The organism is Rubrivivax albus, from assembly GCF_004016515.1.
Lineage (GTDB): Bacteria > Pseudomonadota > Gammaproteobacteria > Burkholderiales > Burkholderiaceae_C > Rubrivivax > Rubrivivax albus.
In genome coordinates this window covers 335,264-391,840 of sequence record NZ_SACT01000002.1, presented here as the reverse complement: position 1 = coordinate 391,840, position 56,577 = coordinate 335,264, and the positions used below count along the sequence as shown (strand labels likewise).

Here is a 56,577-nt window from a genome sequence, read left to right as displayed (position 1 = left end):
GCGATGCGCGACTGGCAGCCACGCCGCCGCCGACCGGGCGAAACGGCATGACGCCGGCGCGGGTCGAGGCGCTGCGGCAGGCGGTGCAGCACAACTGCGACATCGCCGATGCGCGCCACGCAGCCGACCTGCCGCTGTGCCAGTTCCTGCTGCAGATGCGTGAGCTCTACCGCTGGCGACAGGGGCTGGACTTCGCCACCGTGCCGCCGCGTGCGGCGCTGGGCGCCTGGCTGGCCGAGCGCGAGCGGGCCTGGGACGCGCTGGAGGCCGAGGCCTTCGTGCCGTTGCCGGTCGGCCCTGCGCCTGGCGCTGAGCTCGATCCGTTCGACCTCGACGCCATTAACGACCACCTCGTGCCCCACGGCTGGGTCTATGGTGCCGGCCACGTCGACGCCGGGCGCCCCGGCTTCTTCCTGGCCGAACTGCTGCGCCACGAAGCGGGCCCACCGGTGGTGCAGCACTGCGGGCATGAGCTGGCACGGGGCCTGTTCGCCCCGCCGGCCGCGTTGCAGGGCGGTCATACCATCGTGCTGCGCCGCGACGCGCTGGCACGCTGGCTGTGGATGCTGTGGGAGGGCTTTGCGTTGCAGCGCCCGGCGGGCGCCTTTGCCGTGCTGATGCAGCGCCACGGCGCCCGAGACACGGCCGGCTTCATCGTGGCGTTGCCCGCACTGACCGACGTGGCGGCGCGTGTGACGCTGTGGCACGAGCGCGGTGAAACGGCTGCTGCCATGCTGCTGGAACCGGGCTGGGCGGCGCTGCGCCAGTCGATGACCGACCGCCGCGCCAACCTGCAGCTGCGCGCACTGCGCGACCTCATTGCCGACGCCCGCGTGACGTTGCCGGCCCTGCTGGACGCGGATGATGCCGATGGCCTGCACTTCTGGTTCGCCACCTTCGAGGGCCTGCGCACCCACGCCTGCCCGGACTGGCGCGAGGCCTACACGGCCTGGTGTGCGGGCGATGGCGGTGACGCGCTGCGTGCGGCCTGCGCCGGCGCGGCACCGCAGTTGGTGGCGCAGGCGCAGGCGCTGCTGGCGTCCGGCACCGACCTGGCGGCCGTGATGGCGCGGTTGCAGGCGGTCTTCGCGCCCCGCTGAGTGCGCCCGGCCTGCGGCCAAGCCAGCGGGCCGCTCAGACCCGTTGGCGGGCGCGCACCCTGTTGACCACGTGCTGTGCCACGGGGCCGAGCGCGGCCACCGCCAGCCACGGGGCCAGGGCAGAACCCAGCGTGGCCAGGGTCATCACCGAGAACGCGCACCAGGCCAGCGGCAGCACCCACAGGGCCCAGGCCAGCGGCGCCGGCAGTGCGCGATGCAGCCACGGCAGCAGGGCCAGCCTGGCCAGTGCCGTGGGGTCGGGTGCCAGGCCGGCGAGTTCGACCTGCGGCCAGGGGCGGCCCAGCACCACGCCCAGCAGCGGCCAGCCCGCCACGGCGGCCAGCAGCAGACCCAGTGTCGCTGCCGCCTGCGACGTCGGCCCGATGTGAGCGCGCCGGTTGACCGCTGCGCCCGCCACCGCCAACGCCAGGGCCTGCACGCCGAAGGCCACGCCGAACGCGGGGCCTGCCAGGTGCACCTGGGCGTATTGGCGCCAGTGGAAGGTCCAGCCGGCCGTGGCCCAGGCGACGGCGAGCAGCCACAGTGCCGTGCGTCCAGAGGCTTGGCGTGCGACGACGAGGGCCAGGACCAGCGCGGCGGCCACCACCATGGCCAACAGCAGCGGCCCGGCCTCGGCGTTCATCTGGCCGAACAGGCGCTCGTAGGTCGCACGCGAGAACATCAGCAGGTCCGCGGGGCGGTATTGCCACCATTCGCTCATGGAGTGGCCCCGGTGCCAGCCGTGCCGTCAGAGCGCCGCAATGGTCGACGCGATGCGACGGCGCATGGCCGCGTCCGGCAGCGGGCCCAAGGCCGCGCCCAGGTTTTGGCGCACGTGGGCCACCTGGGTCGTGGCCGGGATCACGCAGGTCACGGCCGGGTGCGCCAGGATCCACTTCAGCACCAGCTGCGCCCAGCCATCGCAGCCGAGTTCGGCCGCCCAGCCGGGCACCGGGTGGCGGTTCAGCGTGTCGATCAGCGCACCCTGGCGGAACGGCCGGTTGACCAGCACCGCGATGCCGCGGTCCTGCGCCAGCGGCAGCAGGCGGGTCTCGGCCTCGCGGTCCAGCGGGTTGTAGGTGAGCTGCACGACGTCGACCGGCTGCGTGCGCAGCAGGCGTTCGAGCGTGTCGTGCCGTCGCCCTTCGCTGGTGGACAGGCCCACATGGCGGATCCGGCCCTCGGACTTCATGGCGGCCAGCGTCTGCAGGTGCGGTTCCCAGGCCAGCAGGTTGTGCACCTGCACCAGGTCCAACCGCGGCAGCTGCCACAGGCGGCGTGTGGCCTCGATCTGCGCCGGGCCGCGGCCACCGTCACCGGTCCAGACCTTGTCGGCCGCGAACACACGGCCGGCCATGCCGAGGCGCGCGAGGCCCTCGCCGATCACCGACTGGGACGAGCCGTACATCGGCGAGCTGTCGATCACCCGCCCGCCGGCGTCGAAGAAGGCCCGCATCACGTCGGCGCAGGCGGCGCGCGCGGCCGGGTCGGTGCCGACGTTGAAGGTGATCCAGCTGCCCAGGCCGACGGCGGGCAGGCGTTCGCCGCTGGACGGGATGGGGCGGGTGAGGACGTCGGCGGCCCGGGTTGGACCCGCCATGGCGCACAGCGCGGCCGTGCCGGCGAGCCAGCGGCGGCGGTCGAGATGAGCCGGGTTCATGCCCAGCAGGCTAGCGCAAGCGCTGGCTGCGGCCGGCTCTGGGCGCGATGACCCCCAATGCCGTGCGGGCTCGCATCTGGCCTGTCGGGGTGACAGGCCGCCGCCGATTCAAGGCACCCCAAACAGAAACGCCCAACCGGTGTGGGTTGGGCGTTGGATCTTGGTGGCCTGGGGCGGAATCGAACCACCGACACGCGGATTTTCAATCCGCTGCTCTACCAACTGAGCTACCAGGCCGAGCCCGCCATTATAGCCCACCGCGCTTGTTGCGCGTCAGGTCCACGCCCAACTGCTTGAGCTTGCGGTAGAGGTGGGTGCGCTCCAGCCCGGTCTTTTCGGCCACGCGGGTCATGCTGCCGCCTTCCTTGGCCAGGTGGAACTCGAAGTAGCTCTTCTCGAAGGCGTCGCGGGCTTCGCGCAGCGGGCGGTCGAGGTCGAAGCTCTGCTGGGGCTGCGGACCGGCCGGTGGCGCCACCGGCAGCGGCAGGCCGCCGGGCAGGCTGGACACCGACATGGTGCCAGGCACGCCAGGCAGCCCACCCCCACCCGGCACGTGTTCGGCTGCTGGCGCCCCGTTGCGCTGCCCCGGCCGGGCGAGGCCCTGCTCCACGGCGCGCAGCAGCTTCTGCAGCGTGATGGGCTTTTCCAGGAAGGCCAGGGCGCCGAACTTGGTGGCCTCCACCGCGGTGTCGATGGTGCCGTGCCCGCTCATCATGATCACCGGCATCGTCAGCAGTCCGCTGGCGCCCCATTCCTTGAGCAGCGTGATGCCGTCGACGTCGGGCATCCAGATGTCCAGCAGCACCAGGTCGGGCTTCATGCGCTCGCGCACGGCGCGCGCCTGGGCGGCGTTTTCCGCGAGTTCGACGGTGTGACCCTCGTCGGTCAGGATCTCCGAGAGCAGGGCGCGGATGCCCAGCTCGTCGTCGACTACAAGAATGATGGCCATCCGTCGGTGGTGGTCTCAGTGCGCCTGGCGGGCGGCATCGCGCGATGCATCGCCCGCCACGGGGCCCGGTTCCGCGGCAGGCGGCCCGGGCAGGAAATCGGAAAATGATAGCGAAACCCGCGCGCCGACCACAGGGGCGTCCGGATCGTCGCCCGCGTGCACGTTGGCCACGCGCAGCCGGGCCCGGTGTTCGTCGGCGATCTTCTTGACCACGGCCAGGCCCAGGCCGGTGCCCTTGGCCTTGGTGGTGACGTAGGGTTCGAAGGCGCGTCTGAGCACGTGTTCGGCGAAGCCGGGGCCGTTGTCCAGCACGGTCAGGCGCACGGCGCGCAGGGCGCCGTCCTCGCCGCGGGCGGCGGCGGTGTGCACGCTCACGTGGCCGTCGGGCCGGTCGACCACGGCGTCCAGACCGTTCTGCACCAGGTTGTGGATGACCTGGCGCAGCTGCGTCGTGTCGCCCTGGATGTCGGGCAGGCCCCCGGCCAGGTCCACCGTCAGGCGGCCGTGTTCGCTGGCGTCGCCGTACAGGGCCAGCACCTCGGTGACCAGGGCATTGAGCGACAGTGGCTGCGGGCGGGCCGCCGGTAGGCGGGCGTAGTCGCGGAACTCGTTGACCAGCTGCTGCATGGCCTGCACCTGGCTGACGATGGTGGCCACCGAGCGCGTCAGCAGGGCCTCGTCGGCGCCTTGCAGCTTGGCCGCGAGCTTGTGCTGCAGGCGCTCGGCCGACAGCTGGATCGGCGTCAGCGGGTTCTTGATCTCGTGGGCCAGGCGCCGGGCGACCTCGGCCCAGGCCTGGGCGCGCTGCGCGGAGACGACCTCGGTGATGTCGTCGAAAACCAGCAGCCGGGCATCGCCGGGCAGCGTGGCGCCGCGCAGCACCAGGGTCTGCAGCGCGGCCTGCGCATCCGGGCCGCCGCGGCGTTCCAGGGCGTCCTGCCAGTGCTCGCGCTCGCCGGCCTCGGGGCTGGTGACCAGCAGCTCGAAGCGCTGCTCCACCAGCTTGGCGAAGTCCTGCAGCTCCGGCCGCTCGGCCAGCTTCTGGCCGCGCCAGGCCGACAGCGGCAGGCGCAGGATGCGCGTGGCGCCGGGGTTGACGGCGTCGATGCGGCCTTCGCGGTCGAAGAGGATGACGCCGGCGGTCAGGTTGTCCAGGATGGTCTGCAGCCGGGTGCGCGCGCGCTCCAGCTGACCCACGCCGCGCTGCACCTGGGCGCGCGCGTCGGCCAGCTGCTGTGTCATGTCGGCGAAGCTGCGCGTGAGGCCGCCGAGCTCGTCGTTGCTGGCGAACACGGGCTTGGCCGTCAGGTCGCCGGCGGCCACCTGACGCACGCCATCGGCCAGCAGTAGCAGCGGCTTGACGAGCTGGATGCCCAGCAGCAGCGCCAGCAGCACGGCACCGAAGACGGCCAGCACCAGGGCCAGCGTGAGCGTGCCGATGTACATGCGCCGCAGGCCATCGCGGGCCAGCGCGCGCTGCTGGTACTCGCTGTAGGCCGCCTGCACGGCCAGCGCATTGGTGGCCAGCGCACGCGGCAGCGGCACGGTCACCAGCAGGTACTGCTGCTCGCCGCCACGCAGGCTGATCTCGCTGCTGGGCAACGGCACCAGGGCGCGCACGCGCGGCCCGGCGAGGGCGGAGGGCGCGAGCGATTCCTCGTCCAGGCCGTCGATCTGCGCACCGACACCGGCGCTGCGCACCTGCCGCAGCAGCGTGGCGCTCGGACGTTCCGGGGCGATGGCGTCAGGGCTGCCACCGGCGGTGGCCACCACCTGCCCGCCGGCGTTGACCACCGACACCTCGCGTGCGGCCAACTGCTCGCGCAGCCGCTCCAGCGCCAGCGGCAGGGTGCTGCCGCGGGCATCGGCCAGGCGCTCGGCGGCCAGCTGGGTCTTGTTGGCCACGTCGGCGCTCAACGCTTCCAGCGTGCTGCGCCCCAGGCCCAGGCCGGCGTCCAGCGCACCGGCCACGCGCACGTCGAACCAGGCCTCGATGCTGCGCGAGACGAACTGGTAGGACACGGTGTAGATCAGCACGCCGGGCAGCAGCCCGACGAGCGCGAAGATGCCCGCCAGCTTGATCAGCAGCCGGGTGCCGAACTTGCCGCGCTGCAGCCGCACTGCCAGTCGCAGCGCGGCGGAGACGAGCACCAGCAGCAGCAGCGCGGCCACCGCGGCATTCACCCAGAAGAGCCAGACGAAGTGCTTCTCGTAGAAGGTGCCGCCGCGCGTGGCCAGCGACAGCACGAAGGCCAGCACCAGCGCCACGCCGGTGACGGCCACCAGCGACACGAACCAGGTCCAGCGCAGCGACTTGCTGGTCACGACGCCGGCACCTTCAGCTCACGCTCGACGCGCAGCACCCAGTCCGACGCGCCGGGCAGGCCGATCTGCATCGGCCGCGGCAGGCGCTCGGTGTCCAGCGCGTAGGCGAACTCGACGTAATCACCGTCGGGCGCCAACTGCGACAGCTCGCACACCGGCCAGCCGGCGCTGGCCGACAGCGAGGCCAGCGCCTCGGGCAGGGTGTCATGGTTCTGCGACAAGGCACCCAGGCTGACGCGCCAGGTGGCCGTCAGCGGCTGGAAGGCCAGGCGCCAGGTCCGGCGAACGCGGGCGATGCGGGCGTCGCGCCAGTACCAACGGCTGCGGCGCACGGTGGCCGAGGCCACGAAGTACATCGGCACGCCGCGCTGCAGCGCGTCTTCCACCGCCCGCGGCAGCTGCAGGCGCACGGCGAAGTCCAGCAGCAGGGCGCCGTCGCCACGGCTGAGCTGCAGATTCGACAGTGACGCCGCCTGCGCCCAGGCCGTGCGCGGCACCACCCCACCGAGCCACCAGGGCCCGAGCAGCAGGCCGTGCAGCATGTGGCGGCGGCGCATGGCGGGGTCAGGTCTTGTGCAACAGGGCGTAGAAGAAGCCGTCTTCCGGCGCTGCACCATTGTCGGCCAGGGACAGGAGGTGTCCCGGCGCCGTGGGGTCTCGTGTCACTTCCTCCGCGCCGTGGCGTTGCAAAAACGCGTCGATCTGCTGGCTGCCCTCGGCCTTGAACACCGAGCAGGTGGCGTAGAGCAGCCGCCCGCCGGGGGCCAGCAGCGGCCACAGCGCGTCCAGCAGCCGGGCCTGGATGCGCACGAGGTTGTGCACGTCGTCGGGCCGGCGCAGCCAGCGCACGTCGGGGTGCCGGCGCACGATGCCCGAGGCGGTGCACGGGGCGTCGAGCAGGATGGCGTCGAACGGCCGGCCGTCCCACCAGCGCGCGGTCTCGGCCGCATCGTCGGCCACCAGGCGCACGTTCGGGCCGGCCAAGTGCAGACGCGCCAGGGTGTCCTGCACACGCGTCAGGCGGTGCGGGTCGCTGTCCAGCGCCTGCAGCTCGAGGTCGGGGCGCATCTCCAGCAGGTGCGCCGTCTTGCCGCCCGGGGCGGCACACGCGTCGAGCACGCGGGCACCCTGGGGCAGCGCCGTGCCGCTCAGCAGCAGTGGCGCTGCGCGCTGCGCGGCCGCATCCTGCACCGAGACGTCGCCGGCGGCGAACCCGGGCAGGGCCTGCACGGGGCTGGGCCGCGCCAGCATCACGGTGTGGCCGCCATAGCCGGGCTCGCCCGGGTCGGCCAGCGAACGGGCGGCAATGCCGGCGGCGGCCAGGCGGTCGAGGTAGGTCGCCGCGTCGAGCCGCCGGGCATTGACGCGCAGCGTCATCGGCGGGTGCCGGTTGGCCTGCTGCAGCAGCGGCTGCCACTGGGCCGGCCAGTCCTGGCGGATGCGCTCGATCCACCACGCCGGGTGCCCGTAGGCGGCCTCGGGCTGGTGCATGGCCTGGGCGACGAGGGCAGCACGCTCGCGCACGAAACGGCGCAGCACGGCGTTGATGAAGCCGGCGGCCGCCGGGGTGCGGTGGCGCGCGCTGGCCACGGCCTGGTCGACCAGCGTGTGGTCGGGGTAGGGCGGCTCGTCGCCGGTGGGCCACAGCAGGGCCAGGGCGCTGACCAGCAGCGCATCGACGTTCGGTGGCGGCGTCTTGGGCACGCAGATGGCGCGCACCGCCTGCGCCCCGCCCAGCCAGCGCAGCACGTGGAAGCTCAGCGCCTGCACGCCGGGGCGCGCGTCGGCCGGCACGCGGGCCAGCTGGTCGTTGAGCGACCGGCCGGCCTGCACCGCCTGCACGGCGTCGGCGGTCAGGTCCAGCAGGCGCTGCAGCGGGGGCGAAGTGGCATGCACGCAGGCAGTCTAGCCCCTGCGCGCCCGCGGTCCGGCGTCTGCCGGCAGAATGGAGCAAAGCCTGATGGAGCCGGACATGAGCAGCAAGCCCAACCTGAAGAAGGTGCCCGAGCCGCCGCCGCGGATCTTCCGCAGCGAGGAGGAACTGGCCGCGCTGCCGGTGTCCGAGCGTGTGCGCTACCGGCTGGTGTCCGCCGGCCGGCGCTTCCACGCCAACGACAACATCGCCGATTTCGTGCACGACGGCGAGCTCGACGAGCTCAAGGCCGAGGTGCAGCAGAAGATGCAGGCGTTGCTGGAATCGCTGGTCATCGACACCGAGAGCGACCACAACACGAACGAGACCGCCAAGCGGGTGGCCAAGATGTACGTCGAAGAGGTCTTCCGCGGCCGCTTCCACCCGGTGCCGTCGGTCACCGAGTTCCCGAACGCCGAGCGCCTGAACGAACTGATGATCGTCGGCCCGATCACCGTGCGCAGCGCCTGCAGCCACCATTTGTGTCCGATCTTCGGCAAGGTCTGGATCGGGCTGCTGCCTAACGAGCACAGCAACCTGATCGGCCTGAGCAAGTACGCCCGCATCTGCGACTGGATCATGAGCCGGCCGCAGATCCAGGAGGAGGCGGTGACGATGCTGGCCAACGAACTGCAGGAGCGCGTGCAGCCCGACGGCCTGGCCATCGTGATGGAGGCCGACCACTTCTGCATGCACTGGCGCGGCGTGAAGGACACCGACAGCGCCATGGTCAACAGCGTGATGCGTGGCGCCTTCCTGAAGGATGCCAACCTGAGGCGCGAGTTCCTTGCGCTGCTGCCCCGCAAGACCGCGGGCTGAACGGAGGTTCGAACATGCTCGTGCGCCTGATGTACGCCAGCCGGGCCGTCGACGGCACCGGCACCGACGAATTGCTGGCCATCCTGCGCCAGTCCAAGACCCGCAACCCGGAGATCGGCATCACCGGCGTGCTGTGCTTCTCCGAGGGCATCTTCCTGCAGGTGCTCGAAGGCGGGCGCAGCGCGGTCAACCGCCTGTACAACCGCATCGCGGCCGACCCGCGGCACACGCAGGTGGAACTGCTGAGCTACCAGGAGATCGGGGAACGCCGCTTCGCCGGCTGGTCGATGGGCCAGGTCAACATGGCGCGGCTGAACCGGGCGCTGCTGCTGAAGTACTCCGAGACGGCCACGCTGGACCCCTACGCCGTCTCCGGCGCGGTGTCGATGGCGCTGTTCGAGGAACTGGTGGCCACGGCCTCCATCGTCGGCCAGCCCTGAGCAGGGGCTTCGGCGTCTGGCGCTGCGGCCTGACCGGCCGCTGACGTCCGACGGCCCGTTGGGGTTCGTGTAAACCCCAGTACCTGCCGGTTGATCTGCAGTTATATTAGTACCTGCTTATATCCGCATAGACAAACGCTTCGCTGAGGGGGCACCTTGTCCGATCCGATTATCCCTTCCGGCCGCCTGCGCAAGGCGCCCGAGAACTTCCTGGACCGTGACGGCGTCGGTGCCGTCTGGCGCGAGGCCAAGGCCGGCCGCCGCGATTTCATCCGCAAGGCCTTTGCGACGGCGGCGGCCGGCGCGGCCGGCGGCGCGGCCCTGGCGCAGTCCAACCCGGTGCCCACCGAGGGCGGCGACCCCAACATCCTGAACCTGCCGGCGCACACCACCGGGCTGGGGCAGCCGGTGGTCACGGATGGCTACGGGAAGCCGTCGCAGTACGAGGCGAACGTGCAGCGCCGACAGAGCCCGGGCCTGACGCAGACGGCGCAGGCCAGCGTGAGCTTCGCGCCGCTGCAGAGCCTGTTCGGCATCGTCACGCCCAGCGGCCTGCATTTCGAGCGCCACCACCAGGGCTGGTGGGACGTGGACCCCAGCAAGCACCGGCTGATGGTCAACGGCTCGGACGAGAAGATGGTGAAGTCGCCCAAGGTCTTCACGATGGACGAGATCATGCGGCTGCCCAGCGTCAGCCGCTTCCACTTCATCGAGTGCGGCGCCAACAGCGGCATGGAGTGGGGCAACGTAGCCGTGCCCACCGTGCAGTACACGCACGGCATGATCAGCTGCAGCGAGTTCACCGGCGTGCCGCTGAAGATCATCCTCGACCTCTGCGGCGTCGACACCAAGCGCGGCCGCTACATCCTGGCCGAGGGCGCCGACGGCTCCAGCATGACGCGCACCATCCCGATGGAGATGGTGGAGGACGGCTCGGTGCTCGTGGCCTACGGCCAGAACGGCGAGATGCTGCGCCCGGAGAACGGCTACCCGCTGCGCCTGGTGGTGCCGGGCGTGCAGGGCGTGAGCTGGGTCAAGTACCTGCGGCGCATCGAGGTGGGCGACAAGCCCTACGCCGCCAAGGACGAGGCGGTGCACTACATCGACCTGATGCCCGGCGGCCTGCACCGCCAGTACACAAGCATCCAGGAGTGCAAGAGCGTGGTCACCACGCCGTCGGGCGGCCAGGTGCTGCTGGACAAGGGCTTCTTCAACATCAGCGGCCTGGCGTGGAGCGGTCGCGGCAAGATCAAGCGGGTGGACGTCTCGGTCGACGGCGGGCGCAACTGGCGCACCGCGCGCCTGGAGACGCCGGTGCTCGACCGCAGCCTCACGCGCTTCAACATCGACTGGGTCTGGGACGGCAAACCGGCGCTGATCCAGAGCCGCGCGACGGATGAGAGCGGCTACGTGCAGCCCACCTACGGCGAGCTGCGCAAGGTGCGCGGCACGCGCTCGATCTATCACAACCATTCGATCCAGACCTGGCTGGTGCAGGAGAGCGGGGAGGTCAAGAATGTCCAGCTCAGTTAAGACGCTGTTCACCGTCGTGGCGCTGGTGGCGGCCGGCGCGGCCGCCGCGCAGACCTACCCCGGCATCGGCCGCCCGGCCACGGCCAAGGAGATCGCGGCCTGGGACATCGATGTCCGCCCTGATTTCAAGGGCCTGCCCAAGGGCTCCGGCTCCGCCGAGAAGGGCATGGAGATCTGGGAGGGCAAGTGCGCGTCCTGCCACGGCATCTTCGGCGAGAGCAACGAGGTCTTCTCGCCGCTGGTCGGCGGCACCACGGCGGAGGACGTCAAGACCGGCCGGGTGGCGCGCCTGAACGACGTCACCTTCCCCGGCCGCACCACGCTGATGAAGGTGCCCACCGTCTCGACGCTGTGGGACTACATCAACCGCGCCATGCCGTGGAACGCGCCGAAGTCGTTGACCACGGAAGAGGTCTACGCCGTCACGGCCTACCTGCTCAGCATGGCCGGCGTGGTGCCCGACAACTTCGTGATGTCCGACGCCAACATCGCGGAGGTGCAGGCGCGCATGCCCAACCGCAACGGCATGACCACCGACCACCACCTGTGGCCGGGCAAGAGCATGGGCGGCAAGCCCAACGACGTCAAGAGCGTGGCCTGCATGAAGAACTGCGCCGGCGAGCCCAACGTGGCCTCGTTCCTGCCGGACTTCGCGCGCAATGCCCACGGCAACCTGGCCGAGCAGAATCGCATGGTGGGTGCGCAGCTCGGCGCCGACACCACGCGCCCGCCGGGAGCGGCGCCGGTGGCCCCGGCCGCGCCGGTGCCCGCCGCGCCCAAGGCCGGCGGCGCGCCGACGGCGCTGCTGGCGCAGCGCACCTGCACCGCCTGCCACGGCATGGACACCAAGCTGGTGGGCCCGGGCTTCGCCGAGATCGCGCGCAAGTACGCCGACCGTGCGGACCGCGAGGCCTACCTGGCCGGCAAGATCGTCGCCGGTGGCTCGGGTGTGTGGGGCGCGATCCCGATGCCCCCACAAACCCTGCCGCCCGAAGAGGTCAAGACCATCGCCGCGTGGTTGGCCGCCGGCGCCCCGAAGTAAGCTGCGACCCCCGTCGCGAATCCCCGCCGGCGTACCCTGTGAGGGTATGTCCGGTTTCCGCCACCGTCAGGATGGCGGATCATTGAGTCAGGCATTGCTTATATAAGGAGCAAACGATGCAAACACGTCGAGAGGTGCTGGGTCACAGCGCCAAGGTTGCCGGCCTGATGGCCGCCGCCGGCCTGTTGCCGGCCGCTGCCCAGGCGGCGTGGAACGAGGCCGCGTTCAAGGGCAAGACCATGGCCGAGGTTGTGGCCGCCATGGGCGGCTCTGCGCCGGCCGAGAGCAAGGACGTCACCATCACCGGCCCGGACATCGCCGAGAACGGCGCCGTGGTGCCGGTGGGCGCGTCGAGCACGTTGCCGGGCGTCAAGCGCCTGATGCTGCTGGTGGAGAAGAACCCCAGCGCGCTGGCAGCCAGCTTCGACATCACCGACAAGGTTGACGCCAGCGTGTCCACCCGCGTCAAGATGGGTCAGTCGTCCAACGTGTACGCGGTGGCGATGCTGGCCGACGGCAAGGTGGCCTACGCGGTCAAGGAAATCAAGGTCACGCTGGGGGGCTGTGGCGGTTGATGTCCTCGGGCTCCGCGAGCCCAAGTCACGACATCCCGTACATCCCGTTCCGCACTGAATTCAGGAGATTGACATGGCAGACCCGATGCGCATCCGCGCCAAGGCCGAAGGCAACGTGGCCACCGTCCGTGTGCTGATGAGCCACGAGATGGAAACCGGCCAGCGCAAGGACTCGAGCGGCAAGGTGATCCCGGCCTGGTTCATCCAGGAAGTCACCGTCGCCCACAACGGCGCCACCGTGATGCGCGCCGAGTGGGGTCCCTCGGTGTCCAAGAACCCGTTCATGCAGATGGCCGTCAAGGGCGCCAAGGCCGGCGACAAGATCACCATCAGCTGGGTGGACAACAAGGGCGAAAAGCGTACCGACGAAGCCACCGTGTCCTGAGCACGGGGGTTCGCCGGCAGGTTGGAAAGACCAAGGAGACAAGCAACGATGAGACACGGACTCGCCTGGGGTGCGGTGGCGGTGCTGGCGCTGGCCGGCAACGCATTCGCGCAGGGGAAATCGGCCGCTGACGGCATCGCGGAGTACCGCAAGATGCTGGAGGACGGCAATCCGGCCGAGCTGTACGAGGCCAAGGGCGAGGACCTGTGGAAGAAGGCGCGCGGCCCAAAGAACGCGTCGCTCGAGAAGTGCGACCTGGGCCTCGGCCCTGGCATGGTCAAGGGTGTCTTCGTGAAGCTGCCGCGCTACTTTGCCGACACCGGCCGCGTGCAGGACCTCGAGGACCGGCTGGTCACCTGCATGGAGACGCTGCAGGGCCTCAACGGCGCCGAGATCCGAAAGACGGCTTTCGGCAAGGGCGAGATGGCCAACGTCACGGCGCTGGCCACCTGGGTGGCGTCGCTGTCGCGCGGCATGCGTTTCGACCTGCCGCAGGGGCACCCCGAAGAGCGCCGCATGTACGCCATGGGTGAGCGCGCGTTCTTCTACCAGGGTGGCCCGTACGACTTCTCGTGCGCCACCTGCCACGGCCAGGACGGTACCCGGATCCGCCTGCAGGACCTGCCCAACCTGACCAAGAACCCGGGTGACGGCATCGGCTTCGCGGCCTGGCCGGCCTACCGCGTCAGCAACGGCCAGATGTGGAGCATGCAGCTGCGCCTGAACGACTGCTATCGCCAGCAGCGCTTCCCGTACCCCGGCTTCGCGTCGGAGGTGACGTTTGCGCTGGCCACCTACATGGGGGTCAACGCCAAGGGGGCCGAGTCCATCGCGCCCGCGATCAAGCGCTGAGCGGGGGAAGCATCACATGAGCAAGAAGACGTGGAAGATCGCCGGTGGCACGGTCGCCGCGGTGCTGCTGCTGGCCGGCTGTGCCAGCGGCGGCGGCACCGGCGGCAGCCTGGACGCGCAGGTTCAGGCGATGATGAAGTCGTCGTTCCGTGACCAGGGCATCGCCAAGATGGACCGCTTAGACCAGGACCTGGGCCAGAAGGCCTGCTCGGTGCCCGGCGGCGCGCCGGCCGACGTGGCCAAGATGATCGAGGCGCAGAACCTGGCCACCGTGAAATGGCCCGCCGGCGGGCAGTATTTCGGCGACTTCAAGGCCGGCGAGAAGCTGGCGCAGAACGGCCGTGGCCTGGCGTGGAACAACAAGTCCACCGATCCCAAGGACAACGGCGGCAACTGCTACAACTGCCACCAGATCGACAACAAGGAGATCTCGTACGGCACCATCGGCCCGAGCCTGTGGAACTACGGGAAGATCCGCGGCGTCAAGGACGTGACCGACCCCCAGGTGGCGGCCATCGTCCAGTACACCTGGGGCAAGCTCTACAACAGCAAGGCCTACACGGCATGTTCCAACATGCCGCGGTTCGGCCACAAGGGCATCCTCAACGAAGGCCAGATCCGCGACCTGATGTCGCTGCTGCTGGACCCGCGCTCACCGGTCAACCAGTGACCCTGCAAGGGCCCGCCTCGGCGGGCTTTTTCAGCTTCCAAACATAAGCCGCTACTTATCATGAGTCTGAGCAAGCGAGAGTTCCTGCAAGTCTTGGCCGCCGGCAGCGTGGCCGGCATGGGCCTGGGGCGCTGGGCCGACGCCGATGCCGCCACCGCCGGCGAGGCGATGTACGACGTCAAGCCGCTGGGCAAAGGCCCCGGGCACGTCTCGCTGCTGCACATGACCGACTGCCACGCGCAGCTGCTGCCCATCCGCTTCCGCGAACCGAGCGTGAACCTGGGCATCGGCGACATGAAGGGCCAGATCCCGCACCTGGTGGGCGAGCACCTGCTGAAACTGGCCAAGGTGCCGGCCGGCACGCCGATGGCGCATGCCTACACCTACCTGGACTTCGAGGCTGCCTCGCGCCGCTACGGAAAGGTGGGCGGCTTCGCGCACCTGGCCACGCTGGTCAAGCGCATGAAGGCCAGCCGCCCCGGCGCGCTGCTGCTGGACGGCGGCGACACCTGGCAGGGCAGCGCCACCGCGCTGTGGACCAACGGCCAGGACATGGTCGACGCCTGCAAGGCGCTGACGGTGGATGTGATGACCGGCCACTGGGAATTCACGCTGGGCATGGACCGCGTGAAGGAGATCGTCGAGAAGGACTTCGCCGGCAAGGTCGATTTCGTCGCCCAGAACGTCAAGACCGCCGACTTTGGCGACCCGGTGTTCAAGCCCTACGTGATCCGCGAGATCGGCGGCGTGCCGGTGGCCATCGTCGGCCAGGCCTTCCCCTACACCCCCATCGCCAACCCGCGCTACATGGTGGCGGACTGGACCTTCGGCATCCAGGACGAGAACATGCAGAAGGTGGTGGACGAAGCGCGCAGCAAGGGCGCGCAGCTGGTCGTCGTGGTCAGCCACAACGGCATGGACGTGGACCTGAAGATGGCCAGCCGCGTGCGCGGCATCGACGCCATCTTCGGCGGCCACACGCACGACGGCGTGCCGGTGGCCGTGCCGGTGAAGAACGCCGGCGGCACCACGCTGGTGACCAACGCCGGCAGCAACGGCAAGTTCCTGGGCGTGATGGACTTCGAGGTCAAGGGCGGCAAGATCGCCCGCTGGCAGTACAAGCTGCTGCCGGTGTTCAGCGACATGCTGCCGGCCGATGCGGCGATGCAGGGCCTGATCACGAAGATCCGCGCGCCCTACGAGGCCAAGCTGGGCGAAAAGCTCGCCGTCACCGACGGCCTGCTCTACCGCCGCGGCAACTTCAACGGCAGCTGGGACCAGCTCATCTGCGACGCGCTGATGGAGGCGCAGGACGCGCAGATCGCCTTCTCGCCGGGATTCCGCTGGGGCACCAGCCTGCTGCCGGGCGACGTGATCACGCGCGAGCTGCTGATGGACCAGGTGGCCACCACCTACAGCTACGCCACCGTGACCGACATGCCCGGCTCGATGATCAAGACAGTGCTCGAGGACGTCTGCGACAACCTGTTCAACGCCGACCCCTACTACCAGCAGGGCGGCGACATGGTGCGCATCGGCGGCCTGACGTACGCGTGCGAGCCCGGCGCCGAGATGGGCAAGCGCATCCAGGACATGCGCCTGGGCGGCAAGCCCATCGAGGCCGACAAGACCTACAAGGTCGCCGGCTGGGCGCCGGTGTCGGAAGAAGCTGCCAAGGCCGGCAACAAGCAGGTCTGGGAGGTGATCGAACCCTGGCTCAAGGCCAAGGGCACGGTCAGCACACGCAAGCCCAACTTGCCGCGCCTGATTGGCGTGGATGGCAACCCCGGGCTGGCATAGTCGCGTTCATCCAAACCATCAGGAGACAGGACATGGTCAAGAAGCTCATCGCCGCCGCGCTGCTGGCCGGTGCCACCCTGGCCGCCCAGGGCCAGGACCTGGTCGTCTACCACATCGACAACGCGCAGGCGCAGGCCGTCAAGGGCCTGCGCAACATCCGCAACCACATGGACGTGGACCCCACGGCCAAGGTCACCGTGGTCACGCATGCCAACGGCGTGGACTTCCTGATGGAAGGCGCCAAGGACGAGAAGGCGGGCGAGTTCGCGCCGCTGGTGTCGGCCCTGGTGGCGCGCGGCGTGAAGTTCGAGATCTGCGAGATCACGCTCAAGAACCGCAACCTCAAGAAGGAGCAGTTCGTGCAGGACGCCGGCTTCACGCCGTCGGGCGTGGTGCGTCTGGCCAAGCTCCAGAAGGAAGGCGCGGCCTACATCAAGCCCTGACCACGGCCTGGTGCCGGTGCGCATCTGACGCGCATCAAGGTGCGACGACGCCGCGCGGGCTACGCTGTACCCTCTTAGGTATGGCAACATGAATCTCGTCCCGCTCATGGAATGGTTGGGTGAGCCCTGGACGCTGGGGCTCGGCGGCCTGCTGATCGGTGTGGCCTTCGGCTTCTTCGCCCAGCGCTCGCGCTTCTGCCTGCGCTCGGCGGTGATCGAGTTCGCACGTGGCCACCACGGCGGCAAGCTCACGGTGTGGCTGTTCGCCTTTGCCACCGCGGTCACGGCCACGCAGTTGCTGTCTCTGCTGGGTTGGTTCGACGCGGCCGATGCACGTCAGATCGCGGCGCGCGGCAGCCTGTCGGGCGCGGCCATCGGCGGCGCGCTGTTCGGCATGGGCATGATCCTGGCTCGCGGTTGCTCCAGCCGGTTGCTGGTGCTGGCGGCGCAGGGCAACCTGCGCTCGGTGATGTCGGGGCTGATCTTCGCCGTGGCGGCTCAGTCGGCGTGGACCGGCATGCTGTCCCCGTTGCGCGAGACCATCTCCGGCTGGTGGACGGTGGACGGCGGCCCGGCGCGCGACCTCATCGAGCGCACCGGCATCGGCCACGGCGGGGCCTTCGTCTTCGGCCTGGTCTGGCTGGGTGCGGCCATCGTCTGGGCGCGGCGGCAGAAGGTGCCGGCCTGGGGCTTTGGTGGCGCCATCGGCGTGGGCCTGGCCATTGCCGCGGCCTGGTGGTTCACCTACAGCGTGGCCAGCCAGGGCTTCGACCCGCACCCGATCCAGGCGCTGAGCTTCACCGGCCCGTCGGCCGAGGTGCTCACGCGCGTGCTCTTCGTCAGCGACAAGCCGGCCAACTTCGACATGGGCCTGATGCCCGGCGTGGTGCTGGGTTCGTTCCTGGCCGCGGCGCTGTTCGGCGAGCTCAAGCTCGAGGGCTTCGAGGGCGGGCCGAGCATGCGCCGCTACATCGTCGGCGCCATCGCGATGGGCTTCGGCGGCATGACGGCCGGGGGCTGCGCTGTCGGCGCCGGACTCAGCGGCGCGGCGGTGTTCACGATGACCTCCTGGGTCACGCTGTGCGCGATGTGGGCCGCTGCGGCCATCACCGACCGCCTGGTCGACCAGCGGCCGGCAGGGTTGCTGGACCAGCCGATCGCCGGGCAGACCGCCGCCACGCCGCACCGCCCCGCGGCGGCCTGACGCGACCGCCGGGCCGAGTCGCCGGGCGGGCATACTGGCCCGCCAGAAGAACCCTCCAGGAGACCCGTGCGATGAGCGTGCAGCCCGGCCAGCTGATGTGGACCCCCACGCCGGCACAGCAGCAGGCCAGCCTGCTGCACCACTTCCAGCACTGGCTGCAGCAGCGGCACGGCGATCGATTCGACGACTACGAGGCGCTGTGGCGCTGGTCGGTGGCCGACCTGGACCGCTTCTGGCGCGACGTCTGGGATTACTTCGACATCCAGGCCGACGGCGACCCGTCGGTGGTGCTGGCGCGCCGCGAGATGCCCGGCGCGCAATGGTTCCCGAACGTGCGCCTGTCCTACGCGGAGCACGTCTTCCGCCGCGCCAGCGATGCTCGGCCGGCGCTGATCGTGCGGCGCGAGGACGCGCCGCCGCGCGAGGTCTCCTGGGCCGAGCTGCGGGAACAGGTCGGCGCCCTGGCGGCCTGGATGCGCGCGCAGGGGATCGAGGCGGGTGACCGCGTCGTCTCCTACCAGCCCAGCCGTGCCGAGACCGTGGTGGCGCTGCTGGCCTGCGCCAGCATCGGGACCATCTGGTCCAGCTGCGCGCCCGACATGGGCGCCACCGTGGTGCTCGACCGCTTCCGACAGATCGAGCCCAAGCTGCTGTTCGCTGGCGGCAGCACCACCTACGCCGGCAAGCGCCACGACCGTCGCGAGATCGTCGCCGAGCTGATCCGCGAGCTGCCCAGCCTGCAGGCCGTGGTGCACGTGCCGGCGCCGGACGAGGAGGCCGCACCGCCCTGGCCCGGCGCCGTGCGCTGGGCGGACGCCATCGGCACGCCGGCGCCGCTGCAGTTCACGCGCCTGCCCTTCGACCATCCGCTGTGGATCGTCTATTCCTCCGGCACCACCGGCCTGCCCAAGGCAATGGTGCATGGCCAGGGCGCCATCGTGCTCACGCACCTGAAGGCACTGGCCTTCCAGCACGACCTGCGCGAAGGCGACGTGATGCTCTACCTGGGCAGCCCGGGCTGGATCGTCTGGAACCTGCTGGTCGGCGGCCTGCTGATGGGCGCCACCGTGGTGCTGTTCGACGGGCACCCCGGCTACCCGACGCCGGACGCGGCCTGGCGCTTTGCTGCAGAACACAAGGTCACGCTGTTCGGCTGCGGTGCGGCCTTCCTGCTGCAGGCGATGAAGGATGGGCTGGAGCCTGGCCGCGACCTGGATCTGTCGGCCATGCGCGCGCTGGTGTCCACCGGTTCGCCGCTACCCGAGGACGCCTACGGCTGGGCCTACCGGCATGTGAAGCCCGACCTGTGGCTGGCGTCGATCAGCGGCGGCACCGACATCGCCGCCGGATTCGTCTCCAGCGCCGCGACGCTGCCGGTGCACGCGGGCGAGATCCAGTGCCGTGAGCTGGGCGTGGACGCCCACGCCTTCGACGAACAGGGCCGCGACGTGGTCGGCGAGGTGGGCGAACTCGTGATCACGCAGCCCATGCCGTCGATGCCGCTGTACTTCTGGAACGATCCGGACGGGAAACGCTATCGGGAGAGCTACTTCGAGATGTACCCGGGCCTCTGGCGCCACGGCGACTGGATCCGTTTCACCGAGCGCGGCAGTTCGGTGATCTACGGGCGCAGCGACACCACCATCAACCGCCACGGCATCCGCATGGGCACGGCCGAGATCTACCGCGTGGTGGAGGACCTGCCGGAGATTCGCGACAGCCTGGTCGTGGACCTGGAGTACCTGGGCAAGCCGTCGTTCATGCCGCTATTCGTGGTGCTGCAGCCCGGCGCCGAACTCGACGATGCACTGAAAGCGCGCATCCGCGATCGCATCCGAAAGGACGCCTCGCCACGCCACGTGCCCGACGACATCGTGCAGGTCCCGGAGATCCCGCGCACGCTCACCGGCAAGAAGATGGAACTGCCGGTGCGCAAGCTGCTGCTGGGGGCGGCGCCCGAGGCGGTGGCCAGCCCGGATGCGATGGCCAACCCGGGCAGCTTCGCCACCTACGTGGCCTACGCGCAGCGGCGGGCGACGGCGGCCTGAGCGCAGGCCGATCGGCTCACGGCCAGTCGGCGTAGCTGGTGGGCCCCGGCGGGCGCCCGGCCGCGGACAACGCCCGCGACTGCGCCCGCCACCGGCCCGGCGCACTGCCCGTCCAGCGGCGGAAGAAGTGGCTGAAGTGGCTGCCGCTGCCGAAGCCCAGGTCCTGTGCCACGTGCTCCACCGACAGGTCCGTGCCCGCCAGCAGGCTGCAGGCCTCGCGCACCACGCGCTGGTGCACCAGGGCCAGCGGCGGCCGGCCCAGGGTGCGCACGCACAGGTCGTGCAGGCGGTCGGGCGAGATGGTCAGCTCCTGCGCGTAGCGCGCCACCGGCCAGTGGTGGCGGAACTGCGCCTCCACCAGGTGGCGAAAGCGCAGCAGTCGGCCCTGCCCCGGTGCCAGCGCCGCCTCCACGCCGGTGTGGCTGGCCAGCCGCCACAGCGCCACCAGCACCAGCGTCAGGTGCGCCACCAGGTAGGGCCGCGACACGCTGGCGCCGCTGCGGGCCTCGGCCTCCATGGCCCGCAGCGAGCGCACCAGCTCGTCGCGCGCCGCCGGTTCCACGCCGCCCAGCACCACCAGTCGGGTGCTCACCGCGCGCAGCGGTGCGGCATCCGGGCGGTCTCCGGCGGCGGCGGCCAGCAGGGCGTCGGTCACGCCCACGGTCAGGCCGCTCGTGCCCGCATCCACGCGCAGCGCCCGCGCCTGTCCGGCCGGCAGCCAGACCACGTCGCCGCCCCGCAGCGGCAGTTCGCCGTCGGCGTGCCAGAGCTGCCCACGCCCGTTGGCCAGATGCACGCAGCGCGAGAGCGCCCCGCCGCCGGCCGGCGCGGGGCCCTCCAGCGACCAGCGCTGCGGGTGCAGCGTGGGCTCGATGTGCAGCGCCTGCACCTCGCGCGCGCCGGAGAACGCCGCCGATCCCCAGGGGCTCATCGCGCCGCTCCCCCGGGCCAACCCTGTTCAGGAAACTCCGGAGGCCGGATTCCAGAAACGGTCAATCTCATGCCATAAAGATACATGAACAGGGTTGGCCTCCTGGGCCACAGTCGCGGCTCACGCTGACGTCACCCATGTACACCGCCCACCTGCTCATCGGCGAACGCGACGCCCCCGCCACCGGCGGCGCCACGTTCGACCGCCGCGACCCGGTGCGCGGCGAGGTGGTCACCGTGGCCGCCGCGGCCAGCGCAGCCGATGCCCAGGCCGCCGCCAGCGCGGCCGCGGCGGCCTTTCCGGCCTGGTCGACCACGCCGCCGGGCGCGCGCCGCGCGGTGCTCAACCGCGCCGCCGACGAACTGCTGGCGCGCACGCCCGACTTCGTGCGCACCATGGCGCGCGAGACCGGCTCGTCGCGGCAGTGGGCCACCTTCAACGTGCGCCTGGGCGCCGAGATGCTGCGCGAGGCCGCGGCCATGACCACGCAGATCGGCGGCCAGGTGATCCCGTCGGAGCACCCGGACAAGCTGGCGATGGCCGTGCGCCAGCCCGCGGGGGTGTGCGTGGGCATCGCGCCGTGGAACGCGCCGGTGATCCTGGGCGTGCGTGCGGTGGCCATGCCGCTGGCCTGCGGCAACACCGTCGTGCTGAAGTCGGCCGAGATGTGCCCGATGACGCACCGGCTGATCGCCGAGGCGCTGCGCGCTGGCGGCCTGCCGCCGGGCGCCCTGAACGTGGTCAGCAACGCGCCGGCCGATGCGCGCGCCGTGGTGGATGCGCTGATCGCCCACCCGGCGGTGCGCCGTGTCAGCTTCACCGGCTCCACGCGCGTGGGCCGGCTGATCGCCGAAAGTTGTGCCCGCCACCTCAAGCGTGCGCTGCTGGAACTCGGCGGCAAGGCGCCGATGGTGGTGCTGGACGACGCCGACCTCGATGCCGCCGTGCAGGCCGCCGCCTTCGGCGCCTACGCCAACCAGGGCCAGATCTGCATGAGCACCGAGCGCCTGGTGGTGGACGCCAGCGTGGCCGACGCCTTTGTCGAGAAGCTGGCCGCCAAGGTGCGCACGCTGCGTGCCGGCGTGCCCGGCAGCGAAGGCTGCGTGCTCGGCGCGATGATCGACCGCGACGCCGTGGACCGCGTGCGCAGCATGATCGACGACGCCATGGCCAAGGGCGCGGTGCTGGTGGCCGGGGGCGAGGCCGAGGGCACGGTGATGCAGCCGGCGCTGCTGGACCACGTGACGCCGGCCATGCGCCTCTACCGCGACGAGAGCTTCGGCCCGGTGGTCGGCGTGGTGCGCGTGCATTCGGTGGAAGAAGCCGTCACCGTGGCCAACGACAACGACTACGGCCTGGCCGCCGCCGTCTTCGGCCGCGACGTGGTGCGTGCGCTGGCCGTGGCGCGCCAGATCGACTCCGGCATCTGCCACGTCAACGCGTCCACCGTGCACGATGAGCCGCAGATGCCCTTCGGCGGCGTCAAGGCCAGCGGCTACGGCCGCTTCGGCGGCACCGCCGCCATCGACGAATTCACCGAATTGCGCTGGATCACCGTGCAGGGCGAGCCGGCGCACTACCCCTTCTAGACCCTGCAACCCACCGACGGAGACAAGACGATGCAACGCAGAACCACCCTGGCCCTGGCCGCCGCCGCGGCACTTGCCGTGTCGCTGCCGGCAGCGGCCCAGCAGACGATCAAGATCGGCGCCGTGGCGCCCAAGACCGGCCCGCTGGCCGGTGGCGCCGCCGTCACCCAGTGGCCCAGCATCAAGATGTGGGTCACGCAAGTCAACGAGCGCGGCGGGCTGAAGATGAAGGACGGCTCGATGCGCAAGATCGAGCTCGTCGAGTACGACGACCGCACCAACCCCGGCGAGACCATCAAGGCCGTCGAGCGCCTGGCCACGCAGGACAAGGCCGACTTCATCATCGCCCCCTATGGCACCGGCCTGAACCTGGCGGCTGCGCCGGTGTTCGCCAAGTACGGCTACCCGCAGATCGCCGTCAGCGCCATCACCGACAAGGGGCCGGAGCTGACCAAGCGCTACCCCACGCTGTTCCTCACGCTGGGCAGCACCACGGCCTTCGCCAACTCGGTGGCCGACATCCTCAAGAAGCTGGTCGACGAGGGCAAGATCGGCAAGAAGGTGGCCATGGTCAACGTGGCCGACGCCTTCGGCATCGAGCTGGCCGAGGCCGCGCGCCCGATCTTCAAGCAGCACGGCCTGGAGCTGGTGTTCGACAAGAGCTACCCGCTGGGCACGCAGGACCTGGCCCCGGTGATGAAGGGCGCCAAGGCGGCCAACCCCGACGCCTTCGTCGCCTGGTCGTACCCGCCCGACACCTTCGCCCTGGCCGAGCTGGCCAAGATCGAGGGCCTGAACGTCAAGGCCTACTACTCGGCCGTGGCCACCTGCTTCCCCGCCTTCGGCGCCAAGTACGGCAAGTCGGCCGAGCACGTGCTGGGTGCCGGCGGCATCAACCCCGACGCGCCGGAGATGAAGGGCTACTTCGAGACGCACAAGAAGATCACCGGCGTCGATGCCGACTACTGGGCCGGCCCCGTCACCTACGCCAGCCTGCAGGTGCTGGAGCAGGCCATCGAGGGCACGGGCGGCGTCGACAAGGCGGCGGTGACCGACTACATCAAGAAGAACAGCTTCAAGACCGTGCTCGGCGACTGGACCTTCAAGAACCAGATCATCGAGAACTACTGGACCGTGGGCCAGTGGCAGGGCGGCAAGTTCGTCGGCGTGGCCTCCACCGGCAAGCCGGGCGAGCGCCCGGTGCAGCTGAAGACCGGCTGGTGACCTCCTGAAGCCCACGCGCGCCGGCCGGCCCGGCGCGCGATCTCCGACCCACCATGGACATCCTGATCACCGGCATCCTGCTGGGGGCCACCTATTCGCTGCTGGCGATGGGCCTGACCCTGCAGTACGGCGTGGCGCGCATCATGAACCTGGCCAACGGCGAGATGCTGGTGGCCGGGGCCTTCGGCGCCTTCTGGGTGTTCACGGCCCAGAGCGTCAATCCGATGCTGGCGCTGCTGTTCGTGGTGCCGGCGGCCTTCCTGCTCAACGCGGCCATCTACCGGTGGCTGCTGCTGCCGCTGGTGCGGCGCGCGAAGAACCGCGGCCAGCTGGAGGTGGACAGCATCCTGGCCACCTTCGGCATGAGCTTCGCGATGGTGGGCCTGATGCGCTGGGCCTTCGGCGGCGAGTTCTTCAACTACAGCTTCCTGGCCACGCCCTTCGAACTGTTCGGCAGCCCCTTCGGCCTGAACCGCATCGTCGCGGCACTGGCCGCAGCGGCCATCTGCGCGCTGGTGTGGTGGGGCCTGCACGCCACCCGCACCGGCATGGCGCTGCGCGCCGTGGCGGTGGACCCGCGCTCGGCCGGGTTGGTCGCCATAGACGTGAAAACCATGAACACGCTGGCCTTCGCGCTGGGCGGGGCCATCACCGCCGCGGGCGGCACCATCCTGTCGACCTTCCTGACGCTGGACGCGTCCATCGGTGTGCTGTTCACGATGAAGGCGCTGATCATCGTCATCATGGGCGGCGTGGGCGACGTGCGCGGCGCCGTCGTCGCCGCGGTCATCCTGGGCCTGGCGGAGACCTTCGTCGCCAGCGTGATCGACCCTGGGCTGACGCTGGCCGCGGCCTATCTGCTTTTCGTGCTGGTGCTGCTGTTCCGCCCGCAAGGCTTGTTCGGAAGGCGGGCGTCGTGACCCGGCGCGAGAAGATCCTGATGGCCGGGTTCGCGGCCGCCTTCGTGGTGCTGGCCTTCCTGCCGGCGCTGGGCAACGCCTACCTGCTGACGCTGGGCATCTCGATCGCGATGTACGGCGTGCTGGCCACGTCCTGGGCCATGTTCTCCGGGCCCACGCACTACATCTCGCTGGCCACCGCGGCCTTCTACGGCCTGGGCGCCTACACCGTGGGCTCGGGCATCGAGCACCTGCCGTATGCGGTGCTGGTGGGGATCTCGGCCGTCGGCGGTGGCGTGCTCGCGCTGCTGGTGGGCCTGGCCACGCTGCGGCTGTCGGGCGTGTACTTCGTGATCTTCACGCTCGGTCTGGCGGAGTTCATCCGCCAGGTCGTGACCTGGGTGCAGAACAACTTCACCGGCAGCCGTGGCATGTACGTGCTGACCGACCTGAAGGACCAGCACATCTACTGGCAGCTGCTGGCCCTGGGCGCCATCGTCGCGCTGCTGGGCTGGTGGATCAACCGCTCGCGCCTGGGCTTTGCGCTGCGCATCATCGGCAACGACGAACTGGTCGCCTCGCACGTGGGCATCCATTCGCCGCGGGCCAAGGTGCTGCTTTTCGTCATCAGCGGCGTGGTGGCCGCCATCGTCGGCGCCATCATGGCGCCGCGCTTCACCTACATCGAGCCGTCGATGGCCTTCGCGCCCGACCTGTCGTTCCAGGTCGTGATCATGGCGCTGCTGGGCGGCGTGCACCGGCTGTGGGGGCCCATCGTCGGCGTCGTGCCCTTCACGCTGCTGTGGGAGGCCATCAGCGCCAGCTTCCCCACCCAGACGGTGCTGCTGCTGGGCGTGGCCTTCCTGCTCATCGTCTACTTCATCCCGCAGGGCGTCGTCGGCCTGCTCGAGAAGCTGAAGAGGAAGGGGCACGACCATGCGTGAGCGCATCGTGCTCGAGGTGTCGAACGTCGCCAAGCACTTCGGCGGCCTGCGCGCCGTGGACGACGTGAGCTTTAACGTGCGCGAGCACGAGGTGATGGGCATCATCGGCCCCAACGGCTCGGGCAAGACGACGATGATGAACCTGATCAGCGGCGCCTTGGTGCCGACGGCGGGCGACATCACGTTGGACGACATGCTGATCTCCGGCCGCCCGGCACGCGAGATCTCGCGCGCTGGCGTCGGCCGCACCTTCCAGCTGGTGCGTGTGCTGCCGGGGCTGAGCGTGATCGAGAACGTGATGGCCGGTGCCGTGTTCGGCCACAAGCGGCTATGGGGCCGCGAGGCGCGCCGCCACGCCGAGCGCCAGCTGGAGCGCGTGGGCATCGGCCACGCCGCGAAGCTGCCCGTCTCGGCGCTGACCTACATCGACGAGAAGCGCGTGGAACTGGCGCGTGCGCTGGCCGGCGACCCGCGCGTGCTGCTGCTCGACGAGTGGCTGGCCGGCCTGAACCCCACCGAACTGCAGACCGGCATCGAGCTGATCAAGAGCCTGCGCGACGACGGCCGCACGGTGATCCTGGTGGAGCACGTGATGGACGCCATCCGCAGCCTGTGCGACCGCTGCGTGGTGATGAGCAGCGGTGTGAAGATCGCCGAGGGCACGCCGGCCGAGGTGCTGTCCGACAAGGAAGTGATCCGCGCTTACCTGGGAGACGGCGATGCTTGAGGTGAAGGACCTCGCCGTCACCTACGGCCAGCACCGCGCGCTCAAGGGCGTGAGCCTGACGGTGGCCCCGGGCGAGATCGTCGTCATCCTGGGCGCCAACGGCGCCGGCAAGACCTCGCTGCTGAAGGCCATCGCCGGCCTGGAGCGCGGGGCCGGCAGCGTGCGTCTGGACGGCACCTCGATCGCAGGCCTGCCGCCGCACCGCATCGTCGAGGCCGGCCTGGCCCTGGTGCCCGAAGGCCGTGGCATCTTCGGCGACCTGACGGTGCAGGAGAACCTGGCGCTCGGTGCCTTCGCCCACCGTGCGCGCGACGGCCAGCAGACCAATTTGGACCGCGTGCTGGGCCTGTTCACGCGACTGTCGGAACGCAGCGGCCAGGTGGCGCGCACGATGAGCGGCGGCGAGCAGCAGATGGTGGCCATCGGCCGCGCGCTGATGAGCGCGCCCACCATCCTGATGCTCGACGAGCCATCGCTGGGCCTCAGCCCACTGCTGTGCACCGAACTCTTCCGCAACCTGCGCACCATCCGCGACAGCGGCGTGGGTGTGCTGCTGGTGGAGCAGAACGCCCGCCAGAGCCTGGCCATCGCCGACCGCGCCTACCTGCTGGAGAACGGCGAGATCGTCGGCCAGGGGCCGGCGGCGCAGCTGGCGCGCGACCCGGCGGTGCAGGCCGCCTACCTGGGCGGCGCGGCAGGGCATGCGGCTGCGCCTGCACCTGCGGCCACGCCATCGGCGGTGCCGGCCGCGGCCATTGCCGCGCACGCGCTGGCTGCCGTCACGGCACCGTCCACCGGTGGCTACGGCAGCCCGGTGGTCAGCACCTCGGCCGACCAGCTGGTGCCCACGCGCATTGCCGACCTGGTGCGCATCGCGTCGCAGCGCCAGGCCGAGGACGTGACGACGCAGCGCCAGGCACCGCGCGACGACGCATTGGCGGCGCGCGCGCGGGCCGAGCTGAAGACCAGCGGCACGCTCGACGAGGCCGTGGCACGCATCACGCAGGCGGCACAGCGCAGCGCGCCCGCGCCTGTCCCCGCATCGGCATCAGCGCCGCGATCTGCGTCGACCCCGGCCATCGAGGTCTGGCACCGGCCCGGCATCGAGGTCTGGGAACGCCAGCCCGACGGCACCCTGAAGAGGAAGACCTGACATGGCACGCAACTTCGACGGCCTGTACATCGGCGGCCGCTGGGTCCACCCCGGCCGCAGCTTCGACGACCTGAACCCGGCCAACGGCAACGTCTGGGCCCGCGTGCCCGACGGCAGCCTGCAGGACACGCGCGCGGCCATCGACGCCGCGCAGGCTGCCTTCCCGGCCTGGTCGGCGCTGATGTTCCAGCAGCGCAGCCACTACATGATCAAGATCGCCGAGGTGGTGGAGCGGCGCAAGAAGGACCTGGTCGAGGCACTCAAGCACGAGGGCGGCGGCTGGATGGGCAAGGGCATGTTCGAGGCCGGCTACGTGCCCGAGGTGTTCTATGCCGCGGCGGCGAGCAACTACGCCGCCATCGGCGAGGTGCTGCCGTCGGAGAACGGCAAGCTGTCGATGGCCATGCGCCGGCCGATGGGCGTGATCACCTGCATCAGCCCCTGGAACTTCCCGTCGCTGCTGACGGCGCGCGGCATCGCCTTCGCCATCGCCGCGGGCAACACCTGCGTGCTCAAGCCGTCGGAGGAGACGCCCTACACCGGCGGCCTGTTCTTCGCCGAGGTGTTCGAGGAAGCCGGCGTGCCGCCGGGCGTGCTCAACGTGCTGACCTGCTCGCGCGAGAACATCGTCGCCATCGGCGACGAGCTGATCGACAACCCGCGCATCAAGGGCATCAGCTTCACCGGCAGCACGCCGGTGGGCCGCATGATCGCCGCGCGTGCCGGCGCGCACCTGAAGAAGGCCTGTGTGGAGCTCGGCGGCAAGGACAGCCTGATCGTCTGCGACGACGCCGACATGGACCGCGCCACCCAGGCCGCCAACTTCGGCAGCTTCATGCACCAGGGCCAGATCTGCATGTCGGTGGAGAAGGTGCTGGTGCAGGACACCATCTTCGAGCCCTTCGTCCAGCGCTTCGTCGAGCGTGCCGCCAGGCTGAAGGTGGGTGACCCCAGCGCCGACGACGGCGCCATCATCGGCCCGCTGATCAACGACAAGCAGGCGGCCAAGGTCAAGGAGCAGATCGACGACGCGGTGTCCAAGGGGGCCAAGGTGCTGCTCGGCGGCGGCGTGCGCGGGCGCTTCATCGAGCCCACCATCCTGCTGGGGGTGACGCCGCAGATGAAGGTCTACCAGGAGGAGACCTTCGGCCCGGTGGTGCCGGTGATCCCCTTCCGCAGCGACGACGAGGCGGTGGCGATCGCCAACGACACCGAGTACGGCCTGTCGAGCGGCGTGATGACGAAGGACGAGGCGCGCGGGCTGCGCATCGCGCAGCGGCTCGACACCGGCATGTGCCACATCAACTGCAGCAGCGTCAACGACGAGCCGCACGTGCCCTTCGGTGGCGCGAAGGCGTCCGGCCTGGGGCGGCACGGCGGGCGCTGGTCGCACGAGACCTTCACCGAGACGCGCTGGATCACCTTGGATCGTGGTGGGCGGCCCTACCCCCCGATGTTCTGAGATGAAGCCCCCACGCTCACTTCGTTCGCTGCCCCGAGGACCCGTCAGGGGCCACTTCGTGGCCTTTGGGGCGCGGGTCCCCCTTGGGGCGGCCCGGCGGGAGACCCGATGAAGAAACTTCTCGAAGGCAAGACCATCGTCGTCACGGGCTGTGCCAGCGGCATCGGCCTGGAGACGGCGCGCGTGTGCAAGCAGTGGGGTGCCACCGTGCTCGGCGTGGACCGCACGATGACGCAAGAGCACGTGGACGCGCTCTACAAGGTGGACCTGACGGACCCGGCACAGATCCGCGAACTGCTGCGCGTGCTGCCCGCCGGCATCCACGGCCTGGCCAACATCGCCGGCGTGCCGCCCACCGCCCCGGCCGAGGTGGTGCTGAAGGTCAACCTGGTGGGCCTCAAGGCGCTGACGCTCGGGCTGATCCCGAAACTGGCCGACGGCGCCAGCATCGTGAACCTGGCGTCGCTGGCCGGCTTCGACTGGGCCAATCACGTGAGTTCGATCCACGCCGCCGAGCAGCTCGACTTCGACGACGTGGCCGACTTCGTGGCCACACACGACGCCGGCGACGCCAACGGCCGCAGCTACTTCTTCAGCAAGGAGGCCCTGGTGGCCTGGACGCTGCAGAACCGCTGGACCTGGCGCGAGCGCGGCATCCGCATGAATGCCGTCAGCCCCGGCCCGGTGGACACGCCCATCCTCGGCGACTTCGTGCAGACGCTGGGCGCGCGCGCCGAGGAGGACATGCGCGTGATGGACCGCCCGGGCACGCCGGCCGACATCGCGCCGGTGGTGGCCTTCCTGCTCAGCGACGCCAGCGGCTGGATCCGCGGCACCAACCTCGCGGTGGACGGCGGCATGTCGTCGCACCTGCTCAGCAACCTCCACGGACTGTGAAGCCATGACCGCGTTCCTCTGGTTCCTTCTGATCGTCGTCGTCCTGGCCATCGTGATCGTCGTGCTCGCCCGCTTCTACGAGCGCGCCACGCGCGAGGTCAGCCTGGTCAAGACCGGTGTCGGCGGCCGCCGCATCGTGATGGACGGTGGCGTCATCGCCGTCCCCTACTTCCACCAGATCTCGCGCGTGAACATGCAGAGCCTGCGCCTGGAGGTCCAGCGCAGCGGCGAGAGCTCGCTGATCACCAAGGACCGGCTGCGCGTGGACGTGGGCGCCGAGTTCTACGTCAGCGTGATCGCCACCGAGGACGGCATCGCGCGCGCCGCGCAGACGCTGGGCAGCCGCACCTTCGATGCGGCCAAGCTGCGCGAGCTGATCGAGGGCAAGCTGGTGGATGCGCTGCGCGCCGTCGCCGCGCGCTTCACGATGGACGAGCTGCACGAGAACCGCGGCCGCTTCGTTGCCGAGGTGCGCGAGTCGCTGCTCGAGTCGCTGGCGCGCAACGGCCTGGAACTCGACACCGTGTCGCTGACGGCGCTGGACCAGACGACCTTCAAGGCGCTGGACGAGAACAACGCCTTCAACGCCGTGGGCATGCGCAAGCTGGCGGAGGTCATCGCCAAGAGCAAGAAGGAGCGCGCCGAGATCGACGCCGACGCGGAGGTGTCGGTGCGCAAGGCGGCGATGGAGGCCACGCGGCGCAAGCTGCAGATCGAGCTCGACGAGCAGGCGGCGCAGATCGCGCAGGTGCAGCAGATCGAGACGCTGAAGGCGGCGCAGCTGGCCGAGGTTGTGCAGCGCAAGGCCGAGAGCGAGCTGGCGTCCACCCGCGCGCGCATCGAGATGGAGCAGCGCATCCGCACGGCGGATCTGGAGCGTGAAAGGCTGATCCGCGAGGCCGAGATCGCCCAGGCCAAGGCGCTGGCAGAAGCCGAGATCGCCCGCGAGCGCGACCTGGCGCTGGCCGAGCAGCAGCGCCAGATCGCGATCGCGCAGCAGAGCCAGGCCGAGAGCCAGGCGCGAGCTGCAGCCGATGCCGCGCGTGCCGAGTCGATGCGCGCCGCCGAGGCCGTGCCCACGGCCAAGGCGCTCGCCGAGGCGGAGCGCCGCAAGGCCGTGGCCGTGCTGGCGGCGCAGCAGGAGGCGGAGGTGGCCGGCACGCGCGCCCGGCTGGCGGCGGCCACCGAGGTCGCCACGGCGCAGGACCGCGCCTCCGCGAAGCTCAAGGCGGCACAGGCCGAGGCCGAGGCCGTGGCGCTGCGTGCCCAGGCCACCAAGCAGGAATTGCTGGCGCAGGCCGAGGGCCGGCGCGCACTGGCCGAAGCCGAGAACGCGCTCGACGAGCGGGCCAGCGCGATGCGCGTGGAACTGGCCAAGGTCGAGGCCCTGCCCAAGGTGCTGGCCGAGATGGTCAAGCCGGCGGAGAAGATCGATTCGATCCGCATCCACCAGGTCACCGGCCTGGGTGGTGCCGTGGGCGGCGAAGGCGCCAGTGCCGACACCCGTCCACCGGTGAATCAGGCGCTGGATTCGGTGATGGCGATGGCGGTGCAACTGCCGGCGCTGAAGAAGCTGGGTGAGGATCTCGGCATGAGCCTCGACGCCGGGCTCGCCGGCGTGACGAAGCCGCTGGACAAGCGCTGACGACGCCCAACGCAAAAGGCCCCGGTCTGAAAGGACCGGGGCCTTGTCACGTGCGCTCAGTGCGCGGGCCGGTGGCTCACTGAGACAACAGCAGCGTATAGCTGCCGCTGCCGCCGCTGTAGTAGCGCACACGCACGTACACCGTGGCGGCGCTGCTGCCGTTGTTGATCACCGCCGTGCTGTCCACCTGGCCGGTGCCGTTGGTGCTGCTGGTGATCAGGCTGCCGCTGCTGTTGTAGATGTAGAGGTCGTAGTCGCGGTTGGCTGGCGGCGTCAGCGTGGAGGTCAGGGTCGCACCGGCGGCCAGCGACACGCTGTAGTAGTCGGTGTCGCGGGTCGACGAGATCGAGCCGTTCACGAGTGCCGGGTTGACGCTGATGGCCTGTGCGCGGCTGCGGCTGTTGTTGTTCTCCACTTCGGCCACGGCCGTGGGGTCACCGCCGCCGCCACCGCCGCCGCCACCACCACCGCCACCGCCACCCCCGACGGCGGCCGTCACCGCGGCGTTGGCGTCCACCAGGCCCGTGCCGCACTGCGAACAGGTGGCCGGGAAGGCGCGTGTGCTGGTCTTCAGCAGGGTCTCCACCTCGTCGGGCGTCAGCGCCGGGTTGGCCGACAGCATCAGCGCCACCGCGCCAGCCACGTGTGGCGTGGCCATCGACGTGCCCTGGTAGTAGGCCAGCGCGTCGGCGCCGGGGCCGGCGCTGCCGCTGTTGAGCGTGGAGAGGATGCCGTCGGCGGCGCTGCTGCGCATGTCGCCGCCGGGCGCAGCCACGTCCACCACGCTGCCGTAGTTCGAGTAATAGGCCTTCGCGCCAGTGCGGCCGACTGCAGCCACGGTGATCACGCCACTGCAGTTGGCGGGCGTGGCGTTGGACGCGTTCACGTTGCTGTTGCCCGCGGCCACCACCACCACGGCACCGTTGGCGCGTGCGCTGTTGATGGCGTTCTGCGTCGTCGTGCCGCAGCTGCCGCCACCGCCCAGCGACAGGTTCAGCACCCGCGCCGGGTTGGCGTTGGCGGGCACGCCCGACACACTGCCCCCGGCCGACCAGACGATGGCGTCGGCGATGTCCGAGGTGTAGCCGCCGCACTTGCCCAGCACGCGCACCGGCACCACCTTGGCGCCGAAGGCCACCCCAGCCACGCCACTGCCGTTGTTCGTGACCGCGGCGATGGTGCCGGCCACGTGCGTGCCGTGCCAGGAACTGCTGCTGGCCGGCTGGCCGACGCCGCATTCGCCGGCGGCCACGGCGTCGCCGGGGTCGCTGGCGTCGCTGTCGCGGCCGTTGCCGTCGTTGGCGACGAAGGTGTCGCCGATGAAGTCGTAGCCGGGCAGCAGGTTGGCCGCCAGGTCGGCATGCGGGCGCACGCCGGTATCGATGACGGCGACGCGCATGCCGCTGCCGGTGGTCTGGTCCCAGGCCGCCGGCAGGTTCAGGCCGGCGGTGGCCTCGAAGTAGTGCCACTGGTCGCCGTAGCGGCTGTCGTTGGGCACGAACAGCGGCTGCAGCAGGCGGTCGGGCTCGGCGTAGGCCACCTCGGGCGACGCCGCCAGCACACGCGCCAGCGCCTCGGCGGCGGCGGGTTCGAGCTTGCGGTCCAGGCGCAGCACCAGCGCCCCCAGCGCCGCGCGGCGCAGCAGGCTGAACTGGCTGCCGCGCTGGTTGGCGGCGGCTTGCAGCGCGGCCAGCGCCGGAGCCTCGGCCTGGCCGGTGCGCAGCTTGACGATCAGGCGGTCGGTGGGTGGTGATGCCCGCGTGACATCGGGCTCACCACCGGCCGATGCGGCCAGCGAACACAGGGCGGTCGCCAGCGCGACGGCACCCAGACGGACGACGGCCGTGCGCGAACGCGGGCCGTACGACTTCAACACCTTCATGAAGACACCTCCGCAACGACCCGGGCGCGGCGGGTGCGCCCGGTGAGCGGCGGATCATGCGGGGCGGGACGGCGCCGTGCCTGTCGCGCGGCGTGACGCCTGCAAGCAGGTGTTTCACGCCCGGGAGGGGCTGGGCCGGAGCTTCGCAGCCCGTCCCGCGGCGCTCAGAAGGTCTCGGTGTCGACCTCGACCTGCGCGCCCGCCGGGTAGCGGTTGCCCACCACGGTCCGTTGGTTGATGAGCTCGCCGGCGCGCACGAGCACGTCGGCCGGCAGCTTGAGCGTCAACGCGCCCATGTTCTCGCGCAGGTGGTCCAGGCGCGTGGTGCCCGGGATCGGGATGATGTGCTCCGCCTTGGCCAGCAGCCAGGCCAGCGCCAGCTGCGCCGGCGTGCAGCCCGCCTCGGTGGCCAGGGCCTCGTAGGCCGGCAGCAGTGCCAGGTTCTGCGCATAGGTCTCGGGCGCAAAGCGGGGCATGTTGCGCCGGATGTCCTTGTCCTCCAGCACGCCCACATCGCGCAGTGCGCCGGTCAGGAAGGCCCGCGCCACCGGGCTGAAGGCCACGAAGCTGGTGCCCAGTTCGCGGCAGGCGTCGAGCACCGCGATCTCCGGGTTGCGCGTCCACAGCGAATACTCGGTCTGCACGGCGGCGATCGGGTGCACGGCGTGCGCGCGCCTGAGCGTGGCGGCCGAGACCTCGCTCAGCCCGATGTGGCGCACCTTGCCCTCGCGCACCAGGTCGGCCAGGGCGCCGACGCTGTCCTCGACGGGGACCTGCTTGTCCCAGCGGTGCAGGTAGAAGAGGTCGATGCAGTCGGTGCGCAGGCGCTTGAGGCTCTGCTCGCAGGACCACTTCAGCGTCTGTGGCCGCCCGTCGATCACGCGCTTGCCGTCCACGCCGTGCAGGCCGCACTTGCTGGCCAGCACGAAGCGATCGCGGTAGGGTGCCAGCACCTCACCGACCAGGGTCTCGTTGGCGCCGAAGCCGTAGAGCGCGGCGGTGTCGAAGAAGTCCACGCCCAGGTCCAGCGCGCCCAGCAGCAGCGCCTCGGCCTGCGCGCGGGGTGGCGCGCTTCCATACCCGTGGCTCAGGCTCATGCAGCCCAGGCCGATGGCGTTGACCTCGAGGTCGGCGATGCGGCGCTTGATCATGGATTCAAACGTACCACGAAGAGCGTGATCGCTGGCACGGCCACCAGCACCGCGACGCGCAGCAGGTCGCTGGCCACGAAGGGCAGCACGCCGCGGTAGGCGTCACGGATCTTGATGTCCGGCGCCATCGACTGGATCACGAACAGATTCATGCCCACCGGTGGTGTGATCAAGCCCACCTCCACGACGATCAGCACCAGCACGCCGAACCAGATCGCGGTCTCTTCAGGTGTCAGACCGAAGTCCAGGCCCGAGATCATCGGGAAGAAGATCGGGATGGTCAGCAGGATCATCGACAGCGAGTCCATCACGCAGCCGGCGATCAGGTAGAAGATCAGGATCGCCCACAGCACCTGGTAAGGGCTGAAGCCCTGGTCACCAACCCACATGGCCAGTTCCTGCGGCAATTGCGACAGGGCCAGGAAGCTGTTGTAGGCCGCAGCGCCGAGCACGATGAGGAACACCATCGCCGTGCCGCTGGCGGTGGACTCGAAGGCTTCGCGCAGCTTGCTGCCCTTCAGGCCGCCACGCTGCCAGGCCAGCACCCCGGTGGCCACGGCACCGACCGCCGCGCCTTCGGTGGGCGTGAAGATGCCGGTGTAGATGCCGCCGATCACGACGCCGAAGATCAGCAGCACCGGCCACACGGCCGCCAACGCCCGCCAGCGCTCGGCCCAGGGCATGGGCTCGATCTGCCCGGCGGACTGCGGCGAGAAGCGCACGTACAGGTTGATCACCAGCATGTAGCCCAGCGCCGCCAGGATGCCGGGCACGAAGGCGGCGGCAAACATCTTGGCGATGTTCTGCTCGGCCAGGATGGCGTAGATCACGAGCACGATGGACGGCGGGATCAGGATGCCCAGCGTGCCGCCGGCGGCCAGCAGGCCGCTGGACAGCGCGCCGCTGTAGCCGGCGCGCTTGAGTTCCGGCAGCGCCACCTGACCCATGGTGGCCGCGGTGGCCAACGACGAGCCGCAGATGGACCCGAAACCGGCGCAGGCGCCGATGGCCGCCATGCCGACGCCGCCGCGGCGGTGGCCGATGAAGGCCTCGGCCGCCTTGAACAGCGCCTGCGACATGCCGCCCAGCGTGGCGAACTGCCCCATCAGCAGGAACAGCGGCACGATGGACAGCGAATGGGTGGAGAACTGGCCGTAGGCCAGGTTCTTCATCTGGTTGAGCAGCGGCGCGGCACTGCCGTAGACCTGCCAGGACCCGAACAGGCCCACGGCCAGCATCGCCAGGCCGATGGGGATACGCAGGAAGATCAGCAGCAGCAGCGCCGGGAAGGACCAGGCGGCGAGGGTCAAAGGATCCATCAGTGCACCACTTCCGCGGATTCGAAACCAGACGGGGGCGTGATCAGCCCCAGCGTTTCCAGCAGCCTCCAGCCATAGACCACACAGCCCAGGGTGGCGGGCACCATCGACGCGGCGTAGCCCCACCAGACCGGGAACTGCAGGATGAAGGTGACCTCGCCGTTGTCGCGGTAGTCCAGCATGGCCACGCCCATGCGCCAGACCAGCAGCACCCACAGCGCGAACATGAGCGCGTCGGCCAGGATGTCGAGCATGCGTCGCATCGGCGCCGGGTAGACGCGCCACATCAGGTCCACCACCGCATGCCCGCGCTTGAGATGGGCCCAGGGCAGGAAGCTGAACACGGCCAGTGCGGTGCCGGCCTCGACGAGCTCGAAGTCACCGGGCACAGGCCCCAGGCCGAGCCCGCTGAGGGCACGGCCGGCGATGCTGATCACGCTCATCGCGGCCAGCAGCACCAGCACGAAGGCGCCGAACCAGGCCATGGCGCGGCTGATGGCGTAGACGGGGTGGGTCATCGGGGTCTCACTGCAGCGCGGGGCGGTTCCAGACCGCCCCGCCGCGCAAGCCGGTGCAGGCCGGCGCAGGCACGAACCGAGGGCCGGCAGGCGCCGGCCCCTGGGTTCACTTGCTGTACTTCGCGATCAACGCCTCGGCTTCGGCCGCCAGCTTCGGGCCGTCGATGCCCTTGTCGCCAACTTCCTTGTACCAGACGGCGCGCACGCCGGCGGCGGTGCGCTGCCAGCGCTGGGTCTCGGCCGCGTCCAGGGTGATGACGTTGTTGCCACCCTTCTGCGCCAGGCCCAGGCCGGCCTTGTCGCCGTCGGCCATCGCCTGGCCGAACATGGCCGCCGCGATCTGGCCGCTGTTGGCGTCGATGACCTTCTTCAGGTCGGCGGGCAGCTTGTCGTAGCTGGCCTTGTTCATCGCCACCGCGAAGGTCTGCGTGTACAGACCCTTGCTGCCGGTGAAGCCGGTGTGGTTCTTGACGATCTGCTGCACCTTGACGGCCGGCACCACTTCCCAGGGGATGGTGGTGGCGCTGATCACGCCCTTGGACAGGGCCTCGCCCACCGCCGGCACCGGCATGCCGATCGGCGTGGCACCCAGCTGCTCGAGCATGATGTTGATGACGCGCGAGCCGCCGCGCACCTTCATGCCCTTCAGGTCTTCCAGCTTGGTGACCGGGTCCTTGCTGTGGATCAGGCCCGGGCCGTGCACGTGCACCGCGATCAGCTTGACGTCCTTGAACTCGTCCATCGCGTTCTTCTCGACGTACTCCTGGAAGGCCTTGGAGCCGGCCACCGGGTCGCCGACGAGGAACGGCAGCTCGAAGACCTCGGCCTTCGGGAAGCGGCCGGGCGTGTAGCCTAGTACCGTCCAGATGATGTCGACCACACCGTCCTTGGCCTGGTCGAAAAGCTCCGGCGGCTTGCCGCCCAGGGCCATGGCGTTGAACTGCTGCACCTTGATGCGGCCGCCGCTTTCCTTTTCCACCTTCTCGGCCCAGGGCTTGATGGCCTTGGACGGGATGGTGGCCTGCGGCGGCAGCATCTGGTGGAAGCGCAGCGTCACGTTCTGCGCAAACGCGGCCGGCGCCAGGGTCAGCATGGCGGCGCCGGCAACGGCGCCCAGGAAGCTCTTGCGGGTGATCGTCATCGTTTGTCTCCGGTCAGGGTGGTGGAGGGGGTGGGAAATCAGGCGGCCAGCTGCTGCTCGAGCCGATGCAGCACCTGGTAGCACGGCAGCACCTGGGCGACGCTGGCGTTGGGTTCGCGACCCTCGCGGATCGCAGCGAAGAATTCGCGGTCCTGCAGCTCGATGCCGTTCATCGAGACGTCGACCTGCGACACGTCTATCTTCTCTTCCTTGCCGTTGACGAGGTCGTCGTAGCGGGCGATGTAGGTGCCGGTGTCGCCGATGTAGCGGAAGAAGGTGCCCAGCGGGCCGTCGTTGTTGAACGACAGCGACAGCGTGCAGATCGCGCCGTTGGCCGCCTTGAGCTGGATCGACATGTCCATCGCGATGCCGAGCGTCGGGTGGATCGGGCCCTGCACGGCGTTGGCCTGCACGACGGGGCTGCCAGCCTGGTAGGCGAACAGGTCCACCGTATGCGCGGCGTGGTGCCACAGCAGGTGGTCGGTCCAACTGCGCGGCTGCCCCAGCGCGTTCATGTTCGTGCGCCGGAAGAAGTAGGTCTGCACGTCCATTTGCTGGATGTTGAACTCGCCGGCGGCGATGCGCTTGCGCACCCACTGGTGGCTGGGGTTGAAGCGGCGCGTGTGGCCGCACATGGCCACCAGGCCGGTCTCCTGCTGGCGTTTCACCACCGCCTCGCCATCCTCGAGCACGTCGCACAGCGGGATCTCCACCTGCACGTGCTTGCCCGCCTCCAGGCAGGCCAGGCTCTGCGAGGCATGCATCTGGGTGGGTGTGCACAGGATGACGGCATCGACGGACTTGATCGCCAGGCTGTCGGCGAGGTCGGTGCTGACGTGGGCGATGCCGTACTTGTCGGCCACGTCCTGCGTCTTCGCCAGGTCACGGCTGACCAGCGAGATCACCTTGACGTCGGGGATGTTCTTGATGCCGTCGAGGTGCTTGATGCCGAAGGCGCCGGCGCCGGCGAGAGCGACGTTGATGGTCACGTGTTGTTCTCCAGAATGAGATGGCCGACAGCCGTGTTGCTGGCCGGCACGTGATAGAAGCGGTGCTTGACCGTGGGGGCCTTGTCGCCCGTCGCGCCGCGCGAGACATCGGACATCGCGCCGCGCGCAATGAGCCACATCACCAGCTCGATGCCCTCGCTGCCCGCTTCGCGCACGTAGTCGATGTGCGGCACGTCCGCGAGCTTCTCGGGTTCGGCGATCAGGCGGTCGAGGAAGCGGTTGTCCCACTCGGCGTTGATCAGGCCGGCGCGCGGGCCCTGCAGCTGGTGGCTCATGCCGCCGGTGCCCCAGATGTGCACGTTCAGCGGCCGGTCGAAGCTCTCCACCGCGTTGCGGATCGCCCGGCCGAGGTTGAAGCAGCGGCGGCCCGAGGGCACCGGGTACTGCACCACGTTGACAGCGAAGGGGATCACCGGGCAGGGCCAGGCGCCGGTGTCCTTGTCCAACTGACCACACATCAGGCTCAGCGGCACGGTCAGGCCGTGGTCCACGTCCATCTTGTTGACGATGGTGAGGTCGAAGTCCTGCTGGATCACGCTCTGCGCGATGTGGCTGGCCAGTTCCGGGTGGCCGATGACCTTGGGCACCGGGCGCGGGCCCCAGCCTTCGTCGGCTGGCGTGTATTCCGCCGCGGTGCCGATCGCGAAGGTCGGGATCATCTCCAGGCTGAACGCGGTGGCGTGGTCGTTGTAGACGAGGAAGATGACGTCGGGCGTGTTCTCCTTCATCCACTGCTTGGAGAACTCGTAGCCGGAGAAGACCTTCTGCCAGTAAGGCTCCTGGGTCTTGCCGAGGTCCAGCGCGGCGCCGATGGCGGGCACGTGGCTGGTGTAGACGCTTGCGGTGATCTTGGCCATGGGTGCTGTTCCTTCGATGGCCATCAGAAGCCGGGTTTGGCCGCGCTGCCCTGCGGCTGGTGCTGCGGTTGCGCCGTGCCGTCCTCGCCGAGCACGCGGTTGCCTTCGACCGAACGGCCACCGCCGATCATCATGTCGCGGTACTCCTCCTCGGTCATGCCGGTCATCGAGCCGGCCATCTGCTGGAAGCTCTTGCCGTGCGTGGCGCCGAGCTTGGCCAGGAAGTAGATGTTGCCGCCCTCGGCGATGCAGCGGTTCAGGTCGCGCGCCAGCACGGCCTGCTTCTGCGCTTCCGTCATCGGCCATTCGTCCAGGTAGGCGCGCTGGTCGGCCAGGAAGCGCTCGCGGTTGGCGGCCTTCATCAGGCTCATGCAGAACTGGTTGAGCCAGTAGCCCTTGCGGGACTGGTCGGCGTCGAAGATCGTCGTGCCGGGCACGTCGAGGTACGGCTTGTCGAGGCTCATCGGGATTCTTCCGGCCAATACAGGCGCATCGGGTTGTCGACCAGCAGTTGGCGCTGCAGTTCCGGGGTGACCGCGATGTGCGGGATGAAGTCGACGAGCAGGCCGTCGTCGGGCATGTGGTCCTTCAGGTTCGGGTGCGGCCAGTCGGTGCCCCACAGAACGCGGTCGGGGAAGGTTTCGACGACACGGCGGGCGAACGGCACCACGTCGCGGTAGGCGGCCTGCTCGCCGTTCAGCGCGCGCGGGCCGCTGACCGACAGCCGCTCCGGGCAGCTGACCTTGCTCCAGACGTTGGGATGCTCGCGCATGAACTTCAGGAACAGCGCGAACTCCGGTCCGTCGACGGGCTTGGTGACGTCCGGCCGGCCCATGTGGTCGACGACCACGGTGGTCGGCAGCGCGGTGAAGAAGTCCCACAGCTCGGGCAGATCCACCGCCTCGAAATAGATGACCACGTGCCAGCCCAGCGCCTTGATGCGCCCGGCGATCTCCATCAGCTCGTCCTTGGGCGTGAAGTCCACCAGCCGCCTGACGAAGTTGAAGCGCACGCCGCGCACACCGGCGGCGTGGAGTTCCTCCAGCTCATGGTCGGTGACGCTGCGCCGGACGGTGGCCACACCACGCGCCTTGCCGCCGCTGCTGCGGCAGGCGTCGGCCATCGCGCGGTTGTCGGCGCCATGGCAGGTGGCCTGCACGATGACGTTGCGCGCAAAGCCCAGGTGGTCGCGCAGCGCGAACAGCTGCGCCTTGCTGGCGTCGCAGGGCGTGTACTTGCGTTCCGGCGCATAGGGGAACTGGTCGCCGGGGCCGAACACGTGGCAGTGCGCGTCCACGCTGCCGGGCGGCAGCTGGAAGCGGGGCTTGCTGGGGCCGGCGTACCAGTCCAGCCAGCCCGGGGTCTTCTCGAAGCTCATGTCTTGTCGTCTCGGTTCAGGATGCGGTCGGCTTCCAGGCGCCAATCCGCACTGCGCGCGAAGCCCGGTGTGCCGCGGGTGCCGAACAGGCCGGCGTCGGCCAGGTCGGCCACCCAGGCCTGGCGCTCGGCGGTGCCGCTGGCGCTCCAGGGCTCCAAGCCGGCCTCGCGCACGGTGACGGCGACCTCGCGCACCTCTTCACTGCGGCGGCGGCCGTGCTCGATGACGCGCTGAAAGAAGTAGCTCGCCTGCTTTTCCCAGTCGATGCCGGGGAAGGTCTCCTGCAGGCTGGCGACCACGGCGTCTTCCACGCCGTAGTGGCGTGCGGCGGTGAAGCTCTCGATGACCATGGCCTCCAGGCCCTTGATCATCACGCTGCGGCACATCTTGGTGGCGCTGGCCACGCCCAGGCGCGCGTCGTGCACCTTGGGGGCGAAACCCAGGGCCTGCAACCGCGGCGCCAGCACTTCGGCATCCGGGCCACCCAGCAGCAGCGGCACCTTGATTCGGTAGGGCGGCACCGAGGTCATCACCGCGCCTTCGACATAGCGCCCGCCGGCGGCGTTGACCACGCCCGCGGCGCGGATCTTGGCGCCGGGCGAGGCGCTGTTGAAGTCGAGGAAGAAGGCGCCGTCGGTCATGCCCGGCGCGCAGGCCTCGGCCACGGCCACGGCCTGGCTGGCGGTGACGGCGGAGATCACCAGATCCGCGCCCTCTGCGGCCTCGGTGTGCGATGCCGCGAGCGCGACGCCGAACTGCAGCGCGTGTTCACGCAGTGCTTCGCCGAGTTCGCCGCGCAGCTTCAGGTCGTAGGCCACGACGGCGACGTCCTGAGCACGCAGGTCCTCCGCGAGGATCCGGCCAACCTCGCCGTAGCCGATGAGCGCGATGCGCCGCATGCCGCTCAGTCGATGTACTTCAGACCCGCAGCCGCCAGCGGCTCGCGCATCTTGTACATGTCCAGGCCCAGCGTGCCCGCGGCCAGCTTGGCGCGCTTCTCGCCTTCGTTGGCCTCGCGCTTCGTGGCCGCCTCGAGCGTGGCCTCGGCCATCTTGCGCGGTACGCAGACAACGCCGTCGTCGTCGGCCACGATCACGTCGCCCGGCGTCACCCAGGCGCCGGCGCAGACCACGGGGATGTTCACCGAGCCCAGCGTGGCCTTGATCGTGCCCTTGCTGCTGATGGCCTTGCTCCAGACCGGGAAGCCCATCTCGGTCAGCGTCTTCACGTCGCGCACGCCGGCGTCGATGACCAGCGCGCGGGCGCCGCGGGCCTGGAACGATGTGGCCAGCAGGTCGCCGAAGTAGCCGTCGGTGCACTCGGCGGTGATGGCGGCCACGACGATGTCACCGGGGCGGATCTGCTCGGCCACCACGTGCATCATCCAGTTGTCGCCCGGGTGCAGCAGCACTGTGACTGCGGTGCCGGCCACCTGCGCGCCGGGGTAGATTGGGCGCATGTAGGGCTTCATCAGGCCCACGCGGCCCATGGCCTCGTGCACGGTGGCGCTGCCGAAGTGCGCCAGCTGGTCGGCCAGGTGGGCCGGGGTGCGCTCGATGTTGCGGTAGACGACGCCGAGTTCGTACATGGTCACTTGCCTTTCTGCTTCAGGGCCGCATCCAGGCGGGGATAGACGCGCCGTGCGTTGCCTTCGTAGATCTGCTGCTTCTGCGCCGCCGTCAGCTGCGTGCTGGCCTCGATGTAGCGCTTGGTGTCGTCGTAGTAGTGCCCGGTCTCGGGGTCGATGCCGCGCACGGCGCCGATCATCTCGCTGGCGAACAGGATGTTGTCTACCGGGATGACCTTCGTGAGCAGGTCGATGCCCGGCTGGTGGTAGACGCAGGTGTCGAAGAACACGTTGTTCAGCAGGTGGTCCTTGAGCAGCGGCTTCTTCAGCTCCTGCGCCAGCCCGCGGTAGCGGCCCCAGTGGTAGGGCGCGGCGCCGCCGCCGTGCGGCACGATGAACTTCAGCGTCGGGAAATCGGTGAACAGGTCGCCCTGCAGCAGCTGCATGAAGGCCGTGGTGTCGGCGTTGATGTAGTGCGCGCCGGTGGTGTGGAAGCAGGCATTGCAGCTGGTGCTGACGTGCACCATCGCCGGGATGTCGTACTCCACCATCTTCTCGTAGATGGGGTACCAGGCGCGGTCGGTCAGCGGCGGGCTGGTCCAGTGGCCGCCGGACGGGTCCGGGTTCAGGTTCAGCGCCACGTTGCCGTACTGCTCCACGCACTTCACCAGCTCGGGGATGCAGGTGGCCGGGTCCACGCCCGGGCTCTGCGGCAGCATGGCGGCGGGGATGAAGTGGTCGGGGAACAGCTGGCTGACGCGGTAGCAAAGCTCGTTGCAGATGGCGGCCCAGGTGCTGGAGACCTGGAAGTCGCCGATGTGGTGCGCCATGAAGCTGGCGCGCGGGCTGAAGATGGTCAGGTCGCTGCCGCGCTCGCGCATCTTGGCCAGCTGGTTGGTCTCGATGGTCTCGCGGATCTCGTCGTCGCTGATCTTCAGGTCCGAGGCCTTGGGCATGGCCGACGGGTCCTGGATGCCGGCGATCTGCGCGTTGCGCCAGGTCTCCAACGCCTTGGGCGCGGTGGTGTAGTGGCCGTGGATGTCGATGATCACGGGGTCGTCTCCTGGATGAATCAGTCGTCGCGCGCCGGCGCCATGCCGTGGCGCTGCTTGGCGTCGTCGGCTTCTGGCGAGGCCATGTAGGCCAGCATCGCGCGCACCACGTCGCCGTTGGGCGACACGGCCGCGACGCCGGCCGAGAAGGTGGTGATGAACTCGGCGCCCGGCGGCAGCAGGCCCAGCACGTCGATGCCGGGCAGGCTGATCAGCTCGCTGAGCTGCTGGAAGCCCAGCGCCACGCGGCCATCGGCCACCAGCTGGCCCACCGGCACGCCCGGCGGCGGCACGACGATGCGCTCGCGCACCTGGTCGGCGATGCCCCAGCGCGCAAACAGCGCCGCCAGGTGGTTGCCGCTGGGGCCGGTGGAGTAGCCCAGGGTGGGTGCGGCCAGCACGGCCTGCTTCAGCGCCGCTTCGGTGGACACGTCGGGGGGCGGGGACCCGCTGCGCACGGCCAGCGCCACCGGCGAGCGCACCAGATCCACCCGGCCCGGCTGCACATGGCCCGCGGCGATCAGTTTGTCCAGGGCATCGGAGGCGAGGATCACCGTGTCGAACGCTTCCCCCGCGGCGACGCGCCTGGCCGCATCCACGCCGCCGACAGACGTGATGTCGATGCGCACGCCGGCGCGCGCCGCGTAGGCCTCGGCCAGTTCCGCCAGCACGGCGCGGGTGGCCATCGACGAGATGCCGGTGAGTGTCCCGACCACGTTTGTCTCCGTTGGCGTGGGGATGAGAGCCTGGATTCTTGGCCGCCACGAGCCATGCATCAACGCTATTTCTGATCTAGCTGTCAGAACGATTCGGCATGACAATGGCGTCATGGACCTGAAGCAGCTGGAGTACTTCGTGCACGTGGCGGAGCTGGGCAGCTTCACGCGGGCGTCCACCTTCCTGCGCGTGGCGCAGCCGGCGCTCAGCCGGCAGATCCGCGCGCTGGAGGTGGAACTGCGGCAGGCGCTGTTCGAGCGCAACGGCCGCGGTGTCACGCTCACCGAGCCCGGCAAACGGCTGCTGGCGCACGGCCGCGGCATCCTGCAGCAGGTGGAGCGGGCGCGCCAGGACATGGAGGACGAGCGCGGCGCCATCAGCGGCCACCTGGCCGTGGGCATGCCGCCCAGCGTGAGCCGGGCGCTCACGGCGCCTCTGGTGGCGGCCTTCCGCGCCCGCTTCCCGAAGGCGACGCTGACGGTGGTGGAGGGCCTGTCCACCTACATGCTGGAATGGCTGCAGATCGGCCGCATCGACTGTGCGGTGGTCTACAACGTCACGCCGTCCCCCGCCATCGACCTGCTGCCGGTGCTCGACGAAGTGCTCTACCTGGTGTCGGCCCGCACCCCGGGCCAGCCGCTGATCGGCCCGCCGCTGCCGCTGGCGGAACTGGGCGGGCGGGAGCTGGTGATGCCCAGCCGGCCGCATTCGATCCGCATGCTGCTCGAAGGCGCGCTGGTGGCCGAAGGGCGCAAGCCGCGCGTGGGCATCGAGATCGAGAGCGTGGCCGCCATCCTCGACCTGGTGCAGACCCAGGGCCTGCACGGGGTGCTCACGCTCAACGGCGTGCGCAGCCATGGGCCGGAAGAGGCCTTCCAGGTGCGGCCGCTGGCGCCGGAGCACGGGGGGCGGCTGGTCACCACGCAATGGATCGCCACCTCGGCCCAGCGCCCCAGCGGTGCGCTGCTCACGCAGTCCACCGCCCTGCTGCGCGAGCTGATGCTGGAACACTGGTCCGTGCCCGGGGAGCCGGCAGCGGGCTGACCGGGCCGGCCTTCGGCGTGTGCGCGGGTATGCTCGCCGCCCATGTACAACGCGCTGTTCGGGCTGACGCAGGATCCGTTCTCGATCGCGCCCGATCCGCGCTTCCTGTACATGAGCGAGCGCCACCGGGAGGCGCTGGCCCACCTGCTCTACGGCGCCCAGGGCGGCGGCGGGCTGGTGCTGCTGACCGGCGCCGTGGGCGCCGGCAAGACCACGGTCTGCCGCTGCTTCGTCGAGCAGCTGCCCAAGTCGGTGGACCTGGCCTACGTGTTCAATCCGGCACTCAGCGTGCCGGAGCTGCTGGCCACCATCAGCGACGACTTCGGGCTGCAGGTGCCGGCGCAGGCTTCCGTGAAGGCGCACGTCGATGCGCTCAACGACTTCCTGCTGACGCGCCACGCCCAGGGCCGCAGCTGCGTGCTGGTGATCGACGAGGCGCAGAGCCTGGCGCCCGCGGTGCTGGAGCAGCTGCGCCTGCTGACCAACCTCGAGACCGACACCCGCAAGCTGCTGCAGATCGTGCTCATCGGCCAGCCGGAGCTGCGCGACCGCCTGGCCGAGCCGGCGATGGAGCAGGTGGCCCAGCGTGTGATCGCGCGCTACCACCTGGAACCGCTGGCCGAGGCGGAGACCCCGGTCTACGTGCGCCACCGCATGGCCGTGGCCGGACTCAACGGCGCGCTGCCGTTCGACGACGATGCGCTGCGGCGCATCCACCGGCTCACCCGTGGCGTGCCCCGGCGCATCAACCTGCTCTGCGACCGGGCCCTGCTGGGCGCCTATGCGAGGCAGCGCAACACGGTCAGCGCGGCGATGGTGGAGCAGGCGGCGCGTGAAGTCTTCGGCGATCCGGGCGCGACGAGGCACGACCGGCCGGCTGGCCGCTGGCCCTTGGCCGCAGCCGGGCTGGCCGTCGGGCTGGGGGTGGCGGCCGTGGGGGGCTGGTGGCTGCTGGGCCAACGGCCGGGTGATGCCGGGGAGCCGGCAGCCTGGGCGGCTGCCGATGCCCCGGCCGTGGCAGGCCCCGGTGCGTCGGTGCCGGGGCCATCGGTGCCCGCCATGACGCCGGGTACCGCGCCGGCACCGATGCTGGACGCCGCGGCCCTGGTGGCGCGCACGGGCTGGGCGGATCGCAATGCCGCATGGCAGGCACTGGCCGGCCTGTGGCGCCCGGGTGCCGAGGGGCCGACCGAACTGCCCGCCGGCGCGGACGTCTGCGGTCGCCTGGCGCCAGCGGGCATCGCGTGCCATGAGGGCAGCGGCACGCTCTCGCTGCTGCGCCAGCTCGACCGTCCCATGTGGCTGGCACTGCAACTGGGTGCGGCCGCACCGTCGCCCGTGGTGTTGACGGGGCTGGGCGAACGCGAGGCCGACCTGCTGCTGCCCGACGGGCGCGTGCGCGTGAGCCTGGCCACGCTGACGGCGCGCTGGACCGGTGATTTCGGCACCCTGTGGCGGCTGCCGCCGGGCCTGGCCGCCGGGGCGCGCCTGGACGACGGCTCGGCGGCGGCCGTTTGGGTGCTGGACCGGTTGCGCGACGAACAGCAGGGTGCCTTGCCGGCCGATGCGTCGGCGACCCTGCGCATCCAGGCCTTCCAGCGCTCGCAGGGGCTGGCGGTGGACGGGCTGGCGGGGCCGCTGACGCTGATGCAACTCAACCGCGCGGCGGCGGTCGACGAGCCCCGGCTGAGCAACCCGCCGATGCCGGGTGGACCGCAGGAGGACACGCGATGACCGAAGCCCTGGTGCCCGTCGATCACAGTGCACGTCGGGTCTGCCCGACCTGTTTATTGGCGGGGGCCTAGCGCCATGTCCTATGTGCTCGACGCCTTGCGGCGTGCCGAATCGGAACGCCAGCGTGGGCAGGTGCCGCACCTGCATGCGCCCGCCGGGGCCGACATGGCCACGCCGCCCGAGGTGGGCGCCGCTTCTCGGCCCGGCGCGCGGGCTGCGGCCTGGACCATGCTGGCACTGGTGCTTGCGGCGGTTGCCACTGGCGCCTGGTGGTGGTTCGGCCCTGTGTCACCGCCTCCGGCTGCCGCAACGGCGACACCCGATGCGCTGGCGCTGCCTGCGGCCGACCCGAACGCGCGGTCGGTCGTCACTCCCCCGGCGCGTGCCGCGGTGGCGGTGCCGCCGCCGGTGGCACTGCCCGAACCCGCCCCGGTGCGGCGGTCCACCACCGCAACGCCTGCGGTGGCGCCGCCGAGGCCGGCCATGCCGGCGATGAGCTTCGGCGGCGCCTTCGACTCACCCGACCCCCGCGCCCGCATGCTGATCATCAACGGCCAGGTCTGGCGTGAAGGCGATGAGCCGGTGCCGGGCTGGGTGCTCGAACGGATCGGGCTGCACCAGGCACGGTTCAGCGTGCAGGGGCGGTCGGTCGAGGTGGTCTACGCCGCCGGGCCGGGCCGGTGACGGATCTGGTGGGGCCGGCCCATGGCGCCGCACCCGCAGGCGCCAAGGTCTGCCGGGCTCGACGGCGAGGCTGGCCGCAGGGTCCGGAACGCCGACCCCGCCCTGACCAGGGGCACGCACAGCGGTCACACTGGCGGGATGACTGATCCAGCGGCCATGGCCGACACGCCGGTTTTCCCCTTCGACAACAGCTTCGCGCGCGAGCTTCCCGCTGCGGGCGTGACCTGGCCGCCGGCACCGGTGGCCGCACCTGCCCTGGTGTACCTCAACCGCCCGCTCGCGGAGGCGCTGGGGCTGGACGCCGAGGCGCTGGACTCGGCCGCCGGCGCCGCGGTCTTCGCCGGCAACCGCGTGCCGGCCGGCGCGTCGCCGGTGGCGCAGGCCTATGCGGGGCACCAGTTCGGCGGCTTCTCGCCGCAGCTCGGGGACGGGCGCGCGCTGCTGCTCGGCGAGATCGTCGGGCGCGACGGCCTGCGTAGGGACGTGGCCCTCAAGGGTTCCGGGCGCACCCCGTTCTCGCGCGGGGGCGACGGCCGGGCCGCGCTCGGCCCGATGCTGCGCGAGGTGCTGATCGGGGAGGCCATGCACGCGTTGGGCGTGCCGACGACGCGCGCGCTCGCCGTGGCGGCCACGGGCGAATCGGTGCGCCGCGACCGGGACCTGCCCGGCGCCGTGCTGACGCGCGTGGCCGCCAGCCATCTGCGCGTGGGCACGATGCAGTACTTCGCCGCCCGTGGTGACCTGGCGACGCTGGCGCAGGTGGCCGACTACGCGATCGCCCGGCACGACCCGGACCTGTCCGGCCGGCCGGATCGCCACCTGGCGTTCCTGGAGCGGGTCGCGCGGCGGCAGGCGGCCTTGCTGGCGCGGTGGATGAACCTGGGCTTCATCCACGGCGTGATGAACACCGACAACATGACGCTCTCGGGCGAAACCATCGACTACGGCCCCTGCGCCTTCATGGAAGCCTACGACCCGGCCGCGGTCTTCAGCAGCATCGACCATGGCGGGCGGTACGCCTATGGCAACCAGCCGCTGATCGCGCGCTGGAACCTGGCGCGGCTGGCCGAATCGCTGCTGCCGCTGGTGGCCGACGTCGACGACGAGCGGGCGGTCCAGCAGGCGGTGGCCGGGGCCACGGCCGTGATCGACGCCTTTCCGGCGTGGTACGACGAGGCGCTGCGCCAGGGCCAGCGGGCCAAGCTGGGCCTGCGGACTGCCGCCGATGGCGATGCCGCGCTGGCCGACGATCTGCTGGGCCTCCTGCACGCCCAGGCGGTGGATGTCACCCTGGCCTGGCGCCGGCTGGCCGATGCCGCGGAGGGGCGGGCCGAGGCGTGGCTGGCGCTGTTCCCGCAGGCCGGACCGGCCGCGGCGTGGCTGGATCGTTGGGCGAGCCGCTGCGCGGACGACGATGCGGCTTCCGGAGTGCCGGCAGCCGACGTGGCAGCTGACGTTCCGGTTCACGCGGCGCTGCCGCGCGGCCTGGCGCTGCGCGCCGTCAACCCGTTCCTGATCCCGCGCAACCACCGGGTGGAGGAGGCGCTGGCTGCCGCATCCGATGACGGCGACCTGCAGCCCTTCCAGCAGCTGCTGCAGGCGTTGCAGCAGCCGTACGAGGAGTCGCCGGCGTCCGTGCCGCTCGCGCAACCGGCGCCGGCCTCGGTGACCGCCGCCTACCAGACCTTCTGCGGCACCTGAGGCCTCTGCCGCGTCACTCCACCGTGACGCTCTTGGCCAGGTTGCGCGGCTTGTCGACGTCGGTGCCGCGCGCGCAGGCCGTGTGGTACGCCAGCAGTTGCAGCGGCACCACGTGCAGGATGGGGCTCAGCGCGCCGTAGTGTTCCGGCATGCGGATCACGTGCACGCCGGGTTCGCTGTCGATGCGCGTGTCGCCGTCGGCGAAGGCGTAGAGCTGCCCCCCACGCGCGCGGACCTCCTGCATGTTGCTCTTGAGCTTTTCCAGCAGGGTGTCGTTGGGCGCGATCGTGACCACCGGCATCTGCTCGGTCACCAGCGCCAGCGGGCCGTGCTTGAGTTCGCCTGCCGGGTAGGCCTCGGCGTGGATGTAGCTGATCTCCTTGAGCTTGAGCGCACCCTCCAGCGCGATCGGATAGTGCAGGCCACGGCCCAGGAACAGCGCGTTCTCCTTGCGCGCGAACTCCTCGCTCCAGGACATCACCTGCGGTTCCAGCGCCAGCACGGCCTGCAGCGCCAGCGGCAGGTGGCGCAGGGCCTTCAGCTCCGCCGCCTCGCGCTCGTCGTCGAGCTTGCCGCGCACCTGGGCCAGGGCCAGCGTCAGCAGGTACAGGCCGACGAGCTGGGTCGTGAACGCCTTGGTGGAGGCCACGCCGATCTCGACGCCGGCCCGCGTGATGAAGGCCAGGGCGCACTCGCGCACCATCGCGCTGGTCGAGACGTTGCAGATCGTCAGCGTGTGCTGCATGCCCAGCGACCGTGCGTGCTTGAGCGCCGCCAGGGTGTCGGCGGTCTCACCGCTCTGGGTGATGGTGACCACCAGCGTGCGCGGGTCGGGGACACTGTCGCGGTAGCGGTACTCGCTGGCGATCTCCACCGTCGTCGGGATGCCGGCGATCGACTCCAGCCAGTAGCGGGCCGTCGATCCCGCGTAATAGCTGGTGCCGCAGGCCAGGATCAGCACCCGGTCGATCTCCTTGAAGATGCGGTAGGCGCCGTCACCAAAGAGCTCCGGGCTGATGCCGGCCACGCCGTCCAGCGTGTCGGCGATGGCCTTGGGCTGCTCGAAGATCTCCTTCTGCATGTAGTGGCGGTAGGGGCCCAACTCGGCGGCGCCGCTGTGGGCCTGCACCACCTTCACCGGGCGGTCCACCGGGCGCCACTCGCCGCCCGGCTGCTGAGCGCTGATCCAGGCCCGGCCCATCTGCAGGTCGACGACGTCACCTTCCTCCAGGTAGACGATGCGGTCCGTCACGCCCGCCAACGCCATCGCATCGGAGGCCAGGAAGTGTTCCTGGTCACCGACGCCGAGCACCAGCGGTGAACCCGCCCGGGCACCCACCACGCGGTGCGGTTCGTCCCGACAGAACACCGCGATCGCATAGGCGCCGCGCAGCTTCGGCAGGGTCTGCTGCACCGCTTCCAGGAGGTCGCCGTCGTAGTGAAGCTGCACCAGGTGCGCGATCACCTCGGTGTCGGTCTGGCTGGTGAACCGGTAGCCGCGGGCCTGCAGGTCAGCGCGTAGCTCGTCGTGGTTCTCGATGATGCCGTTGTGCACCAGCGCAATGCGACCGACATCCGACTGGCCACCCGGCCCGGTGGAAAAGTGAGGATGCGCGTTGTGAACGGCCGGTGCGCCGTGCGTGGCCCAGCGCGTGTGGGCGATGCCCGTGCCGCTGCTCAGTTGGTCGGCATCCGTGGCGGTCTGCAACTCGGCCACGCGTGAGGTGCTGCGGGACCGCCTGAGCTCGCCGTCCTGGTGCACGGCCACACCGCAGGAGTCGTAGCCCCGGTACTCCAGGCGACGCAGGCCCTCGATCAGGATGGGAACGATGTTGCGCGTGCTGACCGCGCCGACGATGCCGCACATGGGAAGCCTTGCCCGAAGCCGTGAAAGTCCCCGATCCTAGGCAGGTGTAGTGAAATTCGATTGCAAAAATGTCGCGACTTTCGACCCGGCACGCACATGGGTACCGACACTGAAACAATATTGCACCAGAGAGTTCAAGATGAAATCATCCAGCGTGAACCACGTCACATTCGATGCGGCGGATCTGCGTTTGCTGGCGCTGCTGCAGCATGATGCGGGGCAATCCAATCAGGAACTGGCCGCTCAGGCGCACCTTTCGACTGCCACCTGCCTGCGCCGGGTCCGACGATTGACGGAGTTGGGCGTGATCCGGGCGCGCGTCGCGCTGCTGGATCCCGATCGGCTTGGCCCCTCGATCCAGGTTGTCTGCGAAGTGACGCTGGACAGACAGGGGTTGGAGCACGTGGAGGCGTTCGAGCGACTGGTGATGGCGCACCCGGCCGTGCGCCAGTGCTACAGGGTGTCGCCTGGCCCGGACCTGGTGCTCGTGGCCGAGGCTGCTGACATGCCAGCATGGACTGGCGTGGTCGCCGAGCTCTTCACGCAACAGGCGAATGTGCGCAACGTGAAGACCTTCTTCGTCCTGCGCAGGACGAAGTACGACACCTCGAGCCTGCTCCCCTCGCCACCGGAGGCTGCTGCCACGTCGTACAGGTGGGCTCCTGGTTGACCCCGGACCCTGGTCGGACACGTCGCCGATCGGGCCTGCTTGCGCGATGGGAATCCGCTGTGCTACAGTCGCGGGCTACGCTGGACGAAAGGCGGCGATGCAAGGCGGGCCAACAAAGCCGCCGAGTGACGCAGCAAAGAATCGATTGGCGGAGAGCTGAAAAGCCGAGTGCTTGACAGGGTCAAAAAAACCAGGTCATAATCGCAGGCTCTGCTGATGACAAAGCGCTGACAACAGCGACGCGACAACAGCAAGACAGCAAAAGCCGAGTGCTTGACAAGGTTTTAAAAACATGTCATAATCGAGGCGTGCGCCGAAAGGCGCGCTGAGACGAAAGTCGAAGCAAGCTCTTTAACAACATACAGCCGATAAGCGTGGGCGTTTGAAGGCGAGTGCCAAGAGTCGCAAGACTCGTGGTCGAAAGACCTCAAACGCTCATGGAAACTGAAGTGAAGTTCACTTCGATTCCGTTGAGCAATTTCAAGATCGAACTGAAGAGTTTGATCCTGGCTCAGATTGAACGCTGGCGGCATGCTTTACACATGCAAGTCGAACGGTAACAGGCCTTCGGGTGCTGACGAGTGGCGAACGGGTGAGTAATGCATCGGAACGTGCCCAGTAGTGGGGGATAGCCCGGCGAAAGCCGGATTAATACCGCATACGACCTACGGGTGAAAGGGGGGGATCGCAAGACCTCTCGCTATTGGAGCGGCCGATGTCAGATTAGGTAGTTGGTGGGGTAAAGGCCTACCAAGCCTGCGATCTGTAGCTGGTCTGAGAGGACGACCAGCCACACTGGGACTGAGACACGGCCCAGACTCCTACGGGAGGCAGCAGTGGGGAATTTTGGACAATGGGCGCAAGCCTGATCCAGCCATGCCGCGTGCGGGAAGAAGGCCTTCGGGTTGTAAACCGCTTTTGTCAGGGAAGAAATCTTCTGGGCTAATACCTCGGGAGGATGACGGTACCTGAAGAATAAGCACCGGCTAACTACGTGCCAGCAGCCGCGGTAATACGTAGGGTGCAAGCGTTAATCGGAATTACTGGGCGTAAAGCGTGCGCAGGCGGTTGTGCAAGACAGGTGTGAAATCCCCGGGCTTAACCTGGGAACTGCACTTGTGACTGCACAGCTGGAGTGCGGCAGAGGGGGATGGAATTCCGCGTGTAGCAGTGAAATGCGTAGATATGCGGAGGAACACCGATGGCGAAGGCAATCCCCTGGGCCTGCACTGACGCTCATGCACGAAAGCGTGGGGAGCAAACAGGATTAGATACCCTGGTAGTCCACGCCCTAAACGATGTCAACTGGTTGTTGGGAAGGTTCCTTCTCAGTAACGTAGCTAACGCGTGAAGTTGACCGCCTGGGGAGTACGGCCGCAAGGTTGAAACTCAAAGGAATTGACGGGGACCCGCACAAGCGGTGGATGATGTGGTTTAATTCGACGCAACGCGAAAAACCTTACCTACCCTTGACATGCCAGGAACTTGCCAGAGATGGCTTGGTGCTCGAAAGAGAACCTGGACACAGGTGCTGCATGGCCGTCGTCAGCTCGTGTCGTGAGATGTTGGGTTAAGTCCCGCAACGAGCGCAACCCTTGCCATTAGTTGCTACGAAAGGGCACTCTAATGGGACTGCCGGTGACAAACCGGAGGAAGGTGGGGATGACGTCAGGTCATCATGGCCCTTATGGGTAGGGCTACACACGTCATACAATGGCCGGTACAGAGGGCTGCCAACCCGCGAGGGGGAGCCAATCCCAGAAAACCGGTCGTAGTCCGGATCGCAGTCTGCAACTCGACTGCGTGAAGTCGGAATCGCTAGTAATCGCGGATCAGCTTGCCGCGGTGAATACGTTCCCGGGTCTTGTACACACCGCCCGTCACACCATGGGAGCGGGTTCCGCCAGAAGTAGGTAGCCTAACCGCAAGGAGGGCGCTTACCACGGCGGGGTTCGTGACTGGGGTGAAGTCGTAACAAGGTAGCCGTATCGGAAGGTGCGGCTGGATCACCTCCTTTCTGGAAAAAGCACTCAAGTTCAAGCGCTCACACTTATCGGCTGTTGTTGACGACAGATCACCTGACGTGAGGGTCTGTAGCTCAGTCGGTTAGAGCACCGTCTTGATAAGGCGGGGGTCGTTGGTTCGAATCCAACCAGACCCACCACACAAGGGGGGTGTAGCTCAGCTGGGAGAGCACCTGCTTTGCAAGCAGGGGGTCATCGGTTCGATCCCGTTCACCTCCACCACCCACTTCAGCGGACACTCCAGCACATGCGTCAGTCGCGTGTGCTGCAGTGTCCGATCCTTGATCGGCTGTCGTTCTTTAACAATTCATAGAGTCGAATCAGCGTTGTCGGCGGAAAGCATCCTCGGATGCACCGTGCCGTCGACAACTACTTGATTGCGTCAATTGAATATTTCAGCTCGAAAGAGTTGAATACGGCATAACGCAGATACTCAAATCTGTCATTGACCTGGCGACTGCGGTCGTCAAAGTTATAGGGTCAAGTGACTAAGTGCATGTGGTGGATGCCTTGGCGATTACAGGCGATGAAGGACGTTGTAGCCTGCGATAAGCTTCGGGGAGCTGGCAAACAAGCTTTGATCCGGAGATTTCCGAATGGGGAAACCCACCCGCAAGGGTATCGCACACTGAATACATAGGTGTGCGAGGCGAACCGGGTGAACTGAAACATCTCAGTAGCTCGAGGAACAGACATCAACCGAGATTCCGAAAGTAGTGGCGAGCGAAATCGGAACAGCCTGCACGTTTTAGCAGTCGACTTATCAGAACGGTCTGGAAAGTCCGGCCACAGCGGGTGATAGCCCCGTATGGAAAAAGACGACTGTGGAACTAGGCGTGCGACAAGTAGGGCGGGACACGTGAAATCCTGTCTGAAGATGGGGGGACCATCCTCCAAGGCTAAATACTCGTAATCGACCGATAGTGAACAAGTACCGTGAGGGAAAGGCGAAAAGAACCCCGGGAGGGGAGTGAAATAGATCCTGAAACCGCATGCATACAAAAAGTCGGAGCCCGCAAGGGTGACGGCGTACCTTTTGTATAATGGGTCAGCGACTTACATTCAGTGGCAAGCTTAACCGAATAGGGAAGGCGCAGGGAAACCGAGTCCGAATAGGGCGTTCAGTCGCTGGGTGTAGACCCGAAACCAGGTGATCTATCCATGGCCAGGATGAAGGTGAGGTAACACTTACTGGAGGTCCGAACCGACTAGTGTTGCAAAACTAGCGGATGAGCTGTGGATAGGGGTGAAAGGCTAAACAAACCTGGAGATAGCTGGTTCTCTCCGAAAACTATTTAGGTAGTGCCTCAAGTATTACCATCGGGGGTAGAGCACTGTTATGGCTAGGGGGTCATGGCGACTTACCAAACCATTGCAAACTCCGAATACCGATGAGTACAGCTTGGGAGACAGTGCACCGGGTGCTAACGTCCGGACACAAGAGGGAAACAACCCAGACCGCCAGCTAAGGTCCCCAAAATTGGCTAAGTGGGAAACGAAGTGGGAAGGCTAAAACAGTCAGGATGTTGGCTTAGAAGCAGCCATCATTTAAAGAAAGCGTAATAGCTCACTGATCGAGTCGTCCTGCGCGGAAGATGTAACGGGGCTAAGCCAGTTACCGAAGCTGCGGATTCACAGCAATGTGAGTGGTAGGAGAGCGTTCCGTACGCCTGCGAAGGTGGACCGTGAGGTCTGCTGGAGGTATCGGAAGTGCGAATGCTGACATGAGTAGCGTTAAAGGGGGTGAAAAGCCCCCTCGCCGAAAGCGCAAGGTTTCCTACGCAACGTTCATCGGCGTAGGGTGAGTCGGCCCCTAAGGCGAGGCAGAGATGCGTAGCTGATGGGAAACAGGTCAATATTCCTGTACCGATTGCAAGTGCGATGTGGGGACGGAGAAGGTTAGCTCAGCCGGGTGTTGGATGTCCCGGTTCAAGCCTGTAGTCGTGCCTGGTAGGCAAATCCGCCGGGCTTAGATGAGGGGTGATAACGAGGAAGCTTGCTTCCGAAGTGAGTGATACCCTGCTTCCAGGAAAAGCCACTAAGCTTCAGCTTGCAACGACCGTACCGCAAACCGACACTGGTGCGCGAGATGAGTATTCTAAGGCGCTTGAGAGAACTCTGGAGAAGGAACTCGGCAAATTGACACCGTAACTTCGGGAGAAGGTGTGCCTTTAGTAGGTGAAGTCGTACAGACGGAGCCCAATGAGGCCGCAGAGAATCGGTGGCTGCGACTGTTTATTAAAAACACAGCACTCTGCAAAGACGAAAGTCGACGTATAGGGTGTGACGCCTGCCCGGTGCTGGAAGATTAAATGATGGGGTGCAAGCTCTTGATTGAAGTCCCAGTAAACGGCGGCCGTAACTATAACGGTCCTAAGGTAGCGAAATTCCTTGTCGGGTAAGTTCCGACCTGCACGAATGGCGTAACGATGGCCACGCTGTCTCCTCCAGAGACTCAGCGAAGTTGAAATGTTTGTGATGATGCAATCTTCCCGCGGAAAGACGGAAAGACCCCATGAACCTTTACTGTAGCTTCACATTGGACTTTGAACAGATCTGTGTAGGATAGGTGGGAGGCTTTGAAGCCGGGACGCTAGTTCCGGTGGAGCCAACCTTGAAATACCACCCTGGTGTGTTTGAGGTTCTAACCTTGGCCCGTTATCCGGGTTGGGGACAGTGTGTGGTGGGCAGTTTGACTGGGGCGGTCTCCTCCCAAAGCGTAACGGAGGAGTTCGAAGGTACGCTAGGCACGGTCGGAAATCGTGCTGATAGTGCATAGGCATAAGCGTGCTTGACTGCGAGACTGACAAGTCGAGCAGGTACGAAAGTAGGACTAAGTGATCCGGTGGTTCTGTATGGAAGGGCCATCGCTCAACGGATAAAAGGTACTCTGGGGATAACAGGCTGATACCGCCCAAGAGTTCATATCGACGGCGGTGTTTGGCACCTCGATGTCGGCTCATCTCATCCTGGGGCTGTAGCCGGTCCCAAGGGTATGGCTGTTCGCCATTTAAAGAGGTACGTGAGCTGGGT

48 protein-coding genes, 3 tRNA genes, 2 rRNA genes and 1 pseudogene (2 of these 54 only partly in view) are annotated in these 56,577 nt (G+C 68.8%); 32 read left to right on the top strand and 22 right to left on the bottom strand.

The features are described 5' to 3' along the window. Together ENE75_RS08040 and ENE75_RS08035 are read left to right on the top strand one after the other, a co-directional pair. On the top strand, window positions 1-51 hold the final stretch of the coding sequence (locus ENE75_RS08040; protein ID WP_128197629.1) for a hypothetical protein. 384 nt of this gene lie to the left of the window's left edge; 51 of the gene's 435 nt are visible here — the last part of the coding sequence; its start codon lies beyond the left edge, outside the window; it ends in the stop codon at window positions 49-51. Next, a complete protein-coding gene (locus tag ENE75_RS08035) occupies window positions 48-1,100 on the top strand; it encodes an Sfum_1244 family protein (protein WP_128197626.1) in 1,053 nt (350 codons plus the stop codon). The genes ENE75_RS08040 and ENE75_RS08035 overlap by 4 nt, the downstream gene beginning before the upstream one ends. Before the next feature lie 34 nt (window positions 1,101-1,134). Here ENE75_RS08035 and ENE75_RS08030 read toward each other — a convergent pair whose 3' ends face one another. The 7 genes from ENE75_RS08030 to rsmB form a co-directional block, all read right to left on the bottom strand. Next, on the bottom strand, window positions 1,135-1,821 hold the full coding sequence (locus ENE75_RS08030) for a DUF6064 family protein (RefSeq protein ID WP_128197623.1): 687 nt from the start codon (window positions 1,819-1,821) through the stop codon (window positions 1,135-1,137). 27 nt (window positions 1,822-1,848) lie between these two features. Then, entirely contained in the window at window positions 1,849-2,760 is a 912-nt protein-coding gene (locus ENE75_RS08025) for an aldo/keto reductase (RefSeq protein ID WP_128197621.1), read from the bottom strand. Between the two features lie 161 nt (window positions 2,761-2,921). Continuing rightward, window positions 2,922-2,997 (bottom strand) — tRNA-Phe (locus ENE75_RS08020). Window positions 2,998-3,007: 10 nt separating this feature from the next. Continuing rightward, window positions 3,008-3,709 (bottom strand): response regulator, encoded by a 702-nt coding sequence (locus ENE75_RS08015; protein WP_128197619.1) that lies wholly within the window; start codon window positions 3,707-3,709, stop codon window positions 3,008-3,010. Window positions 3,710-3,724: 15 nt separating this feature from the next. Continuing rightward, window positions 3,725-6,034 carry a sensor histidine kinase gene (locus ENE75_RS08010; protein ID WP_128197616.1) on the bottom strand — a complete coding sequence of 770 codons (2,310 nt, stop codon included), beginning with the start codon at window positions 6,032-6,034 and terminating at the stop codon, window positions 3,725-3,727. Beyond that, window positions 6,031-6,591: a DUF4390 domain-containing protein gene (locus ENE75_RS08005; protein WP_128197614.1), complete on the bottom strand. Its 561-nt coding sequence runs from the start codon at window positions 6,589-6,591 to the stop codon at window positions 6,031-6,033. Before ENE75_RS08005 ends, ENE75_RS08010 begins: the two co-directional genes overlap by 4 nt. Window positions 6,592-6,598: 7 nt before the next feature. Continuing rightward, entirely contained in the window at window positions 6,599-7,930 is a 1,332-nt protein-coding gene (gene rsmB, locus ENE75_RS08000) for a 16S rRNA (cytosine(967)-C(5))-methyltransferase RsmB (RefSeq protein ID WP_128197612.1), read from the bottom strand. A gap of 76 nt (window positions 7,931-8,006) precedes the next feature. Here rsmB and folE point away from each other — a divergent pair, with 76 nt between their 5' ends. The 12 genes from folE (at window position 8,007) to ENE75_RS07940 (ending at window position 19,757) form a co-directional block, all read left to right on the top strand. Further along, entirely contained in the window at window positions 8,007-8,765 is a 759-nt protein-coding gene (gene folE, locus ENE75_RS07995; RefSeq protein ID WP_128197609.1) for a GTP cyclohydrolase I, read from the top strand. 14 nt (window positions 8,766-8,779) lie between these two features. Then, complete coding sequence (locus ENE75_RS07990) at window positions 8,780-9,205, top strand: BLUF domain-containing protein (protein ID WP_128197607.1); 426 nt, start codon at window positions 8,780-8,782, stop codon at window positions 9,203-9,205. Window positions 9,206-9,361: 156 nt separating this feature from the next. Beyond that, a complete protein-coding gene (gene soxC / locus ENE75_RS07985; protein ID WP_128197604.1) occupies window positions 9,362-10,738 on the top strand; it encodes a sulfite dehydrogenase in 1,377 nt (458 codons plus the stop codon). Further along, on the top strand, window positions 10,722-11,780 hold the full coding sequence (locus ENE75_RS07980; RefSeq protein WP_128197602.1) for a c-type cytochrome: 1,059 nt from the start codon (window positions 10,722-10,724) through the stop codon (window positions 11,778-11,780). Before soxC ends, ENE75_RS07980 begins: the two co-directional genes overlap by 17 nt. 116 nt (window positions 11,781-11,896) lie before the next feature. Then, window positions 11,897-12,355, top strand: coding sequence for a thiosulfate oxidation carrier protein SoxY (soxY, locus tag ENE75_RS07975; RefSeq protein ID WP_128197600.1), 459 nt, complete (start codon window positions 11,897-11,899; stop codon window positions 12,353-12,355). 73 nt (window positions 12,356-12,428) lie between these two features. After that, on the top strand, window positions 12,429-12,740 hold the full coding sequence (gene soxZ, locus ENE75_RS07970) for a thiosulfate oxidation carrier complex protein SoxZ (RefSeq protein WP_128197598.1): 312 nt from the start codon (window positions 12,429-12,431) through the stop codon (window positions 12,738-12,740). 48 nt (window positions 12,741-12,788) lie between these two features. After that, complete coding sequence (soxA, locus tag ENE75_RS07965) at window positions 12,789-13,592, top strand: sulfur oxidation c-type cytochrome SoxA (protein WP_128197596.1); 804 nt, start codon at window positions 12,789-12,791, stop codon at window positions 13,590-13,592. A gap of 16 nt (window positions 13,593-13,608) precedes the next feature. After that, on the top strand, window positions 13,609-14,262 hold the full coding sequence (soxX, locus tag ENE75_RS07960; protein ID WP_128197593.1) for a sulfur oxidation c-type cytochrome SoxX: 654 nt from the start codon (window positions 13,609-13,611) through the stop codon (window positions 14,260-14,262). A 60-nt stretch (window positions 14,263-14,322) separates the two neighbouring features. Further along, window positions 14,323-16,062, top strand: a complete 1,740-nt coding sequence (soxB, locus tag ENE75_RS07955; protein WP_128197591.1) for a thiosulfohydrolase SoxB — start codon at window positions 14,323-14,325, stop codon at window positions 16,060-16,062. A gap of 32 nt (window positions 16,063-16,094) precedes the next feature. After that, window positions 16,095-16,505, top strand: a complete 411-nt coding sequence (locus ENE75_RS07950) for a DsrE family protein (protein WP_128197588.1) — start codon at window positions 16,095-16,097, stop codon at window positions 16,503-16,505. Between the two features lie 88 nt (window positions 16,506-16,593). Beyond that, window positions 16,594-17,709, top strand: coding sequence for a YeeE/YedE family protein (locus ENE75_RS07945; RefSeq protein WP_128197586.1), 1,116 nt, complete (start codon window positions 16,594-16,596; stop codon window positions 17,707-17,709). A gap of 71 nt (window positions 17,710-17,780) precedes the next feature. Then, entirely contained in the window at window positions 17,781-19,757 is a 1,977-nt protein-coding gene (locus tag ENE75_RS07940) for an acetoacetate--CoA ligase (protein ID WP_128197583.1), read from the top strand. 16 nt (window positions 19,758-19,773) lie between these two features. Here the strand turns inward: ENE75_RS07940 and ENE75_RS07935 are convergent, their stop codons facing one another. Continuing rightward, window positions 19,774-20,688, bottom strand: coding sequence for a helix-turn-helix domain-containing protein (locus ENE75_RS07935; RefSeq protein ID WP_128197581.1), 915 nt, complete (start codon window positions 20,686-20,688; stop codon window positions 19,774-19,776). 137 nt (window positions 20,689-20,825) lie between these two features. Here ENE75_RS07935 and ENE75_RS07930 point away from each other — a divergent pair, with 137 nt between their 5' ends. The 9 genes and pseudogenes from ENE75_RS07930 to ENE75_RS07890 all read left to right on the top strand — a co-directional run bounded on the left by ENE75_RS07930 (window position 20,826) and on the right by ENE75_RS07890 (window position 31,228). Next, window positions 20,826-22,277, top strand: a complete 1,452-nt coding sequence (locus tag ENE75_RS07930; RefSeq protein ID WP_128197578.1) for an aldehyde dehydrogenase — start codon at window positions 20,826-20,828, stop codon at window positions 22,275-22,277. A 30-nt stretch (window positions 22,278-22,307) separates the two neighbouring features. Continuing rightward, the gene (locus ENE75_RS07925; RefSeq protein WP_128197576.1) at window positions 22,308-23,501 is read left to right on the top strand and encodes an amino acid ABC transporter substrate-binding protein; all 1,194 of its coding nucleotides are present in this window, start codon (window positions 22,308-22,310) and stop codon (window positions 23,499-23,501) included. 53 nt (window positions 23,502-23,554) lie between these two features. Next, a complete protein-coding gene (locus ENE75_RS07920) occupies window positions 23,555-24,421 on the top strand; it encodes a branched-chain amino acid ABC transporter permease (protein ID WP_128197573.1) in 867 nt (288 codons plus the stop codon). Beyond that, window positions 24,418-25,344 carry a branched-chain amino acid ABC transporter permease gene (locus tag ENE75_RS07915; protein ID WP_233258982.1) on the top strand — a complete coding sequence of 309 codons (927 nt, stop codon included), beginning with the start codon at window positions 24,418-24,420 and terminating at the stop codon, window positions 25,342-25,344. The genes ENE75_RS07920 and ENE75_RS07915 overlap by 4 nt, the downstream gene beginning before the upstream one ends. After that, window positions 25,337-26,071 carry an ABC transporter ATP-binding protein gene (locus ENE75_RS07910; protein ID WP_128197571.1) on the top strand — a complete coding sequence of 245 codons (735 nt, stop codon included), beginning with the start codon at window positions 25,337-25,339 and terminating at the stop codon, window positions 26,069-26,071. The genes ENE75_RS07915 and ENE75_RS07910 overlap by 8 nt, the downstream gene beginning before the upstream one ends. Further along, window positions 26,064-26,762 (top strand): annotated as a pseudogene (locus tag ENE75_RS25270) (ABC transporter ATP-binding protein); the annotation flags it as partial. The gene ENE75_RS07910 and the pseudogene ENE75_RS25270, both read left to right, overlap by 8 nt. Window positions 26,763-27,225: 463 nt before the next feature. Continuing rightward, entirely contained in the window at window positions 27,226-28,686 is a 1,461-nt protein-coding gene (locus tag ENE75_RS07900; protein ID WP_128197566.1) for an aldehyde dehydrogenase family protein, read from the top strand. Window positions 28,687-28,794: 108 nt separating this feature from the next. Beyond that, window positions 28,795-29,583, top strand: a complete 789-nt coding sequence (locus tag ENE75_RS07895) for a coniferyl-alcohol dehydrogenase (RefSeq protein WP_128197564.1) — start codon at window positions 28,795-28,797, stop codon at window positions 29,581-29,583. Window positions 29,584-29,587: 4 nt separating this feature from the next. Continuing rightward, the gene (locus tag ENE75_RS07890) at window positions 29,588-31,228 is read left to right on the top strand and encodes a flotillin family protein (RefSeq protein WP_128197562.1); all 1,641 of its coding nucleotides are present in this window, start codon (window positions 29,588-29,590) and stop codon (window positions 31,226-31,228) included. A gap of 76 nt (window positions 31,229-31,304) precedes the next feature. Here ENE75_RS07890 and ENE75_RS07885 read toward each other — a convergent pair whose 3' ends face one another. The 13 genes from ENE75_RS07885 to ENE75_RS07825 form a co-directional block, all read right to left on the bottom strand. Beyond that, window positions 31,305-33,110: a S8 family peptidase gene (locus tag ENE75_RS07885; RefSeq protein WP_128197559.1), complete on the bottom strand. Its 1,806-nt coding sequence runs from the start codon at window positions 33,108-33,110 to the stop codon at window positions 31,305-31,307. A 164-nt stretch (window positions 33,111-33,274) separates the two neighbouring features. Further along, the gene (locus tag ENE75_RS07880; RefSeq protein ID WP_128197557.1) at window positions 33,275-34,261 is read right to left on the bottom strand and encodes an aldo/keto reductase; all 987 of its coding nucleotides are present in this window, start codon (window positions 34,259-34,261) and stop codon (window positions 33,275-33,277) included. Beyond that, the gene (locus ENE75_RS07875; RefSeq protein ID WP_128197555.1) at window positions 34,258-35,580 is read right to left on the bottom strand and encodes a TRAP transporter large permease; all 1,323 of its coding nucleotides are present in this window, start codon (window positions 35,578-35,580) and stop codon (window positions 34,258-34,260) included. The genes ENE75_RS07880 and ENE75_RS07875 overlap by 4 nt, the downstream gene beginning before the upstream one ends. Continuing rightward, window positions 35,580-36,098 carry a TRAP transporter small permease gene (locus ENE75_RS07870; RefSeq protein ID WP_128197553.1) on the bottom strand — a complete coding sequence of 173 codons (519 nt, stop codon included), beginning with the start codon at window positions 36,096-36,098 and terminating at the stop codon, window positions 35,580-35,582. Before ENE75_RS07870 ends, ENE75_RS07875 begins: the two co-directional genes overlap by 1 nt. 106 nt (window positions 36,099-36,204) lie before the next feature. Beyond that, complete coding sequence (locus tag ENE75_RS07865; RefSeq protein ID WP_128197551.1) at window positions 36,205-37,239, bottom strand: TRAP transporter substrate-binding protein; 1,035 nt, start codon at window positions 37,237-37,239, stop codon at window positions 36,205-36,207. A 38-nt stretch (window positions 37,240-37,277) separates the two neighbouring features. After that, window positions 37,278-38,228: a Gfo/Idh/MocA family oxidoreductase gene (locus tag ENE75_RS07860; RefSeq protein ID WP_128197549.1), complete on the bottom strand. Its 951-nt coding sequence runs from the start codon at window positions 38,226-38,228 to the stop codon at window positions 37,278-37,280. After that, window positions 38,225-39,106: a class III extradiol dioxygenase subunit beta gene (locus ENE75_RS07855; RefSeq protein ID WP_128197546.1), complete on the bottom strand. Its 882-nt coding sequence runs from the start codon at window positions 39,104-39,106 to the stop codon at window positions 38,225-38,227. Before ENE75_RS07855 ends, ENE75_RS07860 begins: the two co-directional genes overlap by 4 nt. A gap of 23 nt (window positions 39,107-39,129) precedes the next feature. Next, window positions 39,130-39,570, bottom strand: a complete 441-nt coding sequence (gene ligA / locus ENE75_RS07850; protein ID WP_128197544.1) for a protocatechuate 4,5-dioxygenase subunit alpha — start codon at window positions 39,568-39,570, stop codon at window positions 39,130-39,132. Next, window positions 39,567-40,484 (bottom strand): amidohydrolase family protein, encoded by a 918-nt coding sequence (locus tag ENE75_RS07845; protein WP_128197541.1) that lies wholly within the window; start codon window positions 40,482-40,484, stop codon window positions 39,567-39,569. Before ENE75_RS07845 ends, ligA begins: the two co-directional genes overlap by 4 nt. Then, entirely contained in the window at window positions 40,481-41,383 is a 903-nt protein-coding gene (locus ENE75_RS07840; protein ID WP_128197539.1) for an NAD(P)-dependent oxidoreductase, read from the bottom strand. Before ENE75_RS07840 ends, ENE75_RS07845 begins: the two co-directional genes overlap by 4 nt. A gap of 5 nt (window positions 41,384-41,388) precedes the next feature. Then, window positions 41,389-42,072 (bottom strand): 4-carboxy-4-hydroxy-2-oxoadipate aldolase/oxaloacetate decarboxylase, encoded by a 684-nt coding sequence (gene ligK / locus ENE75_RS07835; RefSeq protein ID WP_128198233.1) that lies wholly within the window; start codon window positions 42,070-42,072, stop codon window positions 41,389-41,391. 2 nt (window positions 42,073-42,074) lie between these two features. After that, window positions 42,075-43,103 (bottom strand): amidohydrolase family protein, encoded by a 1,029-nt coding sequence (locus ENE75_RS07830; protein WP_128197536.1) that lies wholly within the window; start codon window positions 43,101-43,103, stop codon window positions 42,075-42,077. A gap of 20 nt (window positions 43,104-43,123) precedes the next feature. Continuing rightward, window positions 43,124-43,789: a substrate-binding domain-containing protein gene (locus tag ENE75_RS07825; protein WP_128198232.1), complete on the bottom strand. Its 666-nt coding sequence runs from the start codon at window positions 43,787-43,789 to the stop codon at window positions 43,124-43,126. A gap of 142 nt (window positions 43,790-43,931) precedes the next feature. Between ENE75_RS07825 and ENE75_RS07820 the strand changes: the two genes are divergently transcribed. From ENE75_RS07820 to ENE75_RS07805, 4 genes are all read left to right on the top strand, one after another. Then, complete coding sequence (locus ENE75_RS07820; RefSeq protein ID WP_128197534.1) at window positions 43,932-44,864, top strand: LysR family transcriptional regulator; 933 nt, start codon at window positions 43,932-43,934, stop codon at window positions 44,862-44,864. A 42-nt stretch (window positions 44,865-44,906) separates the two neighbouring features. Beyond that, on the top strand, window positions 44,907-46,598 hold the full coding sequence (locus ENE75_RS07815) for an ExeA family protein (RefSeq protein WP_128197532.1): 1,692 nt from the start codon (window positions 44,907-44,909) through the stop codon (window positions 46,596-46,598). Window positions 46,599-46,673: 75 nt separating this feature from the next. Then, entirely contained in the window at window positions 46,674-47,282 is a 609-nt protein-coding gene (locus tag ENE75_RS07810; protein ID WP_128197529.1) for a general secretion pathway protein GspB, read from the top strand. Window positions 47,283-47,438: 156 nt separating this feature from the next. After that, entirely contained in the window at window positions 47,439-48,983 is a 1,545-nt protein-coding gene (locus tag ENE75_RS07805) for a protein adenylyltransferase SelO (protein ID WP_128198231.1), read from the top strand. A 13-nt stretch (window positions 48,984-48,996) separates the two neighbouring features. Here ENE75_RS07805 and glmS read toward each other — a convergent pair whose 3' ends face one another. After that, a complete protein-coding gene (gene glmS / locus ENE75_RS07800; RefSeq protein WP_128197526.1) occupies window positions 48,997-50,850 on the bottom strand; it encodes a glutamine--fructose-6-phosphate transaminase (isomerizing) in 1,854 nt (617 codons plus the stop codon). A 139-nt stretch (window positions 50,851-50,989) separates the two neighbouring features. Between glmS and ENE75_RS07795 the strand changes: the two genes are divergently transcribed. From ENE75_RS07795 to ENE75_RS07775, 5 genes are all read left to right on the top strand, one after another. Beyond that, complete coding sequence (locus ENE75_RS07795) at window positions 50,990-51,520, top strand: Lrp/AsnC family transcriptional regulator (RefSeq protein ID WP_128198230.1); 531 nt, start codon at window positions 50,990-50,992, stop codon at window positions 51,518-51,520. Window positions 51,521-52,008: 488 nt separating this feature from the next. Next, window positions 52,009-53,537, top strand: a 16S ribosomal RNA gene (locus ENE75_RS07790). A 70-nt stretch (window positions 53,538-53,607) separates the two neighbouring features. Next, a tRNA-Ile gene (locus ENE75_RS07785) sits at window positions 53,608-53,684 on the top strand. Between the two features lie 6 nt (window positions 53,685-53,690). Further along, window positions 53,691-53,766: transfer RNA gene (locus ENE75_RS07780), tRNA-Ala, on the top strand. Window positions 53,767-54,022: 256 nt separating this feature from the next. Then, a 23S ribosomal RNA gene (locus ENE75_RS07775) occupies window positions 54,023-56,577 on the top strand (it continues 319 nt past the right edge of the window). Together the 16S and 23S rRNA genes with 2 tRNA genes alongside form the textbook arrangement of a ribosomal RNA operon.

Bases quoted from the DNA above. Each gene is read 5' to 3' on its own strand.
- ENE75_RS07940 (WP_128197583.1), top strand. From the start codon at position 17,781: ATGAGCGTGCAGCCCGGCCAGCTGATGTGGACCCCCACGCCGGCACAG.
- ENE75_RS07910 (WP_128197571.1), top strand. From the start codon at position 25,337: ATGCGTGAGCGCATCGTGCTCGAGGTGTCGAACGTCGCCAAGCACTTC.
- ENE75_RS08005 (WP_128197614.1), bottom strand. From the start codon at position 6,591: ATGCGCCGCCGCCACATGCTGCACGGCCTGCTGCTCGGGCCCTGGTGG.
- ENE75_RS08025 (WP_128197621.1), bottom strand. From the start codon at position 2,760: ATGAACCCGGCTCATCTCGACCGCCGCCGCTGGCTCGCCGGCACGGCC.
- ENE75_RS07870 (WP_128197553.1), bottom strand. From the start codon at position 36,098: ATGACCCACCCCGTCTACGCCATCAGCCGCGCCATGGCCTGGTTCGGC.
- soxB (WP_128197591.1), top strand. From the start codon at position 14,323: ATGAGTCTGAGCAAGCGAGAGTTCCTGCAAGTCTTGGCCGCCGGCAGC.
- ENE75_RS07845 (WP_128197541.1), bottom strand. From the start codon at position 40,484: ATGAGCTTCGAGAAGACCCCGGGCTGGCTGGACTGGTACGCCGGCCCC.
- ENE75_RS07925 (WP_128197576.1), top strand. From the start codon at position 22,308: ATGCAACGCAGAACCACCCTGGCCCTGGCCGCCGCCGCGGCACTTGCC.
- soxX (WP_128197593.1), top strand. From the start codon at position 13,609: ATGAGCAAGAAGACGTGGAAGATCGCCGGTGGCACGGTCGCCGCGGTG.
- ENE75_RS07890 (WP_128197562.1), top strand. From the start codon at position 29,588: ATGACCGCGTTCCTCTGGTTCCTTCTGATCGTCGTCGTCCTGGCCATC.
- soxY (WP_128197600.1), top strand. From the start codon at position 11,897: ATGCAAACACGTCGAGAGGTGCTGGGTCACAGCGCCAAGGTTGCCGGC.
- soxA (WP_128197596.1), top strand. From the start codon at position 12,789: ATGAGACACGGACTCGCCTGGGGTGCGGTGGCGGTGCTGGCGCTGGCC.
- ENE75_RS07820 (WP_128197534.1), top strand. From the start codon at position 43,932: ATGGACCTGAAGCAGCTGGAGTACTTCGTGCACGTGGCGGAGCTGGGC.
- ENE75_RS07980 (WP_128197602.1), top strand. From the start codon at position 10,722: ATGTCCAGCTCAGTTAAGACGCTGTTCACCGTCGTGGCGCTGGTGGCG.
- ENE75_RS07920 (WP_128197573.1), top strand. From the start codon at position 23,555: ATGGACATCCTGATCACCGGCATCCTGCTGGGGGCCACCTATTCGCTG.
- ENE75_RS07900 (WP_128197566.1), top strand. From the start codon at position 27,226: ATGGCACGCAACTTCGACGGCCTGTACATCGGCGGCCGCTGGGTCCAC.
- ENE75_RS07815 (WP_128197532.1), top strand. From the start codon at position 44,907: ATGTACAACGCGCTGTTCGGGCTGACGCAGGATCCGTTCTCGATCGCG.
- ligA (WP_128197544.1), bottom strand. From the start codon at position 39,570: ATGAGCCTCGACAAGCCGTACCTCGACGTGCCCGGCACGACGATCTTC.
- ENE75_RS07855 (WP_128197546.1), bottom strand. From the start codon at position 39,106: ATGGCCAAGATCACCGCAAGCGTCTACACCAGCCACGTGCCCGCCATC.
- ENE75_RS08035 (WP_128197626.1), top strand. From the start codon at position 48: ATGACGCCGGCGCGGGTCGAGGCGCTGCGGCAGGCGGTGCAGCACAAC.
- ENE75_RS07805 (WP_128198231.1), top strand. From the start codon at position 47,439: ATGGCCGACACGCCGGTTTTCCCCTTCGACAACAGCTTCGCGCGCGAG.
- ENE75_RS07840 (WP_128197539.1), bottom strand. From the start codon at position 41,383: ATGCGGCGCATCGCGCTCATCGGCTACGGCGAGGTTGGCCGGATCCTC.
- ENE75_RS07950 (WP_128197588.1), top strand. From the start codon at position 16,095: ATGGTCAAGAAGCTCATCGCCGCCGCGCTGCTGGCCGGTGCCACCCTG.
- ENE75_RS07885 (WP_128197559.1), bottom strand. From the start codon at position 33,110: ATGAAGGTGTTGAAGTCGTACGGCCCGCGTTCGCGCACGGCCGTCGTC.
- ENE75_RS07810 (WP_128197529.1), top strand. From the start codon at position 46,674: ATGTCCTATGTGCTCGACGCCTTGCGGCGTGCCGAATCGGAACGCCAG.
- ENE75_RS08030 (WP_128197623.1), bottom strand. From the start codon at position 1,821: ATGAGCGAATGGTGGCAATACCGCCCCGCGGACCTGCTGATGTTCTCG.
- ENE75_RS07875 (WP_128197555.1), bottom strand. From the start codon at position 35,580: ATGGATCCTTTGACCCTCGCCGCCTGGTCCTTCCCGGCGCTGCTGCTG.
- ENE75_RS07935 (WP_128197581.1), bottom strand. From the start codon at position 20,688: ATGAGCCCCTGGGGATCGGCGGCGTTCTCCGGCGCGCGCGAGGTGCAG.
- ENE75_RS07990 (WP_128197607.1), top strand. From the start codon at position 8,780: ATGCTCGTGCGCCTGATGTACGCCAGCCGGGCCGTCGACGGCACCGGC.
- ENE75_RS07880 (WP_128197557.1), bottom strand. From the start codon at position 34,261: ATGATCAAGCGCCGCATCGCCGACCTCGAGGTCAACGCCATCGGCCTG.
- ENE75_RS08015 (WP_128197619.1), bottom strand. From the start codon at position 3,709: ATGGCCATCATTCTTGTAGTCGACGACGAGCTGGGCATCCGCGCCCTG.
- ENE75_RS07865 (WP_128197551.1), bottom strand. From the start codon at position 37,239: ATGACGATCACCCGCAAGAGCTTCCTGGGCGCCGTTGCCGGCGCCGCC.
- ENE75_RS07825 (WP_128198232.1), bottom strand. From the start codon at position 43,789: ATGGCCACCCGCGCCGTGCTGGCGGAACTGGCCGAGGCCTACGCGGCG.
- glmS (WP_128197526.1), bottom strand. From the start codon at position 50,850: ATGTGCGGCATCGTCGGCGCGGTCAGCACGCGCAACATCGTTCCCATC.
- ENE75_RS07795 (WP_128198230.1), top strand. From the start codon at position 50,990: ATGAAATCATCCAGCGTGAACCACGTCACATTCGATGCGGCGGATCTG.
- ENE75_RS07895 (WP_128197564.1), top strand. From the start codon at position 28,795: ATGAAGAAACTTCTCGAAGGCAAGACCATCGTCGTCACGGGCTGTGCC.
- soxZ (WP_128197598.1), top strand. From the start codon at position 12,429: ATGGCAGACCCGATGCGCATCCGCGCCAAGGCCGAAGGCAACGTGGCC.
- ENE75_RS07930 (WP_128197578.1), top strand. From the start codon at position 20,826: ATGTACACCGCCCACCTGCTCATCGGCGAACGCGACGCCCCCGCCACC.
- ligK (WP_128198233.1), bottom strand. From the start codon at position 42,072: ATGTACGAACTCGGCGTCGTCTACCGCAACATCGAGCGCACCCCGGCC.
- ENE75_RS07945 (WP_128197586.1), top strand. From the start codon at position 16,594: ATGAATCTCGTCCCGCTCATGGAATGGTTGGGTGAGCCCTGGACGCTG.
- folE (WP_128197609.1), top strand. From the start codon at position 8,007: ATGAGCAGCAAGCCCAACCTGAAGAAGGTGCCCGAGCCGCCGCCGCGG.